This window comes from Bdellovibrio bacteriovorus (genome assembly GCF_041888015.1).
In the GTDB taxonomy this organism is placed as follows: Bacteria; Bdellovibrionota; Bdellovibrionia; order Bdellovibrionales; family Bdellovibrionaceae; genus Bdellovibrio.
The window spans coordinates 852,169-908,360 of sequence record NZ_CP168968.1; the positions used below are offsets into that span (position 1 = coordinate 852,169).

Annotated in this window: 54 protein-coding genes (2 of these 54 only partly in view); 39 read left to right on the forward strand and 15 right to left on the reverse strand. The window is 48.6% G+C overall.

What is annotated here, in order from left to right:
• The 5 genes from ACES2G_RS04245 to ACES2G_RS04265 all read left to right on the forward strand — a co-directional run.
• Nucleotides 1–823: the 3' portion of a hypothetical protein gene (locus ACES2G_RS04245; protein WP_347359332.1), read on the forward strand. It extends 377 nt beyond the left edge of the window; 823 of the gene's 1,200 nt are visible here — the last part of the coding sequence; its start codon lies off the left edge, out of view; the stop codon is at nt 821–823.
• On the forward strand, nt 820–2,163 hold the full coding sequence (locus ACES2G_RS04250; RefSeq protein WP_347359333.1) for a hypothetical protein: 1,344 nt from the start codon (nt 820–822) through the stop codon (nt 2,161–2,163). Before ACES2G_RS04245 ends, ACES2G_RS04250 begins: the two co-directional genes overlap by 4 nt.
• A gap of 229 nt (nt 2,164–2,392) precedes the next feature.
• Complete coding sequence (locus ACES2G_RS04255; protein WP_347359334.1) at nt 2,393–3,970, forward strand: hypothetical protein; 1,578 nt, start codon at nt 2,393–2,395, stop codon at nt 3,968–3,970.
• A complete protein-coding gene (locus ACES2G_RS04260) occupies nt 3,942–4,763 on the forward strand; it encodes a trypsin-like serine protease (RefSeq protein WP_347359335.1) in 822 nt (273 codons plus the stop codon). Before ACES2G_RS04255 ends, ACES2G_RS04260 begins: the two co-directional genes overlap by 29 nt.
• A 60-nt stretch (nt 4,764–4,823) precedes the next feature.
• The gene (locus tag ACES2G_RS04265; RefSeq protein WP_374001408.1) at nt 4,824–6,641 is read left to right on the forward strand and encodes an ABC-F family ATP-binding cassette domain-containing protein; all 1,818 of its coding nucleotides are present in this window, start codon (nt 4,824–4,826) and stop codon (nt 6,639–6,641) included.
• A gap of 39 nt (nt 6,642–6,680) precedes the next feature.
• Here ACES2G_RS04265 and ACES2G_RS04270 read toward each other — a convergent pair whose 3' ends face one another.
• Genes ACES2G_RS04270 through ACES2G_RS04285 form a run of 4 tightly spaced genes read right to left on the reverse strand, consistent with a single transcriptional unit; the run spans nt 6,681 to nt 10,131 of the window.
• Complete coding sequence (locus ACES2G_RS04270; RefSeq protein WP_347358175.1) at nt 6,681–6,980, reverse strand: hypothetical protein; 300 nt, start codon at nt 6,978–6,980, stop codon at nt 6,681–6,683.
• A gap of 18 nt (nt 6,981–6,998) precedes the next feature.
• The gene (locus tag ACES2G_RS04275; RefSeq protein ID WP_347358174.1) at nt 6,999–7,913 is read right to left on the reverse strand and encodes a hypothetical protein; all 915 of its coding nucleotides are present in this window, start codon (nt 7,911–7,913) and stop codon (nt 6,999–7,001) included.
• A 26-nt stretch (nt 7,914–7,939) separates the two neighbouring features.
• The gene (locus ACES2G_RS04280) at nt 7,940–9,403 is read right to left on the reverse strand and encodes a TolC family protein (RefSeq protein WP_347358173.1); all 1,464 of its coding nucleotides are present in this window, start codon (nt 9,401–9,403) and stop codon (nt 7,940–7,942) included.
• Nucleotides 9,397–10,131: a hypothetical protein gene (locus ACES2G_RS04285; RefSeq protein ID WP_347358172.1), complete on the reverse strand. Its 735-nt coding sequence runs from the start codon at nt 10,129–10,131 to the stop codon at nt 9,397–9,399. Before ACES2G_RS04285 ends, ACES2G_RS04280 begins: the two co-directional genes overlap by 7 nt.
• Nucleotides 10,132–10,323: 192 nt before the next feature.
• Between ACES2G_RS04285 and ACES2G_RS04290 the strand changes: the two genes are divergently transcribed.
• Nucleotides 10,324–13,476, forward strand: a complete 3,153-nt coding sequence (locus ACES2G_RS04290) for an efflux RND transporter permease subunit (protein ID WP_347358171.1) — start codon at nt 10,324–10,326, stop codon at nt 13,474–13,476.
• A 31-nt stretch (nt 13,477–13,507) separates the two neighbouring features.
• On the opposite strand, the gene ygiD is transcribed toward ACES2G_RS04290, so the two are convergent.
• Together ygiD and ACES2G_RS04300 are read right to left on the reverse strand one after the other, a co-directional pair.
• Nucleotides 13,508–14,278: a 4,5-DOPA dioxygenase extradiol gene (gene ygiD / locus ACES2G_RS04295; protein WP_347358170.1), complete on the reverse strand. Its 771-nt coding sequence runs from the start codon at nt 14,276–14,278 to the stop codon at nt 13,508–13,510.
• A gap of 4 nt (nt 14,279–14,282) precedes the next feature.
• Nucleotides 14,283–14,885 (reverse strand): YceI family protein, encoded by a 603-nt coding sequence (locus ACES2G_RS04300; RefSeq protein ID WP_347358169.1) that lies wholly within the window; start codon nt 14,883–14,885, stop codon nt 14,283–14,285.
• A gap of 94 nt (nt 14,886–14,979) precedes the next feature.
• Between ACES2G_RS04300 and ACES2G_RS04305 the strand changes: the two genes are divergently transcribed.
• Nucleotides 14,980–15,879 carry a LysR family transcriptional regulator gene (locus ACES2G_RS04305; protein ID WP_347358168.1) on the forward strand — a complete coding sequence of 300 codons (900 nt, stop codon included), beginning with the start codon at nt 14,980–14,982 and terminating at the stop codon, nt 15,877–15,879.
• A 159-nt stretch (nt 15,880–16,038) separates the two neighbouring features.
• Nucleotides 16,039–16,395: a hypothetical protein gene (locus ACES2G_RS04310; RefSeq protein WP_347358167.1), complete on the forward strand. Its 357-nt coding sequence runs from the start codon at nt 16,039–16,041 to the stop codon at nt 16,393–16,395.
• A gap of 9 nt (nt 16,396–16,404) precedes the next feature.
• Here ACES2G_RS04310 and ACES2G_RS04315 read toward each other — a convergent pair whose 3' ends face one another.
• Nucleotides 16,405–16,947, reverse strand: a complete 543-nt coding sequence (locus ACES2G_RS04315) for a PilZ domain-containing protein (protein WP_347358166.1) — start codon at nt 16,945–16,947, stop codon at nt 16,405–16,407.
• A 70-nt stretch (nt 16,948–17,017) separates the two neighbouring features.
• Nucleotides 17,018–17,968 (reverse strand): thiamine-phosphate kinase, encoded by a 951-nt coding sequence (gene thiL, locus ACES2G_RS04320; protein ID WP_347358165.1) that lies wholly within the window; start codon nt 17,966–17,968, stop codon nt 17,018–17,020.
• Between the two features lie 78 nt (nt 17,969–18,046).
• Here thiL and ppk1 point away from each other — a divergent pair, with 78 nt between their 5' ends.
• Both ppk1 and sixA read left to right on the forward strand, forming a co-directional pair.
• A complete protein-coding gene (gene ppk1, locus ACES2G_RS04325) occupies nt 18,047–20,215 on the forward strand; it encodes a polyphosphate kinase 1 (RefSeq protein WP_347358164.1) in 2,169 nt (722 codons plus the stop codon).
• 16 nt (nt 20,216–20,231) lie between these two features.
• Complete coding sequence (gene sixA / locus ACES2G_RS04330) at nt 20,232–20,738, forward strand: phosphohistidine phosphatase SixA (RefSeq protein WP_347358163.1); 507 nt, start codon at nt 20,232–20,234, stop codon at nt 20,736–20,738.
• A gap of 2 nt (nt 20,739–20,740) precedes the next feature.
• Here the strand turns inward: sixA and ACES2G_RS04335 are convergent, their stop codons facing one another.
• Entirely contained in the window at nt 20,741–21,652 is a 912-nt protein-coding gene (locus ACES2G_RS04335; protein WP_347358162.1) for a hypothetical protein, read from the reverse strand.
• Between the two features lie 52 nt (nt 21,653–21,704).
• Here ACES2G_RS04335 and ACES2G_RS04340 point away from each other — a divergent pair, with 52 nt between their 5' ends.
• The 6 genes from ACES2G_RS04340 (at nt 21,705) to ACES2G_RS04365 (ending at nt 27,000) form a co-directional block, all read left to right on the forward strand.
• Nucleotides 21,705–22,760, forward strand: coding sequence for a hypothetical protein (locus tag ACES2G_RS04340; RefSeq protein ID WP_374001409.1), 1,056 nt, complete (start codon nt 21,705–21,707; stop codon nt 22,758–22,760).
• 102 nt (nt 22,761–22,862) lie between these two features.
• Nucleotides 22,863–23,528: a phosphate signaling complex protein PhoU gene (gene phoU, locus ACES2G_RS04345; RefSeq protein WP_347358160.1), complete on the forward strand. Its 666-nt coding sequence runs from the start codon at nt 22,863–22,865 to the stop codon at nt 23,526–23,528.
• Entirely contained in the window at nt 23,521–24,222 is a 702-nt protein-coding gene (locus tag ACES2G_RS04350) for a response regulator transcription factor (protein ID WP_347358159.1), read from the forward strand. Before phoU ends, ACES2G_RS04350 begins: the two co-directional genes overlap by 8 nt.
• The gene (locus tag ACES2G_RS04355; RefSeq protein ID WP_347358158.1) at nt 24,219–25,652 is read left to right on the forward strand and encodes an ATP-binding protein; all 1,434 of its coding nucleotides are present in this window, start codon (nt 24,219–24,221) and stop codon (nt 25,650–25,652) included. Before ACES2G_RS04350 ends, ACES2G_RS04355 begins: the two co-directional genes overlap by 4 nt.
• Before the next feature lie 10 nt (nt 25,653–25,662).
• Nucleotides 25,663–26,553, forward strand: coding sequence for an RsmB/NOP family class I SAM-dependent RNA methyltransferase (locus ACES2G_RS04360; RefSeq protein ID WP_347358157.1), 891 nt, complete (start codon nt 25,663–25,665; stop codon nt 26,551–26,553).
• A 102-nt stretch (nt 26,554–26,655) separates the two neighbouring features.
• Nucleotides 26,656–27,000 carry a hypothetical protein gene (locus ACES2G_RS04365; RefSeq protein WP_347358156.1) on the forward strand — a complete coding sequence of 115 codons (345 nt, stop codon included), beginning with the start codon at nt 26,656–26,658 and terminating at the stop codon, nt 26,998–27,000.
• Here the strand turns inward: ACES2G_RS04365 and ACES2G_RS04370 are convergent.
• Nucleotides 26,997–27,254, reverse strand: coding sequence for a DNA-dependent DNA polymerase (locus tag ACES2G_RS04370; protein WP_347358155.1), 258 nt, complete (start codon nt 27,252–27,254; stop codon nt 26,997–26,999). The two genes, ACES2G_RS04365 and ACES2G_RS04370, sit on opposite strands and share 4 nt — an antisense overlap.
• Nucleotides 27,255–27,348: 94 nt before the next feature.
• Here ACES2G_RS04370 and ACES2G_RS04375 point away from each other — a divergent pair, with 94 nt between their 5' ends.
• From ACES2G_RS04375 to ACES2G_RS04425, 11 genes are all read left to right on the forward strand, one after another.
• Nucleotides 27,349–28,611 carry a DUF814 domain-containing protein gene (locus tag ACES2G_RS04375; RefSeq protein WP_374001410.1) on the forward strand — a complete coding sequence of 421 codons (1,263 nt, stop codon included), beginning with the start codon at nt 27,349–27,351 and terminating at the stop codon, nt 28,609–28,611.
• A 104-nt stretch (nt 28,612–28,715) separates the two neighbouring features.
• Nucleotides 28,716–29,660, forward strand: coding sequence for an ATP-binding cassette domain-containing protein (locus tag ACES2G_RS04380; RefSeq protein ID WP_347358153.1), 945 nt, complete (start codon nt 28,716–28,718; stop codon nt 29,658–29,660).
• The gene (locus ACES2G_RS04385) at nt 29,657–30,430 is read left to right on the forward strand and encodes an ABC transporter permease (RefSeq protein ID WP_347358152.1); all 774 of its coding nucleotides are present in this window, start codon (nt 29,657–29,659) and stop codon (nt 30,428–30,430) included. The genes ACES2G_RS04380 and ACES2G_RS04385 overlap by 4 nt, the downstream gene beginning before the upstream one ends.
• 2 nt (nt 30,431–30,432) lie before the next feature.
• Complete coding sequence (locus tag ACES2G_RS04390; protein ID WP_374001411.1) at nt 30,433–31,968, forward strand: GldG family protein; 1,536 nt, start codon at nt 30,433–30,435, stop codon at nt 31,966–31,968.
• Entirely contained in the window at nt 31,968–32,924 is a 957-nt protein-coding gene (locus ACES2G_RS04395; protein ID WP_374001412.1) for a DUF4340 domain-containing protein, read from the forward strand. Before ACES2G_RS04390 ends, ACES2G_RS04395 begins: the two co-directional genes overlap by 1 nt.
• Nucleotides 32,924–33,916: a galactokinase gene (locus ACES2G_RS04400; RefSeq protein ID WP_374001413.1), complete on the forward strand. Its 993-nt coding sequence runs from the start codon at nt 32,924–32,926 to the stop codon at nt 33,914–33,916. Before ACES2G_RS04395 ends, ACES2G_RS04400 begins: the two co-directional genes overlap by 1 nt.
• Nucleotides 33,862–34,821: a DUF429 domain-containing protein gene (locus ACES2G_RS04405; protein WP_374001414.1), complete on the forward strand. Its 960-nt coding sequence runs from the start codon at nt 33,862–33,864 to the stop codon at nt 34,819–34,821. The genes ACES2G_RS04400 and ACES2G_RS04405 overlap by 55 nt, the downstream gene beginning before the upstream one ends.
• A gap of 139 nt (nt 34,822–34,960) precedes the next feature.
• Nucleotides 34,961–35,452: a DUF3015 family protein gene (locus tag ACES2G_RS04410; protein WP_374001415.1), complete on the forward strand. Its 492-nt coding sequence runs from the start codon at nt 34,961–34,963 to the stop codon at nt 35,450–35,452.
• A gap of 166 nt (nt 35,453–35,618) precedes the next feature.
• Nucleotides 35,619–36,695: a PepSY-associated TM helix domain-containing protein gene (locus ACES2G_RS04415; RefSeq protein ID WP_374001416.1), complete on the forward strand. Its 1,077-nt coding sequence runs from the start codon at nt 35,619–35,621 to the stop codon at nt 36,693–36,695.
• Between the two features lie 31 nt (nt 36,696–36,726).
• Nucleotides 36,727–38,655, forward strand: coding sequence for a DUF4105 domain-containing protein (locus ACES2G_RS04420; protein WP_374001417.1), 1,929 nt, complete (start codon nt 36,727–36,729; stop codon nt 38,653–38,655).
• Nucleotides 38,656–38,663: 8 nt separating this feature from the next.
• Complete coding sequence (locus ACES2G_RS04425) at nt 38,664–39,476, forward strand: methyltransferase domain-containing protein (RefSeq protein WP_347358145.1); 813 nt, start codon at nt 38,664–38,666, stop codon at nt 39,474–39,476.
• Nucleotides 39,477–39,483: 7 nt separating this feature from the next.
• On the opposite strand, the gene ACES2G_RS04430 is transcribed toward ACES2G_RS04425, so the two are convergent.
• Entirely contained in the window at nt 39,484–40,410 is a 927-nt protein-coding gene (locus tag ACES2G_RS04430; RefSeq protein ID WP_347358144.1) for a CorA family divalent cation transporter, read from the reverse strand.
• Between the two features lie 9 nt (nt 40,411–40,419).
• Between ACES2G_RS04430 and ACES2G_RS04435 the strand changes: the two genes are divergently transcribed.
• From ACES2G_RS04435 to ACES2G_RS04455, 5 genes are all read left to right on the forward strand, one after another.
• Entirely contained in the window at nt 40,420–41,274 is an 855-nt protein-coding gene (locus ACES2G_RS04435; protein ID WP_347358143.1) for an alpha/beta hydrolase, read from the forward strand.
• A 66-nt stretch (nt 41,275–41,340) separates the two neighbouring features.
• The gene (locus ACES2G_RS04440) at nt 41,341–42,135 is read left to right on the forward strand and encodes a hypothetical protein (protein ID WP_374001418.1); all 795 of its coding nucleotides are present in this window, start codon (nt 41,341–41,343) and stop codon (nt 42,133–42,135) included.
• Between the two features lie 149 nt (nt 42,136–42,284).
• Nucleotides 42,285–42,869, forward strand: a complete 585-nt coding sequence (locus tag ACES2G_RS04445) for a penicillin-insensitive murein endopeptidase (RefSeq protein WP_374001419.1) — start codon at nt 42,285–42,287, stop codon at nt 42,867–42,869.
• A gap of 102 nt (nt 42,870–42,971) precedes the next feature.
• Nucleotides 42,972–44,048 (forward strand): phosphatase domain-containing protein, encoded by a 1,077-nt coding sequence (locus tag ACES2G_RS04450; protein ID WP_347358141.1) that lies wholly within the window; start codon nt 42,972–42,974, stop codon nt 44,046–44,048.
• A gap of 9 nt (nt 44,049–44,057) precedes the next feature.
• Entirely contained in the window at nt 44,058–44,711 is a 654-nt protein-coding gene (locus ACES2G_RS04455) for a hypothetical protein (RefSeq protein WP_347358140.1), read from the forward strand.
• Nucleotides 44,712–44,713: 2 nt separating this feature from the next.
• Here the strand turns inward: ACES2G_RS04455 and ACES2G_RS04460 are convergent, their stop codons facing one another.
• Together ACES2G_RS04460 and secG are read right to left on the reverse strand one after the other, a co-directional pair.
• Nucleotides 44,714–45,520: an AgmX/PglI C-terminal domain-containing protein gene (locus ACES2G_RS04460; protein WP_347358139.1), complete on the reverse strand. Its 807-nt coding sequence runs from the start codon at nt 45,518–45,520 to the stop codon at nt 44,714–44,716.
• Nucleotides 45,521–45,561: 41 nt separating this feature from the next.
• Complete coding sequence (secG, locus tag ACES2G_RS04465; RefSeq protein ID WP_347358138.1) at nt 45,562–45,966, reverse strand: preprotein translocase subunit SecG; 405 nt, start codon at nt 45,964–45,966, stop codon at nt 45,562–45,564.
• A 141-nt stretch (nt 45,967–46,107) separates the two neighbouring features.
• On the opposite strand from secG, the gene ACES2G_RS04470 reads away from it, so the two are divergent.
• From ACES2G_RS04470 to ACES2G_RS04490, 5 genes are all read left to right on the forward strand, one after another.
• A complete protein-coding gene (locus tag ACES2G_RS04470; protein ID WP_347358137.1) occupies nt 46,108–46,578 on the forward strand; it encodes a hypothetical protein in 471 nt (156 codons plus the stop codon).
• Nucleotides 46,579–46,694: 116 nt separating this feature from the next.
• Nucleotides 46,695–47,876 (forward strand): hypothetical protein, encoded by a 1,182-nt coding sequence (locus tag ACES2G_RS04475; RefSeq protein ID WP_374001420.1) that lies wholly within the window; start codon nt 46,695–46,697, stop codon nt 47,874–47,876.
• A 15-nt stretch (nt 47,877–47,891) separates the two neighbouring features.
• Nucleotides 47,892–48,527, forward strand: a complete 636-nt coding sequence (gene tmk / locus ACES2G_RS04480; RefSeq protein WP_347358135.1) for a dTMP kinase — start codon at nt 47,892–47,894, stop codon at nt 48,525–48,527.
• Between the two features lie 65 nt (nt 48,528–48,592).
• Nucleotides 48,593–49,486, forward strand: coding sequence for a DNA polymerase III subunit delta' C-terminal domain-containing protein (locus ACES2G_RS04485; protein ID WP_374001421.1), 894 nt, complete (start codon nt 48,593–48,595; stop codon nt 49,484–49,486).
• Between the two features lie 507 nt (nt 49,487–49,993).
• Entirely contained in the window at nt 49,994–51,247 is a 1,254-nt protein-coding gene (locus ACES2G_RS04490) for a Fic family protein (RefSeq protein WP_347357288.1), read from the forward strand.
• Nucleotides 51,248–51,311: 64 nt separating this feature from the next.
• Here the strand turns inward: ACES2G_RS04490 and ACES2G_RS04495 are convergent, their stop codons facing one another.
• Nucleotides 51,312–53,837: a hypothetical protein gene (locus ACES2G_RS04495; RefSeq protein WP_347357287.1), complete on the reverse strand. Its 2,526-nt coding sequence runs from the start codon at nt 53,835–53,837 to the stop codon at nt 51,312–51,314.
• Nucleotides 53,838–53,949: 112 nt separating this feature from the next.
• Here ACES2G_RS04495 and ACES2G_RS04500 point away from each other — a divergent pair, with 112 nt between their 5' ends.
• A complete protein-coding gene (locus tag ACES2G_RS04500; RefSeq protein ID WP_347357286.1) occupies nt 53,950–54,771 on the forward strand; it encodes a TatD family hydrolase in 822 nt (273 codons plus the stop codon).
• Between the two features lie 15 nt (nt 54,772–54,786).
• On the opposite strand, the gene ACES2G_RS04505 is transcribed toward ACES2G_RS04500, so the two are convergent.
• Nucleotides 54,787–55,665 carry a trypsin-like serine protease gene (locus tag ACES2G_RS04505; protein ID WP_347357284.1) on the reverse strand — a complete coding sequence of 293 codons (879 nt, stop codon included), beginning with the start codon at nt 55,663–55,665 and terminating at the stop codon, nt 54,787–54,789.
• A 215-nt stretch (nt 55,666–55,880) separates the two neighbouring features.
• Here ACES2G_RS04505 and ACES2G_RS04510 point away from each other — a divergent pair, with 215 nt between their 5' ends.
• Nucleotides 55,881–56,192: the beginning of a beta-sandwich domain-containing protein gene (locus tag ACES2G_RS04510; RefSeq protein WP_347357283.1), read on the forward strand. Its footprint extends 1,068 nt past the window's final position; 312 of the gene's 1,380 nt are visible here — the first part of the coding sequence; it begins with the start codon at nt 55,881–55,883; its stop codon lies off the right edge, out of view.

Consider the following 56,192-nt stretch of genomic DNA (forward strand, 5'->3'; position numbering starts at 1 on the left):
TTTTGTGCGATCAGCGCAGCGCAATATATTCGAAGATATTTTGAGTCACCACAATAGCGTTGACGGTGATGATTCGAAGACATCGGAATTCGATCTTAATAAGGCGTTGGAGAACTATCAGTTTGGGGTTCAGGGGTGTGAAGACCTTGCTGACACGATTATGGAGGCGATGTATCTAGAGAGCGAGCCAAGGTCTCCCATTATGTTCTCTGCACTAATGGAAACGAAATATTGTGCTGCCTATAAAGACTACTTTTCTTCCGATAGGATCTCCAAATGGATTGGGTTCGAATACGTATACCAGTATCAGTCTGGGTTCCAAGAGATCGAATTCCTTAAATATCTGATGTCTTTGAAAGAGAATATTACAATCAGTATGGTGCTTCCAGCAGGGGGGTGGCATGCGGACTACAAGGGCCTGATCTCAAGTCATGTCCTTTTTGATCCTATAGGTATGTTGATGTTAAAAAAACCCTGCTTCGAGAAGGCCGATGTGTTTGATGAATGGATGGTTGTTGCCAAGAGCTTGATTGATTCCGAAGGCCCACGACCGTCTTCTTCTTATCGGTTTGTCAACGATGTGGATGGGCTTGGTGAATCTTGTGGTGCGGAAGGGAAATACTGCTCAGAGAACCTCTCTAATGTTGACAGTCTATGGGCGCTCTATCGGTATGAGTTCCCGGAAAGTCGTTTTTCGTGGGCGCAGTTCCGCAGCCTCTATATAGGTCGTGCAGTCGCAGGGAGTGAGTATAAGGTTTTTCCTAAAGAGCTTAAGGTATTCCGTGAAGAGCTGTGTCGGGTGCCGCCAAGGAGAGCTTTATGATCAAGGTGGCTTTCTTGATTCTTCTCTCCGCTGTTATTCAGGGGTGTTCTTTCGCTAAAAATACAACTGAAGCAAATACTATAGAAGCCAAGGGAATGAGTGTTTCGCAAGGCCTGTCAATATCGCAAAAGAATCTGCTGGCGGCAGTCAAGCTGGGTAATCTGTCGCTGGTAGAGCACGCACTTTCTAAGTTACAGTTGGCGGAGTATTCATTTGCAGGTTCTGCCGAAACTCCTGTTGGCATTGCTTTACGAGCCAATAATCTGGAAGTGGCCAGATTTTTAGTTGAAAGAGCAGTTGATATCTATAACTTGGGGGATATCCAGTCTTCTTTTGAGGAAGATCTGCTTAATGATCGTAATCACAAGCTTATGACTCAACTGGGGCACGTAAAGATTGCTCAGAAAATGCACATTAACTTTAGCGATACGGAACAATTTCTTTCTGAGGTTTACGCAAAGAATGTCAGCGAAATCGTGGCTAAAGTAGAAAGCGGAGAGGTCCGTAGCTTGCCAGCCAAGGTGGGTTTGTCTGGTGTGTCCTGCTTGTATTTGAAAACTCAACTGATACAAAATGTACAGTTTGGTGAGTTCTCTGATATGCGAAAGGCAATTGAGTTTATTGAGCGATTGCCTTGTGGTGAAAAATTAAAGGGCAGTAGCTTGCAGGCGCTCTATCAGGCGGAACTCATCCGCCAATTTCAAAGACTATTCCAAGATCCTTATCTTTTGGGTTACTTGAGTCGTCAACCTCAGCTTAAGACAACAATGTGGGATATCGATTCATCTGGAATTTTGGTGCATCCAAATTTGCTATTTAGGATTGCTCTTTCGGAGGATAATCTCTTTTTAAAAGAAGGCCAGACTCACCCTTGTGGTCGGACCGGGAATGGTGAAGACTTGGATCAGGAGCTGTGTGATGCCAGATTGAAGATCTTCAATGAGGCCGGAATTAAAGCTTCGAACTTTGAGCTGATAGAAACTCGAAATGACAGAATTGTTAGATCTTATCGTAAGGTCAACAGACATGTGCGCCCCATGTTGGCAGAGGCTGATGCTCTGTATTTTGTTGTCAGCTTTTATATGTCTGGGAAACCGGATGTGGCAAATATCAGTGTGCCATTCGTTCAGGAAATAGAAGTTGAAAAATTGGGAGAGTCCATTCCGTGGAGTCTGATTCGCCCATCCCGTGCCAAACCAGTGGTACAGATGACTGATGAGTATGACGAAAAAGAATGGTTCACCAAGCAGGAACAGCTAAAACGTCAACGGGAGGATAGTGAAATTGAAGAGGAGAAAAGGGCGAATCTGGCATCCGAAGAAAGTGACGGATCCCAGTAGGTTCACATTCAGCTCTTGATGGGGCCAACTTGGATGTCTCAGTTCGAGACATTACTCGTAGATCAATCATGATTCAATTTATGAATAAGGCTTACGAGAACGGCAATTCGAAGGACAAGAATCGTCCTGTGATCATTTTTTTGACAACATAAACGCGCTTAACCCGCCTTGATGTCCGGCATAGACGTTGCTTCTCTTTGTTTTGAATAACTTAACATTGGGAGTGGTCATGTCGAAGGTAAAAGCAGTTGCGAAGAGTCTTGTCACACTATCTTTATTAACACAGCATGTGTCGATGGCAGAGGCCAACACTCGCATGGAACGACCTCCTCAGTTCGTTTTACTTGCATTTGATGGTTCCTATGAAAATTCCTTTTGGCGGGAGTCTCGTAAGTTCGCTCAGGACATGAAGAATCAAGGTGTCGATATGAAGTTCACCTACTTCATTTCAGGTGTCTATTGGCTTCATGAAAAGAACTACGCTCTTTATATGCCACCGCATAAGGAAGTTGAATTTTCATCCGGTCGCGAAAAACTGAAAGAAGTAGAACGCCGCAATCAAGAAGCTCGAGATGAGTCTATATCATCGGCAAAACGTAAACGTATCCGTGGCCAGTATTCTGATATCGGCTTCGGGGACACACCTCAAGATGTGGCAGTCCGTATTGACGAAGTTAATGCGGCCTATGAAGAGGGTCATGAAATCGCCTCCCATGCCAATGGTCATTATAAAGGGGGAAGCAGTCAGGCGGACAGCAGACGATGGACTCTTAATCAGTGGCGCTCTGAATTTAAGCAGTTCCTTAATCTGATATTTAATGCGTTTGAAAACAACGGAATTCAGAATCGTACAAAATACCGTTCTGGCTATGCTTTTGGTCCCGAAGATATTGTTGGGTTCCGTGCGCCAACTTTGGATACGAATGCAGATATGTTTGAAGCATTAAAGGATTATAGATTTAAGTATGATACATCCGGCGCAAAGTCGGCACCGGAATTTCCTAAGTGGCCAGAGAAAAATAAGTATGGCACCTGGTTGTTTCCGTTGGGTTTAATTCAGGTTGTCGGGGCAAGCTATAAAACTGCCTCTATGGACTATAACTTTTATGCGAATCAGTCGGGTGGAATGGATGATAAGGCTAATGCAGATAAATATCGTAAACAGATGACTAAATCGTATTTAAAATATTTCAATGACAACTACTATGGGGCCAGAGCGCCGGTACATATCGGCCACCACTTCTCTAAGTGGAATGGCGGTGCCTACTGGGAGTCCATGAAAGAGGTTGCTGCAGAGATTTGTGCAAAACCTGAGGTTCGATGTGCAACTTATTCCGAGTATGTGAAGTGGTTGGAGTCTCAGGATAAGACAGATTTTGCGGCTTATGCGCGCGGGAAGTTTGATAAATTGTCAGCTCCATTGAGTTTAAAAGCTGAAGAAGTTGTGGGGCAAACTGAAGTGCGCCTTGCTAGGGAAGGGAATTTGTTTAAAGGCGCCTTTAAAATGGATCGTCTATCAAAGATGTTAGGATATCAGACGGGCTTGCAGGTGAATAATGCACTTCAGGCCGATGCAAGCATAGATTTACAGAAGCTGCGAAGCTCTTCATTAAAAGGGTCTGATGTGGTTGTGAGTGCGGTTGTAATTAACAAACAAGGAATGAAGGTTAATTCCTACTCCTTAAAGATTCGAAACTTGGGCTTGGATAGCGAGATGATTGATGAGAAAACCATCGAAGAGCGTGCAATGCTTGGCGATTTACCAGAGGCGCACATGCATGATGGACATGAGCATGAGGGGCATTAGAAAGAATTTTCAGTATTTACTATTTGGATTTGTCCTGGGGAGCTTAATTGGCTGCTCAGGGCAGCCTGATTATGCCACCTCTATTGGTGGGCAAGGAATTATTGGTGGGGAGTTTGTCGAGCCGACTGATCAGGTGTCCCACCACACCACAATGCTGGTAAATCTTGAAAAAAATGAAATCTGTTCCGGAGTGCTGGTTTCATCAAAGGTCGTTTTAACTGCGGCCCATTGCCTGCCTTCTGAGAAAGAAAATATCAAAGCCTACTTCTCTAATAGCCCATTAAATGAAGACGCAAGCGTCGAGTTTCGTGAGGTAAGTAGTATTGTTCAGCATCCACAGTATTCAGCAGATGAAGAACTGGAGTCAGTGGACTTGGCCGTACTAGTTTTGGCGACCGACGTGCCAGCAGGCTATCTGCCTGTTTCAATAGATGATTATGATGAATTAAAAATAGGGACCGAGGTCATATTGGCAGGCTATGGGAATAGCACGGCCACCAGCGCTGAGGGCTTTGGAGAACTTCGTAAAGTTGCCACGAGTATTTCTAAAGTAACTGGGCCCCTTTTTTTTGAGATTGATCAGGCGAACGGTAGAGGGATTTGTGACGGTGACTCGGGGGGGCCTGTATTTAGAGTAAATACGGACAAACTGACCCTTGTTGGTATAACTAAGCTAGCTTACGATAAGAATGGAACTGGCTACGCGAGTTGTTTGACCATGAGCCAGTATACCTCTTTACAAGACCCCGCAATAAAGCGCTGGATTATGGAGCTTATTCGCAAGCATCGCTGAATTCGTCGTGCCGATCGAGAAAATTCTGGCCGATATCAAGAATCAACTGTAAGTTGGGTCATGCTTCTTATTAATACCCATAAATTAGAGAAAGCCTTTGCAGGCAAGGTCCTGTTTAAGAATGTCAGCCTTGGTATCGAGGAAGGCGAGCGTGTTGGTTTGGTCGGACCCAATGGGGCCGGCAAATCGACCCTGCTAAAGATTCTGGCTGGGAAAATGGCTCCGGACTCCGGGGATGTGACGGCCAAGAAAGGCCTGCGTTTAGGGTATTTGGAACAAACTCCTGTTTTCAAACCCGGCGAAACCATCCTTGAAGCGATCTTGAGCAAATGTCTGGACGAGCACGAATCTATCGGAGCCGCCTATGAATGGCTTGCTCGTTTGGAGCTTTCTCAGTTTGGTGAAAGCTTTCTGGTTCAGGATCTGTCGGGTGGTTGGAAAAAGCGTGTCGCTTTGGCGCGTGAGCTGGTCCTGGGGCCTGAGCTTCTTCTGCTGGATGAGCCCACGAATCATCTCGACGTTTCAAGTATCATGTGGCTGGAGGATTTCCTCAGTCGTGCTCCGTTTGCCACGTTGACGATCACGCATGATCGTTTGTTCCTGCAGCGAACGGTGAATAAGATCTTTGATCTTGATCCGAAGAATCCGAATTATCTGATTTCCACAACCGGTGGTTACCTGGAGTTCCTGGAGGCGAAAGAAATTCTTTTGGCCGGGCAGGAACAAAAAGAACTGGCGATGAAGAACACTCTCCGTCGGGAAACCGAATGGCTTCGTCGTGGGGCGAAGGCCCGCCTGACCAAGCAAAAGGCGCGTATTGAGCGTGCAGGAACGCTCAAGGACGATGTTGAAGAACTGTCCTCTAAGAATGCCGCTCGCAAAGTAAAGATCGAATTTAAAGAGACGGACCGCAATCCGCAAAAGCTGATTGACGTGGATCATGTGACGAAGTCGTATGATGGCCGTGTGTTGTTCAAGGACTTCAGCTATCTGGTGACGCCGAAAACGCGTTTGGCCCTGCTGGGAGACAACGGATCGGGAAAATCCACTTTGATTCGTATTTTGTTGCAGCAGGAACAGCCGACGTCCGGTCGGGTGGTTCAGGCTGACAAGTTGAAGATCTCTTATTTTGAACAAAATCGTGAAACTTTGAAACCTCAGGAATCTGTTCTTAAAAACATCTGTCCGGACGGGGACTATGTTCATTATCAGGGGCAGTATGTCTTTGCACGCAGCTATCTGGAAAGATTCCTGTTCAATCGTCAGCAGATGGATCTTCCGGTCGAAAAGCTGTCGGGCGGGGAGCAAAGTCGTCTGCGTATTGCCCAGTTGATGCTGAACGAAGCCCAAGTGTTGATTCTGGATGAACCGACCAATGATTTGGACGTGGCAACACTGACCGTTCTGGAAGAGTCCTTAAAAGATTTCAATGGCGCCGTGATCCTGGTCACGCACGATCGTTTCTTCATGGATCAAGTGGCGACTGACATTCTGGCCTTCCATAAGCAGGCGGATGGCGAAACCACAATGGAACGCTTTGCCGGCTATCTGCAATGGGAAGAATGGTACGAAGAGCAAAAGGAGCTTCAGGCTCAAGAGCTTAAGAAAGAAAAGAAAATGGAGAAGGCTGCCGCCGCAGCGAAACCCGTGAAGCTGTCCTTTAAGGAAAAGTTCGAGCTGGAGAATATGGAAGCTACGATCTTTGATTTAGAAGCCAAGCTGTCGGAACTTCAGGCCGAGGCTGGGAAGCCCGAGGTTGCGAGTCAGGCCGGTAAGGTTCAGGAGTTGTATGCTCAGATTTCAGGCCTGCAGAGCCAGATCGAAGGCTTGTACGCTCGCTGGGCGGAGCTGGAAAAGAAAACTCAGGGCCCGGGATAGGCTGGAAAAGAAAAAGGGGCTTTTAAGCCCCTTTTTTATTTATTTGTATTCTACAGAGTAGTTCGTCACTTGCTCTTCAGCCACTTCGCCGGGATAGCGGATGGTCTTGATGTTCAAAACCAAATCCAGCGCATTTTGCTGACCTTCACAAGAATAATACTTCTTATACTTGCAGATATAGCCAAAGCAAAATTCCATTTTAGAAGCCCGAGTGAAAGAGCACTGAACATCGTAAGTATATTCAATAGTGCTTACAACGGAAGGCACGCTTGAAGCCGATACCGGCTGAGCCAGGAAACCCAAAGCAAGAACCGATGCAAGAACCAAAAGCTTTTTCATTCAACTACTCCCGAACAATTAAGGTTGTTTTTCCAGGGTGAACTTACCGCCACCGAAGCCTACACTTGTAGTCATATCACCAGCGAAAGCGCCATTTACAACTGTGCCATAAATGGTGGCTTTGTAGTTAGAGCCTGGATTGAAGCGGGGAGTACCTTCCAAGGTCAGGCGAGCTGGGTTGGATTCGAAATCGAATTCGCCTTTCAGATTCAAAGCCACAGTGCCGCTGGCATCGTCTGCACGGCTGAAGTCGCCGATCAAAGTTGGAATCGTGATCGCACCATTTGGAACTTCCTGGATGTAAAGCTTCACAGTGATACCTACGGATTTTCCGTCAAAAGTACCACCCACTTGTTTCAGGGAGCCGGTGTAAGTGCCCACGATTGTGTTCAGTTTCGCACGGATGCGTTCGTAGTAAGCGACCTCTTCACGGCCGGAGTTGCCGCCAGAGTTTTCACGGGTCTTAAGAACCACGTCCAGAATGCCGATAGAGCCAGCAATACCTTTTGCTTCGCCGACAATCTTTTCGCCATTGACGCGAGCGTCGATGGTTTGAATGTCATCACGGCCCAAGCCGGACAGGTCCTTTAGGTTGACCATGGAGATCGCACCGGTTTCTTCCGTCAAAGCCACGATAAAGTCGAAGTTGCCACCGGCTTTTTTCAAAGTTGCATGAAGCTGGGAAACCAAACGAGTGGAGCCGTCAGAGTTTTTACCGTTGGCCACTTTAAGATCGAAGAAAACCAAATCCACTTCCTGAGCGCCATCAGCGGTGGTCAATGTGCCTTTGTAAGTGCCGATCACAGGTTTGTAGCTTTTTTGCAAAGCTTGGTTTCTTTCGTTTTCGCGTTGTTTGTCGGCGTTTTTGTCCTGATCAAAAGCGCAAGCAGACAAGCTGAGAACTGTCATGGCAAGGATAAGATTTTTCAACATAGTAACCCCTCTGTAAAAAATTAAATCTATTTATCTGAAACCGGAGCGTCGTCCGGAATCAATTCGTCACGGCTGGCAGCCCATTCATTCAATGCAATGGCATAGTCGCCCAAGGCACGAATGTATTGCACTTCCGAGTCGAAGTAGTTGTTCATAGCCGTGATCAGGATGGAAATATCAGTACGGCCCTGAGTGTAGGAACGATTCAGTTCTTGCGAAGCCTTTTCGCGGAAGCCTTTTTGTTTCAAGGCACTTTGAACGACGGCGTAAGTGGACTGAACTTTACGTTGTGCTTGCAGTTCGGTGTCTTCAGCTTCCAGCAGCTGGCGGCTCAAGCGAGTCGCCTCAAGGTCTTTGGTCAGCTTGCGGTTGATGATTTTTTCGTTCTGAACGTCAGAGCCGAATTTGTATTCGAAGCGCAGACCCATGTAGTACTTCGGACGGGAACCCGACACCACATCAGAATAAGAACCTTCAGAGTTCTCATCCACGCCAGTGGTATAAACTTTCCCCACGAAGTTCAAAGTCGGGTAACTTTCCGATTCTGCCGCAGACAAAGATTCCGATGCGGCTTCCACTTTTAGTTTTTGTGAACGGACAGCACGCAGGTCTTCCACTTTTTTGGTCGGAAGCTTTGGCACCGCTGGAATACCTTCTGGGATCTGGAATTTGATCTCAGTTCCTGGTTGCAAAGATAGCAGGGTGATCAGATTTTCCAGATTGTTCAAATAGTCCGTTGAAGAGGTCTTCACTTTCTGTTCACGAGTTTCAAACTCGGCTTGAATCTGAGGCAGGTCTCCGGGATTGGAGTAACCCAAAGATGTTTTGCGTTTGACGGCATCGACCAGTTTTTTGGTGCGATCACGGGACGCCACGGATTCTTTGAAGTTTTCCTGTGCAACATAAGTGTTCCAGAACTGGCGAATCGCGCTAAGCACGACATCTTCCAGTTCGTTGGCGCGAGTGATGGTTTGCGCCTCATAAGTCAGCTCTGCCGCATTCACGTTGCCACGGTCAGCGACACCAAAGAAGTTTCCAAGAAGAGCTTGTTCCAACAACAAGCCGGCGCTATCCAACGTCTGTTCGCTGGGTGGCGGGTTGGTCGGGGAACCGTCATAGTCCGCTTTTTGTGACAAACGGCTTAGCTCCAGTCCCAAGGTGGTTCCTGTGGTGAAGGGCTTGTTCAGGTTGACTGTGGTTTTATAGCGTTCAAATTTATCTTCTTTGATATCAGAAGAAGTCAGCAGGGATGCAGATTTGTCGTATTCAAATCCGCTTTCTGCTTTCAACGTCCAATCGTATTTGGACAAGGCTTCCGCTGGAGCCAAACGGAACTGCTGGTACTTCAGATTGACTTCCTTGGTCTGAAGACCCTGCTTCAGAACCAGTTCCGCCACAGTTCTTTGATTCAAAGTAATTTCCTTGGGAGCTTGGGCATAAGCTCCCTGCATTGCAGTCGTACTCAGGAGGGCGAGAAAAACTTTTACCATGTTACTTTTGTCCCTAATTCAAAGTTGTCTTTTTGAAGTGCGATTTCAGAGCTGTCTTTAAGAGATCTTTGTGTCCATTCAGTGAATACCGACCACTTGCTGCCGATCAGGAAGTCCAATCCATAAGTCATGGAGTTGAAAGATCCTGTTTTGGAGAAAGTGGCAAAGTCATTGGAGCTGGTCTGGGTGTAGCTCAGGCTGCCGATTTGCGGGGAAACATTCAGGGACAGCCAGCTCAGACGATCCCAGGAAACATTCAGAACCGGGCCGCCGCTGAACAAGGTCGTGTTCAAGCGAGCATCGTTGATTTCATATCCAGAATCCAAGGTGACAGATGTTTCTTGGGAAGCCAGGCTGCCTTTGGCGCGCAAACCGACTTTCCACAAAACCTGTTTTGTAGAAAACGCGGGGCTTAGAACGCCCAACTCCAGACCAGGCATTGTTGTGGAGCCGTTCTGTCCAAGATCAAATGTGCCGGAACCTTCTTTGGAGGCAAACCCTTCGGGCTGGAAGCTTTGTACGGACAAGGCTGCAGAATACTTCCAGCTGCGTGTGATGATTTCAGGGCGAGGATCTTTCAGCGTCAGCATTCCTTGAACCTGAGCATCTGTGGCAGTGGCTTTTTCCAATCCTTCAAACTTCGCTTCGGCAACGGCTTGCTGTTTTAAGCTCAGAGCGCTGCAAACAACGGAAGAGAAAAGAACGGATATAAGAAGACCCCATTTCATACTGTCACCCCTGAATAAATGTGCGTCAGGAATAGACTGCGGGTAGGGGGCTGTCAACCCTGCAGTAAGGTGCTTCGGGATCCTTTATAAAACCTATCATTTCAAGGCTTTGAGAGCGTTGTGTTGAAAGAAAAGCTGATGACTAATTTCAAGGCTTTACCTAGAGTGGCTAGGAAATTTTGAGGGGTGTGCATGAGGTTATCCGATATTTCTATTAAGAATCCTGTATTTGCGTGGATGTTGATGTTCGGTCTGATGATATTCGGATTGATCTCGTTCTCGCGCATGGGTGTCAGTCAGATGCCGGACGTGGATTTTCCGACCGTGACCGTCAGCGTCACGCTAAGTGGTGCAGCCCCCGAAGTGATGGAAACCCAGGTGGTGGACCCGATTGAAAGTGCCTTGATGACTGTCGAGGGCATTGAGTCTATCAAGTCCAGCAGTAAAACGGGAACCGCCAGCATTACGGTGGAATTCGATCTGGATCGCAATATCGATTTAGCGGTGCAAGACGTTCAGGCGAAGATCTCTGGCATTCAGCGCTTGCTTCCGGATGATGTGGATCCTCCGACAATTTCTAAAACCAATCCGGATGATCAGCCGATTCTGTGGTTGGCGCTGACTTATGATAAAAATGATCCGGAATTCATGATGCGTTATGCGCGTGACTATCTGAAAGACCGCTTCACCACTGTCGAAGGTGTTGGGGATATCTTCCTGGGTGGTTACACCGATCCGGTGATGCGTGTGCATGTACGTCCGAAAGATCTGCTTCGTTATAATATTTCCGTGAACGACGTGATGGATGCTATCCGCAGTGAGCACTCGGAAGTTCCGGGTGGTTACATTCAGACGGACAAAAAAACTTTCAACGTCCGCACAATGGGTGAGGCGAAAACCGAAGAGGAATTCCGCAACATTGTCGTCAGTAAACGTGGTGGTCGTGCGGTTGCCGATCCAACGAACATGGTGCGCATTGCTCAGGTGGCTGATGCCAGCATGGGTTTGGACAAGATTGAAAAAATGTCCCGATTCAATGGCAAAACAGCGTTGGGTCTGGGGATTCGTAAGCAGCGTGGGACAAACGCCGTGGCCGTGGCCCGTGCGGTAAAAGAAAAAATCGTCGAGATTCAAAAACAGCTGCCTGAAGGCATGAATATTCAGGTCAACTTCGACAGTACCAAATTCATCGAACAATCCGTGGGCGAGCTGAATCATCACTTGGTTCTGGCGGTGATTTTCACGTCCATCGTGTGCTGGATGTTCCTGGGAAGCTGGTCTGCCACCTTTAACGTGCTTTTGTCGATTCCGACCTCGTTGTTAGGGGCCTTCATTGGTCTTTATTTCCTGGGTTACACTCTGAACACGTTCACGTTGTTGGGTCTGACATTGGCGATCGGTATCGTCGTGGATGATGCCATCATGGTCCTTGAAAATATCTTCCGGTATAACGAAAACGGGCGGGGACGTATCGAATCCGCGATCTTGGGTGCACGGGAAATCTCATTTGCGGCGATGGCAGCCACAGCGGCGGTTATTGCGATCTTCCTTCCTGTCGCCTTCATGAAGGGGATCATCGGGAAGTTCTTCATGCAGTTCGGGGTTACGATCTCTATCGCGGTCTTCCTGTCTTTGGTTGAATCCCTGACGATCACACCCATGCGTTGTGCGGGCTTCGTTCACCACGGCGAAAGAAAAACAAAACTGGGTAAAGGCTTTGAAGCCTTCATGGAAGGCACGCGTGTTGGCTATGACCGCTGGTTGAGAGTCTCTTTGCAACACCCATGGAAAGTTCTTGTGGGCTCTTTGGTGTTTGTGGCGGTGTCCTTTGTCTCTATCAAGTTCCTGAACAAGGAAATGAGTCCGGCGCAGGATCAAAGCATCTTTATGGCACGTTTGATCATGCCGGTGGGGACTTCTTTGACTTACACCGATCAGCAAACTCAAAAAGCTGAAAAATGGTTGCTGTCCCGTCCGGAAGTCAAACAGGTCTATGCGGCCTTGGGTGGATTCGGTGGCGGTGCTTCTGATGCCAACGTCACGATGATGTTTATCACTTTGAAAGAAAAGAAAGAGCGTGGGGCGGATCCAGAGTCCGGCAAAATTCTTTCTCAGCAGGAGTTCATGCAGGTCGCTCGTACCAATCTGGCAAAGATTGAAGATATGCGCCCGGTCCTGATGGATTTGTCTCAGCAGGGCTTCTCGGGTGGTCGTGGTTATCCGATCGAATTTACGATCCTGGGTTCAGACTGGGATAAGCTTGCGAAGTTCACTGAACAAATGATGAAGTCCATGACTGACAGTGGACTGATGGTGGACGTGGATTCCAACTACCTGTTGGGTATGCCGGAAATTCAGGTGAAGCCAGATCGTATTTCGGCGGCTCATCATGGGGTCAGCATTGCTTCCATCGGCTCCACGGTCAGCGCCTTGATCGGTGGTGTGAAAGTGGGCGAATATCCTCAAGGGGGCCATCGCTACGACATCAAGGTGAAACTGGTCGATCAGGGAAATCCTTTGGATGAAATCAAAACTTTGTTCGTCAGTAATACGGTCGGAAATCTGATCTCATTGCCACGAGTGACGAAAGAACAAGTGGGATCAAGCTTGCAGTCGATCTCTCGTTCCAACCGTCAAAGGGCGATCACCGTGACGGCCAATATGAAGCCGGGCGTATCCCAACAGGCGGCAATGGCCTATGTTGAAGACGCTGCCAAGAAGATTCTGGAGCCAGGTTATATGATTGATCAGGGGGGAAGTTCGAAGACCTTCAAAGAATCCTTCCAAAGTTTGATCTTTGCGTTGGTGATGGGTCTTGTGATTGCCTACATGGTTTTGGCGAGTCAGTTCAACTCGTTCATTGATCCTGTCACGATCTTGATGGCCTTGCCGTTCAGCTTTAGCGGGGCTTTCTTCGCCTTGCTGATCACAGGGCAGTCTTTGAACATGTTCTCGATGATCGGTTTGTTGCTTTTGATGGGTATCGTGAAGAAGAACTCGATCCTGTTGATTGAATTCACCAACACCGTTCGTGATCGCGGAACCAGTGCGGCAATGGATGCGCTGATGGAAGCTTGTCCAACCCGTCTTCGTCCGATCCTGATGACGTCGGTGGCAACTATTGCGGCGGCGATTCCTTCGGCGACAGCACGCGGAGCCGGTTCTGAAACCATGCGCCCGATGGCGATTTGTCTGATTGGTGGCGTTGTGGTTTCAACGGCGCTGACCTTGTTTGTGGTCCCGGCAGTTTACCTGTTGATGGATAAGTTTAAAACCCGCGACGAAGTTCGCGAAAAAACCAAACAGGCCTTTGCGGCGGTTGGTAACGAAGCACTGGATGTTTAAAACAGAAAAGCCCGGGATCTCCCGGGCTTTTTTATTTCCACATTGCGGAGCGCATGGAGAGGGCCCCCATCTCGAATCCTTCATAAGGATAACTGATGGTGTCGCTTTCTGTGGAAGCTCCGTAGGCGTACAGCAGGGGCAGATAGTGTTCTGGTGATGGGACGCTTAAAGTCGCGCTTTCGCCCAGGTCTTCATAATCTGCCAGAACTTTTTCATCGCGCTTTTCCAGTGCTGATTTGATTTTAGTATCGAACTCTTCAGCCCAGGGCAGTCGCACAGTGGGGTTTTTCCACTGAATCAGGCGCAGGTTGTGCACGATATTGCCGCTGCCAACAATCAAGACACCTTGTTCACGCAACGGGCGTAGCAGTTTCCCCATTTCAATATGTTGTTCAGGCGTTTTGGTGACGTCCAGACTGACTTGAAAGACGGGAATGTCTGCGTGTGGGTACAGGTGGGTCAGTACAGACCAGGTGCCGTGATCCAAACCCCATTTGTCGTAAAGTTCAGATTTAGGCAGAAGTCTTTGCGTTTCGTGAGCAATACTTAAGGGCCCTCGGGCAGGGTACTGCACATCAAAGAGGGCTTTGGGAAATCCATAGAAGTCATGAATGGTGGGAGGATCGGGATGATACAGAACCTTTGTTCCTTCTGTCTCCCAGTGGGCAGAGACAGAAAGAACCGCCTGTGGTTTGGGAAGGGATCTTCCCAATTGGTTCAAGCTTTCCGTGAAGGGATTTTTGTCGAGCGCATTCATCGGAGAGCCATGGCCAAAAAACAGCACAGGCATAAGAGTGGACATAGGATTAACCTTTCTTAGCAGCAGGTTTTGCAGCTTGGATCTTAAGGATCAAAGTCACTTCGTCGCCTACTACAGGACCTGCTTCAACAACACTGCTCCAGTTCAAACCGAAATCTTTACGGTTGATTTTGCCTGTCGCAGAGAAAGCCACCTTGTTGTTACCGTAAGCGTCGTTCACGTCGCCCAGATATTTAACATCCAAGGTCACTTCTTTAGTCTTACCTTTGATTGTCAAATCGCCAACAATTTTTAGAGCTTCGGGTGTGCCGATGACTTTTTTAGTGACGAATGTCATCTTCGGGTTTTTTGTCACATCAAAGAAGTCCGCACTTTTCAAGTGATCGTCGCGGTCTTTGTTTTCAGTACTGATGCTTGCCACATCTATATTCAGGCTGGCTTTGGACTTTTCCAGTTTGGAATCAACAACCAGGGATCCATCAAACTTTGCAAAGCGACCTTCAACAGTCGAGATCACCAAGTGGGGAATCTCAAAACCGATTTTGGAGTGAGCCGGGTCAATATTGTAGCTGCCTGCAGGAATGCTTTGGCCCGCGAAAGCAGAAAGACTTGCCAGTGTTACCAGGGAAGAAAGAATAAGTGATTTCATGTAATGTCTCCTTTTTTGTTTGTTCGACCCGTTTAGTATCGAGCGATTTTGATTATTGCGTAAGGTGACACATTCGGGATAAACTGTTGCGCATATGGAACAATTCGATCTCAATCAGATACGGACATTCGTAAAACTCGTGCAAGCAGGCAGCTTTACCAAGGCCGCCGAAGTCCTGAAACAGCCGAAATCTCGCGTCAGCCGCAGGCTGTCGGCGTTGGAAAAAGACCTGGGGGTTCAGTTGATTTACCGAACCACGCGTCAGTTTCAGCTTACTGAAATGGGCCGGGTTTATTATGAACGGGCCCGAGGATTGATCGAAGGCTTGGAAACATTGAGTGGTGAAGTCAGTGAATCCACCACTGAAATTTCCGGCGTCATCAAGGTCACGGCTTCGGATGATATGGGCGTTAAGCAGCTGCCTTTGATTTTGGACGAGTTCACCCGGCAGTATCCGCGTGTGCGTTTCGATCTTTATCTGACACAAGCCTATGTGGACCTGGTGAAGGAATCTGTCGATGTGGGGATTCGTATCGGGAATTTGAAAGACAGTTCATTGAAGGCCCGCAAGATCGGAACAGTTCGCAGTGTTCTGGTGGCCTCTCCTGGTTTCTTAGAGCGCTATCGTGTGTCTGATGATCTGGAAAAACTCAGTGCGGCTCCTTTTCTGGCGATGACTCAAAATCCCAAGTTGGAGGTCGTACGTGCCACAGACGGCAAACGACTGAGTTTAAAAACCAACCCGGTCTTGAGTGCGAACAACCCGGCCATGCTTTTGAAAATGGCGGTTCTGGGGAAGGGCTATGCCTATATTCCTGAGTTCCTCTGCAAAGAAGAACTGCGTGATGGGCGTCTGGTCCACATTCATAAAAACCTGCGCAGTGATGAAGTGCCAGTCAGTCTGGTATCGCCTGACACCAAAGAGACTTCCCAGAAGGTGAAGCGCTTTATGGACTTTGCATTTAAGCGACTTAAAGAAGAGTACTTCGGCTAGTTTCGAGCGAAACAGAGGTGGGGCCGGTGACGGTTCTTGCTTCGTGTGCAGGGATTAAACAGAGGGGTGTCTTTCAGGTCTCAATACGAGGACTTTGAGTGACTTTGGCGTGGTCAGGAAATTGCTTTAAAGGGCTCATGTCTAAGTAAAGGAGTTTCTATGAAGAAGTCATTGATGGTTCTGGCGTTTGGTTTGTTGGGTTCTCAACTGGCCATGGCAGAGTCAATTATCTGTAAGACTGAAGATCAAAAGGTCACAATTGAACTTGGAACCATCAAAGGAGATATCGTTGGGGCTCTTATCACGGGCACGGACAGCGAGAATGCTGATATCATGGTGGTCGAGACGGAAAAAGCGGAGTCGTCCTTGAAGGTGACGATGCTTGATCTGACCAACGCTAAGGGGTTAGAGCTCAATGTTGCAGGCAAGGATCAGAAGCTTGTCGGGACATTGACGGATATGGGAGCTCCTGGAAACGCTTCCACGGATTACGCTGTTACTTGTGAAGTGAAATAGGGCTGGCGCTTAGGAAAGCCAGCTTAAGATCATTTTATAAAGGCCCACGTACTCAAAACGCAGCAGCATCCAAATACTGCTGCACCACAAAGTCGCCAGCAGCCCCATCAACACCAGTTGGGGCAGGTTCGCCAGGCTGACATTGCTGCGCGGGCGATTCAGAAGGTCGTCAATCTGACCACGCTCCTGACTTTCTTTAAAACGGCGAGCCAAGCCCTGCGCCAGCACAATTCGCTGTTGCATTTCCAATTTGTAGAAATGAACTCCCACCAGCATTTGAGAATCAGAGATATTTTCCAGGCGAGTCACAATACCATAGCAGGCCATCTGCCGTGAGCCCGGGGGCGTGAATTGAATTTTAACGACTTCTCCCAGCAGGGGGCAGAGATCATCCGGAGCGGTAAATGCCAATCCGGTTAAGGAGACATTTTTGATCTCGGTGCCTTCTTCCCAGGGAATTTGTTTGGGCCCGGCGACGCGCACCAGACTTTCATCCTCAGTATTGAGAATGTAGCGAGGTGATCGGCCATGGTAGCGGGCAAGACTTGTCATGTGAATCTTATCGGACCAAAAGCGGCTTCTCTGAAGTCGAAGCCGTGTCTTGAAATGAGATTCTGAGTCGCTAAAAGTGCCGCCAGCCTTTGAAGTCGGTGATTTCTTCCTGTCCTTGTGCGAAGGTCAGAAAAACACCGGGTTTGTCAGTAAACTGTCCGACCATATGCCATCCTGAAAAGTGGTCATAATCATCCGGAGAAACTGCCAGCAAAAGTTCATAATCTTCACCACCCCAAAGGGCAAAATCAGATACTGGCATTCCCAGCTGGAATGCCAGTTGTTGGCTTTCCTCGTGGACCGGAAGATTTTCAGCAAACAGATGAAAGCCACCTTCAGCCGGGGCTAATTGCAAGGCATCGTTAATCAATCCATCACTGCAATCCATCAGTGCATGCACGCGAGAGTGGTGTGTTTGCAGGCCCTTGACTAAATCCAAGCGAGGCCGCGGACGCAGATGTTTTTCCTTGGCCGCTTCAAAGCCGGGAAGATTTTTTTGTAAAGCGGTTAGGCCGGTGAAGGAAAGCCCCAGTGGTCCACTGGACAAGAGCAAATCCCCGGGACGGGCCCCTTTGCGAGTGAGTGGATTTTCGCAGGAACCATGCACACTGACGTCGACAACAAGTTTGTCAGAAGCTGCTGCAAGATCTCCGCCGACAACTTCTGTTTTCCAGTCGTCCGCCAGTTGAGTCATGCCTTTGTAGAAATCGTCAAGCCAAGATTCGTTTATGTTTTGAGGCAGGGCTAATGACACCTGGGCATAATGTGGTTGGGCTCCCATGGCCGCGATGTCGCTGAGGTTGACGGCCAAAGCTTTAAAGCCCAGATCAAAGGCGCTGGTGTATTTCAAGTCAAAGTGAATGCCTTCGACCATCATGTCCTGACAGATCACGGAATAGCCGGGATAGTTCTTAAAAACAAAGGCATCATCGCCCAGCGGGACGATGTTGTGATTGTTTTGACGCTGGACCCGAAAACGGATCTTTTCAATCATGGACCATTCTTTGGGAGTGTTTTGCATGTCGTTGTCCTTGGGAAGACATTGCTTAAGATGTCACTTTATTGTGAAATAGAAGATTCAGGAGTCAAGGAGGATTCTTTGAACACACCGAAGGCGACATCGCAGAAAAGAACATCTAAGAAAAAATCAACACGGAAGCCGAAGGTTGTCGAACATCCTCTGTCATCTGAAAGTCTTTTTTCCAGCCGCGAGATCGGCTGGCTGAATTTTAACAGACGCGTTCTTGCCGAAGCGGAAGATGCACGCAATCCGCTGTTGGAGCGAGTGAAGTTCTTAAGTATCTCGGGGTCCAATCTGGATGAGTTCTTTATGAAGCGGGTCGGGGGGCTGAAGCGTCATGTGGCGTATGGAGTTTCCCCGAAGTCCTCTGATGGCAAAACTCCGATGCATCAGTTGCAGGAAATCCGACAATTCGTGATCCCGATGATTCAGGATCAGGCTCAGGTCTTTAACAAAGTTCTGAAGTCGGCCCTTGAAAAAGAGAATATCTTTTTGCTGGGCTGGAAAGACCTGAACGAAAAAGAAAAAGAAAGCGTTAAGAAGTACTATAACAAAAATGTCTTCCCGGTTTTGACACCCTTGTCGGTAGACCCGGGGCATCCGTTTCCGTTTATTTCAAATCTGTCGATTTCTTTGGGTGTGACATTGAAACATCCCAATGTGGATGAACGACTTTTTGCGCGCGTGAAGATTCCCAAAGTTCTGCCACAGTGGGTGCGCACGGATCCCGAAGGTGGATCACATCGTTTCATCAGCTTGCTGGATGTGATCAAGGAAAATCTGGCGGATCTGTTCCCGTCCATGCAGGTTCTGGGGGTGATGCCGTTTCGTCTGACCCGAAACGCCGATTCAGACCAGGATCAGGAAGATGCGGAAGACTTGCTCGAGGCGATCGAGGAAGAACTGCGCCAGCGTCGTTTTGCCGAGGTCGTGCGTTTAGAGCACGGGCCGAACCCTGATCCTTGGATGCTGAAGTTTCTGATGGAAGAACTGGAACTTATTGAAGAGGATATTTACGAAACGCCAGGTCTGCTGGATTTCACAGATCTTTCTTCCATTTCTGACGTGAACTTACCAAAGCTGAAGTTTGAGCCTTACAATCCGGTGGTTTTGCCGGCCTTTGCTGAAGACGGTGCGGGAATGTTTAACGCCATCAAAATGGCGGACCAGTTGGTGCACCACCCTTATGAAAGCTTCGCGGGTTCAGTGGAAAAATTCATCCGCGTGGCCAGCGAAGACCCGAAGGTTTTGGCGATCAAAATGACACTGTATCGCACAGGCGACAACAGCCCGTTTATCAGGGCCTTGATTCGTGCGGCAGGACAGGGAAAACAAGTGGTGTGCCTGGTGGAGCTGAAGGCGCGCTTTGATGAAGAACGAAATATCTATTGGGCGACTGAACTGGAAAATGCCGGGGTCCACGTGGTCTATGGGGTTGTGGGTTTGAAAACTCATGCCAAGACGGCGCTGGTTGTGAGGCAGGAACAGGAAGGTCTTCGTTGTTACTGTCATATCGGAACTGGTAATTATAACGTGGCCACATCACGTTTCTATACGGACTTGGGGTTGCTGACAGCTCGCGAGGAAATCACCGGGGATGTCGTGGAGTTCTTCCATTACCTGACCGGGCGGTCTTTGAAGAGCAACTATCAGAATCTTTTGATTGCCCCAGTGAATATGTTCTCAAAGTTCAAAGCCATGATCGAGCGAGAAGCCGAGCATGCCAAAGCGGGACGTCCGGCCCAGATTGTTGCCAAGTTTAATAACTTTGAAGAAAACGACATCGCCGTGGCTTTATATGCGGCTTCGCAAAAAGGTGTGGATATCGACATGATCGTGCGCGGATTCTGTTGTCTGCGCCCCGGGGTGCCGGGCATGAGTGAGCGCATTCGCGTGACTTCCATCATCGGTCGCTTCCTGGAGCATTCCCGTATTTTCTATTTCCGCAACGGGGAAAAAGATCCGGTCGATGGTGAGTTCTTCCTGGGTTCTGCAGATTGGATGTACCGCAATCTGCATGCGCGGGTGGAGGCCATTGTGCCGATCCTGGACCGCACTTTGAAGGAAAAGTGCTGGGAGATTCTGAATCTGTGTGTAAAAGAGCAGCGCCAGTCCTGGGAGATGAAGTCTGATGGGACTTATGTGCGTCAGAACTCCACGGATGTGGGAATTCATCAAACTCTGATGCAAATTGCGAAAGCTCGGGTTACATTTGTAGAGGAAAGTTCCAACACATCCTCAGATTAAGGTCGGAGTTAAGGCAGTGGAGTTGATCATCATCCGGCATGCAGTCGCCGAAGAAAAGGAAGAGTTTGCGAAAAAGGGGCAGGAGGACTATCTGCGCCCTTTGACCCTGAAGGGGCGTAAACGTATGCAGAAAGTCTGTGTGAATCTTCGCGACTATATCAAGGAATTTGACCTGATCGTTTCAAGTCCGTTGACCCGGGCTCGTCAGACCGCGGAAATCGTTTCCCAGATTTACTATGAAACAAAAGTGGTGGAGGCTCCGGAGTTGGTGCCCCACAGTCCCCCGCAGGCTTTTTTGAAGTGGCTGCGGGTTCAGGGGAAGAATCACAAGCGCATCGCTGTTGTGGGGCATGAACCTCACTTAAGCGCTTTCGCCAGCTACATGCTGTCGCTGAGGTCAGAGAGTTTTATTGATCTGAAAAAAAGCGGCATCATTGGGCTGGAGCTGGAGTCTTTCGCCACTGCGGAAGCGGGACGGGCCCAGTTGTTATTCGCGATCCCGCCGAAATTTCTGGCGGATTAACTTTAAAGCATCGACCAGATCAGGCCGTCACGCAATCCTACGGACGGGATCAGGATTTTTTGCGTTTCTGCCTGTCGCATGATGGTTTCCACCAGCATCGCGGCGGGCACGATCACGTCGGCGCGATCGGGGCGCAGATTCAGTTTTTCAATACGTTCTTTGACCTTGAGGGTGCGCAGTCGTGCGATGATTTCAGAAAGCTCCGGCAGGGTGAGGAACGTGTGTGGGGATTTTTTTAGAAGTTGCACTTTCAGTTGGCCCAGGCATTCCAGGTTGCCACCGGTGCCGATGGCAAAATCCACCGGGTCCAAATCACAGTTTTTGTAGATATGTTCACCCAAGGCGGCGATGAATTCACCCATGATGATATTCAGATGGTTTTCCGTCAGATTTCTTTTGGCCAGATTTTCCAGGACGCGGACGGTTCCCATCGGGAAGGATTTGGTGGCGAGCATTGTGCCGCCCTGGGAAAAGGTGACTTCGACGCTGCCGCCGCCGACATCGATCAGCATGGTTTTGCGGTTGTCCAGATCCAGCTCGCGACGGACGGCCAAGTGGATCAATCGGCCTTCTTCTGTGCCGTCGATCACCTCGATTTTAATTCCGGAAGTTTTGTAAATGAGGTCGATGAACTCTTTCTGATTTTTGGCTTCACGACAGGCCGAGGTGGCAACAGCACGACATTGCTGAACGCCGAGTTCCTGATTGGTCAGGGCATAGCGATGAAAGGTGGCTTTGGCAATTTCCAAAGAAGCCGGGGTGATGATCCCTTGAGTGAAAACGTCGTGCCCCAGCCGAACTGCCGCCCGGAATTTTTTTACGATATGCAGTTGCGGGGTTTGGGGATGGACATCGGCAACCATCATCCGGATGGCATTGGAACCGATATCAATAGCGGATACTCGACGTGACACGATAAACTTCCCTTTCCTTGGCAACAGTATATAAAGATGGCAGCATGAGAGCATGAAAAAAATCGTTCTTGGCTCTTTATTTTCCATTTTTGCCTGCTCACAGGCCATGGCTCTTTCTGAGATTGAGATTTCCGGTGAGCTTGATGTGACGGCATCAGTGTGGACTTTGCCTACCGGAGAGCGCGGTAATTCGGCCTTTAGTGTTCCGTCCATGTTTATGGATATCAATGTGCCCCTCAAGGATGACAATCTGCTGGTGCTGTCTTTTGAAGGGTCCGAGGAAAAAGAAGCCAGCCCCAATCGTTTTGATGTGGGACTTCGTGAGGCCTATTTGGATGTGGTCAGTGTTTTTAGCGGCATGAAGGCCTTGCGCTTGGGTTTGATACCTCAAACCTGGCAGGAGGCTCAATATCAGTCCGGCAACTATCGTTTCCTGGGGCGGACCGCTTGGGCGATCACAGAAAAATGGAAGTATCTTTCCTATTCGGATCTGGGTGTTTCGTTTATGTCTGAAATACCCAATGACTATGGTGAATGGGCGGTGAGTCTGTCTAACGGGGAAGGGGCTGAAGAAAAGGAAAAGGGTCCGCATAAAGAGGCCGCCTTGTTTGTTCGCTTCTTCCGTTGGTCCCCGTGGTCTGTCAGTCTAAATTATGTGCGTGGAAACTATGAGGTCTATGGTGGAAGCGTTGGGTTGAAAGAGCGTATTCAGGCCCTGGTCAGTTACGAGGAAAAAGACCGTTGGATGGTGGCGTTGGAGCTTCTGGATACCAAGGATCCTGCGGACGCCATTCGCGACTTTAAAATGGCGGAAGGTGTGGATGTGACGGCCTTAAGTGGTGAGTCAGTTCATGGGCAGGGTGGCAGCCTTTACGCCGTGGTGCATACAGGCCCGAAAGCGGAGGTTATGCTTCGCTATGATTATTTAAACGCGGCTGTCGGGGAAACTGGAAAAAACTTGCAAACAGGCATTTTGGCCCTGGGGTACCAGGTGACCGAGGATATTAAGGCGGCGGTTGCGGTGGACCACACTCGTTATGCCGAGGAGTTCGCCCCCGGGGTGCGGGACCGTTCCAGAGTCGAATTTGCGGCCCAGGTCCTCTTTTAAAGTGTGTTAAGTTTCTGTTAGAATCCATAGAGATGCCGTGTTAAGCGGTGTCTTTATTTCTCAAATCATTATAAATCAAGCCAAGCGCTAAAGGTGGATGCCATGGAAAGAGCGATAGACATTCAACTAGAAGACCTCAAGAAAATGATTCTTTTGATGGGTGGTCATGTTGAAAAGTCGCTGTCGTTGGTGACGGCTGCATTGCTGTCCCGGGATCTGGAAATGTTCGACGGCGTGCATGCGATCGAAAGACAAATCAACGAGGATCATATCCGGGTTGATAATGCGTGCATGCATTTGCTGGCAAAACAGGGGCCGGTGGCCAAAGACCTTCGCCTGATTATTTCTGTTTTGAAGATCAACAATGATCTGGAGCGTATGGGCGATCAGGCCGTGAATATCTCTTATTCCGGCAAGGATTATCTGGGGCGCAAGCCAATCCAGGCCCAACTGAGCGATATTCAGAAAATGTCTGAAATCGCAGGTCGTATGGTGAAGGAGTCTTTGGATTGTTTTGTTCGTGGTGACGTCGAACAGTCCAAAAAGATTCTGCTGATGGACGATGAAATCGATGCATTGAAAAACAAAGTATTCAATGAATCGATGGCGCACATGAAGGCCCACTCGGACGATGTGGAAGCCGGCATGGATTTGATTTTGATTGCAAGAAATTTGGAACGTCTCGGGGATCATGCGACGAATATCGCCGAAGATGTGATCTTTGCCTTCACTGGCAAAGACGTTCGACATGGGGGAAAGTTTGGCTGACAACTCAGTGCAAGTGTTAGTGGTGGAAGATGAGCAAGAGATCCGGGAGCTGATGGCTCTGCACCTTTTGCGACAAGGTTACCGAGTGACCGAATGTGCTTCCGCCGAAGAGGCCTTGCATGAGATGAATCGCCAGAGCTTTTCCCTGTTTGTTCTTGATTGGATGCTGCCCGGCCTGAGCGGCGTTGAAATTGTGGATAGAATTAAATCCAAGAATCCCGGTGCTTCGGTTTTGATGGTGACAGCCAAAACCGAACCGCAGGACATCGTGTCCGGCCTTGAAAAAGGTGCCGACGACTATATGACCAAGCCCTTTAATCCTTCAGTCTTTATCGCTCGGGTGAAAGCCCTTTTGCGCCGGTCCCAGGTGCAGGCGGCTCCGGCGACGGAAGAAGGCGAAGTTTCGTTGCTGGGTCTGAAAATCAATTTTAAATCCTACGAAATTTCCTATAACAGTGAGCCGCTGCATTTGACCCCTTCAGAATTCAAGCTTTTGGGCGCTTTGGTGCAGAATCAGGGCTGTGTTCTGACCCGTGAACAACTGATTGAAAATATTCAGGGCGAGGGAATCAATGTCGTTGGACGCACTATTGATACCCATGTTTTTGGATTACGCAAGAAGTTAGGGGAGTGGGGCGACCGCATTGAGACTATCCGTGGCGTAGGATATAGGGTTAAAGTAGATATCGCATGAAGCGATTTATCCGTTTTCCTTGGCGAGTTTACTGGCGCTATTTTTCCTGGCAGGTCGTAGCTTTTAACGTCCTGTTTTTGGCCGTTATTTCTGTCATTGATGTTCGCTATGGTGTACGCCCGTTTGTTTACAATGAAGCTCTTTTGAATTTCTTTGTTTTCAGTATTTTAGTTTCTGCTTTGACCTCTTACCGTTTCGCCAAGCCGATTCATCGGGTGATTTTGAAGGCCTTGCGTATTTCCAGCAAACGTACGTTCGGGGATTTGGTGGACGGTCAGGACGATGACCTGCTGGATGATGAAACTGCTGACATTTCCGAATTGGAAGTGGCATTGGATCACATTCACCGCAAAATGAAGCGTCGTAAGGCGCGCTATCTTCAGTCTCAGGAAGAATCCCAGGCCTTTATGAGTGCGGTGGCGGAAGGTCTGGTCAGCGTCAGTCTGGATGAAAAGATTCTTTATTTTAACTCGCAGTTTGCGGCTCAGTTCCTGTCTTCCAATCTTATGGATGGACAGGTTTTGCGGCTGAAGGATGCCATTCGTTCTTCCGATGTCTTGGAAGGTTTTACCAAGACGATCCAGGTTGGCAAGGTTCAGCGTTTTACCGTAAAGCTGCCGACCTTGATTGATAATCAGCCCCGCTATTTTGCGGTGTCCGTGAATCCGATTCGCAACGAAAAAACGCGTGAAATTTATGGTGTTGTGGGGATCTTCCACGACATCACGGATATGAAGCGGGCCGAGCAGATCCGCATGGACTTTGTCGGCAATGCCTCTCATGAACTGCGCACGCCTTTGACATCTATCAAGGGTTATGTGGATACGCTGAAAGAGGACGTAAAAACCGGACAGATTCAGCAGGCCGGGAAGTTCCTGGACATCGTTTCCCGCAATATTGACCGGTTAATGGATCTTGTGAATGATATGTTGAGTATCAACTCTTTGGAAGCTTCCAATTCCGAGCTGAAACTGGAAATGATTCATCCGCTTTCGATTTCTGAGCATGTGGTGTCTGAACTGGCTGTGATGGCAGCGGAAAAGAATATTTCCATTCATGTGAACGGGGATGTGCCACCGTTCATGGCTGACGCCCGTAAGGTTGAACAGGTTTTGCGCAATTTGGTCTCTAATGCTGTTAAGTACATTCCGGCGGGAAAGACCATTCGTATTCGCTGGGAACGGGATATCAAGGAATACATCATTCTGCGTGTGATTGACGATGGTCAGGGCATTCCAGAGCAGCATTTGGACCGTCTGTTTGAGCGTTTCTATCGCATTGACCGTGGTCGCACCCGGGACTCTGGGGGGACTGGGCTGGGGCTGGCTATTGTGAAGCATATTATGCAAAGTCACGGTGGAACAGTCGCAGTAAAGAGTATTATCGACCAGGGGTCTGAATTTATTTGCTCTTTCCCAATCCGAAAGTAAAATTCGGGGGATGAACGCCGATCATCCCTTTTATCGTCATTTTGAAAAAGTCTATGGTTCCCGCTGGTCCGCACTTTTTGCGGCCCTGCAAACACGCGAGCAGCAAGTGGCTCGGGTCAACTCGTGGAGTCCTTCCGACCTGAAGACCAAATCCTGGGCGGCCTTTCCTGAAAAAACCGAACTTCCGGGTTGTCATTGGCTGACTCCGGGGCATGGCTGCCAGCCAGAACGTAATACGGACGAACTTTTGGATATCTACATCATGGACCCTGCCAGTGTGATGGTTGCGAAAGCTTTGGATGTGCAGCCAGGGGATCGTCTTCTGGATATGTGTGCGGCCCCGGGCGGGAAAAGTCTGGTATTGATAGAGTCCTTCGGTGAAGAAGGGGAGATCTTCTGCAATGATCTTTCCCCGGAACGTCGTGAACGCCTGAAAAAAGTCATTCAGCAGTATGTGCCTCGTGAAGTGAGAAATCGTGTCTGGGTGACAGGTAAAGATGGTGTGCAGTTTGGTTTGAAAGAACCCTCCAGTTTCGACCGGGTGTTGTTGGATGCCCCATGTTCTGGTGAAAGACATATTCTGGAAAATCAAGCCGCACAGGACGAGTGGAGTCCGCGTCGTACGGAGCATCTTGCGGCCAGACAGTATTCTTTGTTGGCGGCTGCTTTCTTGGCCGTGAAGCCAGGCGGGCGCATTGTGTATTCGACCTGCTCTATCAGCCCGGCAGAAAATGACGATGTTGTTCGCAAGCTGCTGAAAAAGAAGAAGGCCGCGGTGAAGCTCTTGGAAGCTCCATTGGGTGTTGGGGGCGAGCGCACAGAAATGGGCGTTGCCTATATGCCGGATCAATGTGGATTTGGTCCTTTGTATTTTGCCGTGATTGAAAAGGTCGAAGAATAGCCATCGACCTTCTGATAAGAAGCAGATAACAGAATTGAAATTATCACTGACGGGAAAAGATCCCTACACTAGTGCCTCCAACAAAAATAAAAGGAGTCATGGATGAGATCTTTTTTTGTGCTCTTCTTGGTATTTATTTGTTCTCAGTCGCACGCTGAAGTGTCGTGCGGTTCTTGCGGAGGCAGCAATCCCATTGAAAAACTGTGTGGCCAGCTTCGCAAGGACCTGAAATACACAGCGGCTTTGCCGGAAAAGCAAACAACAGCGGAAGTGGAGTTGTGTCTGGATTTGGCTTCAGGAGGAGTGGCCTGCGGAGTTTCTTCTGACACCTTGCTTTTGGCGTCTTTAAATTCCATGAAGGTTTTGGGAGTGGAGGAAGTGTGCTTTAAGTTTGACACTTCCGTCAGTCCACGCCGAATTTTATCGGCGCAAAGTCGTTTGTATTAGTTGTCGTCTTTTTGACGGAATTTGTGGCGACGATATTCTTCCAAAGTCAGGAAGCCGTAGGTTTTCTTGCGATAGATTTCAACGGCTTCCGCTTCAATGTCGGTCAGGACGTCGTCCATGAACTCCAAAGGAATGGTACCCGTCTTCATCAGTTGCAGGGTGTAGATGTGAACCACGCGGCGGATAAAGTCGTGGCTTTTTTCACGCAGGTTGGCAGTTTCTTGAAGTTGGGTCTCGACGATCTTAATTAGCATGTCTGTATTCATACCCTAGAAATATCGGTTTTCCTTTTACGAACCTGAGCATCAGCGATGGAAATTTGGCCCAAAGAATGAGAGACTCGATGGGATGAAAGCCCTGACACAGCAAGAACTGCAGCATTTTGTCTCTTATTTCGCTCCAATTTTGGACGGTGCCCAACTGCAGGAAGTGCAGGCCAACGACCGAGGTCTGGCCCTGGGTTTTCATCTGCGTGGCAGTATGTTCTGGCTGATACTGGACCTTGTGCCAAATGCCCCGATGATGTTGTGCTTTGAAAATAAATGTCCCTTTAAGAAGGCTCCCAAGGGCAAGCCAGTCAGTCTGTTTTTGAATTCTCATGGACGGAACTTGTTCTTTGCAGGGATGTCTGTGCGGGAAGAGTATGGCCGCGTAGTGGTGCTGAATCTGAAGAATTCCTCGGCGGATTGTGAACTGGAGATTCGCCTGATCCCTAAACAGAGCAACCTGCTTGTGAAAGCACAGGGGAAGCAGATTTCCTGGGATCGTCCTTTGGATCTGACGGCGGCTCCGCATGTGGAAAATCCTCCTCAGCCCAGGGACTTGGTGGCCATTCATGAAGAATGGCTGGCAGACCAGGGCTCTGGTTCCAAAAAAACAATTCTGGACCCGGCAGAGCAGTGGGAGCGTCAGAAGCAGAAGGATCTTGAGAAAAAACGCCGGGCTCTTGCTGAAATTCAAAAGCAAATCGAAAGCGACCGCGAACAGCTGTGGTATGAGGCCGGGCAGTATTTGAAGACGCATGGCACTTTGGATGTGCCTGACAGCTTGAAGTCTTGCGTTGATGCCAAGCAGAGCCTGAGCTGGAATATTGAAAACTGTTTTGCCAAGGCCAAGCAGTTGGTCGGTAAGAAGGAAGGCGCGCGTGAGCGTCTGGACGAGCTGGTTCTGGAAATTCAGAAGCTGGAGGACAGCCGCTATTCTGAAAAACAGAAGAAGCCTGCTTTGGTGGATCTGATGAAAAAGGCCGAAGCCCGTGGACGCAAGTTGCACTTGGATTCTGGTGCCTTGGCTTACTGCGGAAAGTCCGCTGCCGACAATCTGGCGCTGCTTCGTCAGGCCAAAGCATGGGATTACTGGCTGCATCTGCGCGATTACCCGGGCGCGCACGCCATCATCCACAGGCAACGTGATCAGGAAATCACTCCAGCGGAAATTCAAGAGGTCTCTGCCTGGGTGGCCCGGGAATCTTTGTCTTCAAAATCCCTGATGGTCGGTCAAAAAGTGGCCGTGGTTATCGTGGAATGCCGCTTTGTTCGTCCGATCAAGGGCGATAAGCTGGGACGCGTGACTTATCATTCAGAACGCACTCTAAACTTCGCCTTATCCTAAGGCTACGTCGCATCGCTTCTGCAAAAGTAAGCAGGTACCTTTTGGATTGACTGGTGACAAGCTGGGTCTAAAATTTTCATTTAGACTACAGAGGAGATTGCACCATGATTCAAGTCAAAGATCTCACGAAGGATTATGGTCCAAGAAGGGCCATTGATAAACTGAACTTCTCAATTTCCAAGGGTGACGTTGTGGGCTTCCTCGGCCCCAATGGCGCTGGCAAATCCACGACAATGAAAATTATCACAGGCTTCATGGCGCCCAGTCATGGCAGTGCCTCGGTTGCTGGATTTGACGTTTTTGAAAATCCCTTGGAAGTAAAAAAACGCATCGGCTATCTGCCCGAGATTCCACCGGTCTATGCTGACATGTTTGTGCAGGATTATCTGCGTTATGTGGCGGCCTTGAAGCAAGTTCCAAAAGAAAAGATTGAAAGCGCCGTTAAGAATGCCATTGAGAAAACCAACCTGGGCGATGTGCAAAAACGTTTGATCCATCATCTGTCCAAAGGTTTCAAACAGCGTGTGGGCATTGCTCAGGCCATTGTGTCTGATCCGGAAGTTCTGATTCTGGACGAGCCCACGGTGGGTCTTGATCCCAAACAAGTGGCCGAGATCCGCGAGTTGATCAAAGCTTTGAAGGGACAGCACACCATCATTCTTTCCACGCATATTCTTCCGGAAGTGGAAGCGACCTGTGAAAAGGTGATCATCATCAACAAGGGCCGCATTGTTGCAGAAGACAGTATTCATAACCTGTCGAAAATGGAGCAAGGGCAGATTCGTCTGCACGTGCGTTTGCGCAAGGGTGTGGAAGACATGCAAAGTGTTTTGTCCAATATGGGGTCTGTCATCAGGGTTCACTCTGGAGCCTCTGCAAAGGAATGGGACATTGATATCAAGGGTAGCGAAGAGGCGGTGGAAGATGTGTCCTCCCTTCTGGTTGGGAAAGGCTATGGTCTTTTGGAGCTGACTCCGGCCAAGCGCGATCTTGAGGATGTGTTCTTGAAACTGACTTATGGACAACAGGAAAAAGGAGGCCCGGCATGAGCGGCACTCTCGTAATTTTCAAAAAAGAGCTCAAAGGTTTCTATTTTAATTCCACCTTCTGGATGATCTGTTTTTTGGTCAGTCTGGTGTTTAGCTGGGTTTATCCGATTCAGCTGAATCTGTTCTCGCAGCTTCTGATGAACTATGTGATGCAGCAGGGGGTTCCGCAGAATCAGCTCAACATTCACTATGGGGTGTTCCTGCGCCAGCTTTCCTACTTAAATCTGCTTTTGATCTTCGTGGTGCCAGCATTGACCATGAAACTTTTTGCCGAAGAGAAAAAACTTCGCACTTTTGATCTGCTTTTGACTTCGCCAGTGACGTCCTTCCAGATCGTGATGGGCAAGTACCTGGCGGCCTTGGGGGCTGTGGGCGGCATCGTGCTTTTGGCGCTGCTGTATCCGGTGGCAACTTCTACGTTGGCAACTGTGAACTGGGGGCCGCTGCTTATTGCTTTCCTGGGGATCTTCCTGGTCGGGGGCGTTTATGCGGCGATGAACCTGTTTGCCTCGTCACTGACTGAAAACAGCATCGTGGCTTATGTGGCCTCTGTGATCTTTAACGTTTCCATCTGGTTTATTGGAATTGGAACCGAAGTGGTGGATGGGGAGCGTGCCCGTAAAATCTTCGAGCATGTTTCCCTGAGCAGTCATCTGTCTGGTTTGGTGGAAGGCACGGTTCGCACCAACGGTCTGATTTTCTTCCTGAGTATTATTGTGTTGTTCTGCTTCCTGGCAGAGCGTGTTGTTGAATCCTCACGTTGGAGATAGTGATGAGCAAATTAGGTAAGATTTCATTTTTGTTTGCTGGTATCTCATTGGTGGCGATGACAATCACTCGCTATCTTTTGGGCGAATGGGTTCCTTTCTGCTGGCTGTCCTTGGGGATGGCGGTGTTGTTTCTGATCGTGGGCCTGATGAAGGATCGCAGCTTCTTTAAGGAGTTCTTCACCATGAAGACCACCAAAGAAGGCATGAGCATGGGGGTTTTGATCCTTCTGACTTTGGTGCTTTTGATTGTGGTGAACTATATCGGGGTTCGTCACACCAAGACCTGGGATTTCTCTTTGGCGCAGTCTAACACTTTGTCCGAGCAGTCGGTGAAGCTTGTAAAGTCTTTGGACTCGGACCTGAAGGTGTATTTCTTCTATAAGAAGGGCGTTGAAGGCAACGAAGAAAACCGTCGTTTGTTCCGTGAGCTGATTAAAAAGTATCAGGACCAGAGCGCAAAGATTCAGTTGGATTTTGTCGAGGTGAACGAACGCCCGGATCTTTCACAGGAATTCGGTGTTGATAAAGGCAGTGGCGTGGTGTTCCTGGATTACAAGGGGCGCCGCAACCGAATCGAAAAAATTGATGAGCAGGACTTCACCAGTGCGTTAGTGAAGGTCACACGTGAAAAGAGCAAAACGATCTACTTCACGGTCGGGCACGGAGAAAAAAATATCAACGATAACAAGGAAGGCCTGGGGTTGGGGTCGTTGAAATCCCTGCTTGAAAACAATCGTTATCTGGTCAAAGAACTGCCGTTGATTCAGAATCCGAAAATCCCCGCAGATGCGGATGTAATCGTGATCGCGGGGCCGGTTCAGGGTTTCCAGGGCTTTGAAATTGAAGCCTTGGAAAATTATCTGAAGTCCGGTGGCAGTCTGTTCCTGGCTATTGAATCCCAGAACTCTGCCGGTCTTGAGAAGCTGACTTCCAAGATGGGCTTGCAGTTGGGGAACAACTACATCCTGAATCAGGTGGAAACAGTGATGGGCCGTGGGATTAATCAAGGTCCGACATTGGGTGTGATTTTCTCGATGAACAATAAAATCACCAAACCTTTCGGGCGCAGTGAAGCGACCTTGTTCCGTTATCCGCAGTCTTTGAAGAAAGTGGATATCGTAAAAGGCATTGTCGTGGATGAACTGGTTTCGACGGCGCCAAACGCAATGGCATTCCCTTCGATGCAGGTCAAAGGGGAAGGTCCGGAAGATACTTATGCTTTGGTCGATGAAGTCAGCGGTAAGTGGGGCGGGGATGAAGGTGCCAAGGATTTTGCGGCGATTGTTGCCGGAGATGTGGACTTCCTGACCAATCAGATGCTTTATCAGAATCTGAATCGTGACCTTGTGCTGAACTCGATCGCGGCTCTGGCCAAGGAAGAGAATCTGATCAGCATCACGCCTAAAGAGCCTATGGCGACACAAATGCTTATGACAGAAACCAAGTTCGGTGTTTTCTTGTTTGCTTTCATCATTCCACTGCCTATCCTTTTGCTGGGGACCAGCATTGGCCTGTGGCTTAGAAGGAGAAATGCGTAATGAAACTTAAAGGGCGTACAATACTTGTCATTTGTCTTCTGATTTTTGGCGGTTATGCAGTTTATGATTTCTTCAACGAAAAAAAGGTCGAAGAAAAGCGCGCGATGGATGCCCGTCTGATGACAGTGGAATTTGATCAGGTCGATCAAATTGAACTGGAAAAAGGAACACAGAAAATTGTCCTGAAGCGCACTGTAGATGGTTGGTCGATGACAGAACCCTTGCGGGATGCGGCGGATAACACGGCCGCAGATGATTTTGTCAAAGGTGCTTTCCCAGAGCGTGTCATCGAAGTTGCCAAAGAGGGCGAGGGCATTGAATGGGCCCTTTATGGTTTGGATAAGCCCCTGGGGAAAGTCACTTTCAAAAGTACAGCGGGAACTCAGGATGTTTTTGAAATTTCCGAAAAGCGTAATTTCGAGGACAACACTTTTGCCCGTCGTAATGGTGAAAACCGGGTTCTGCTGGTCAACTCTGTCTGGCAGAGTCGTGTGAATAAGACCGTGATGGATTTCCGTGAGCGTCGGTTCCTGCGCCATAAAATTGCCAGCGTGGATGAAATTAGCATCAAGAATGACAAAGGCCGTTTGATGATCCGTCGTGAAGATGGCAAGTGGCTGGCTCCGGAAAAGAAGGATCTGAAGCTGGATCAAAACAAAGTGCGTGAGCTTTTGACTCAGATCGCGGACGCCAAAGCTTCTGAAATTGTGGACGGCAAGCTTCCGTCGCTGAAGTCCCTTTTCACCATGGAACTGGTGATGAAGGATAAAAAGTGGAAGGCCGAAGTGGGGCAGGCCAAGGATCTGGTTATTTACGCCAAGGTTTCCGAGCCCGCACAGCAGTTGAAGATGGAAGCCGGGGCTTTGGACCGTTTTATCAAAATTGTTCTGGCGGACTTGCGTGAAGAGGAAGCTCCGAAACAGCAGGCTATGACGGCCGAGCAGAAAGAAAAGTAATGCAGAAGATTGTTGTTAAATCTCCCACTCGTGTGGATTTGGCAGGGGGCACATTGGATTTGTGGCCCCTTTATTTGTTTATCAATGGCGCTTCTACGGTCAACGTGGCTATTGATATTTATACAGTGGCAGAGCTGACCCCCCACGATGACGCAACGATTGTGCTTGAGTCCGCGGATCTGAAGCTGCGCAAGGCTTATAGTAATTTGGTGGATGCTCTTTCTGATCCCGATCCGAAAATGGTTTTGTTGCAAACTCAATTGCGCTATTGGAAGCCCGAGCGTGGCTTTAACCTGAAGACCTCCTCACAAAGTCCGGTCGGTGGCGGCCTTGGGGGAAGTTCCAGCTTGACGATCAGTTTGATGAAGGCATTTGCCCAGTTCTGCGGTAAACCTTTCCGTGATATTCATCATATGGTGCAGGTGGCCCATAATATTGAAGCTGAAATTCTGAATACTCCAACGGGAACACAGGATTACTATCCGGCGGCCTCTGGAGGGCTGAACGTTCTTCATTATGGGTATGATGGGATCCAGCAGAATGTTTTGCCAGTGTCGCACACGCCTTTGGCAGATAAGTTTATGCTCGTTTATACGGGAAAGGCTCATCATTCTGGTTTGAATAACTTTGAGGTGATGAAGGATTCAGTCATTAAGGATCCCCGTACCATTCAGGCCTTACGCGATCTGAAAAGCATTGCGATCGAAACAGAGCATGCAGTCCGGGCCGGAAACTGGAAAGAGCTGGGGCCTTTGTTCAAACGTGAGTTCGAGGCCCGTGTTCGGTTGGCCCCGGAATTTTCAAGTCCTGAGATCTACAAGCTTGCTGAAGTCTCTTTGCAGAATGGGGCTGAGGCTGTTAAAATTTGTGGAGCTGGGGGCGGCGGATGTGTCTTGGTCTGGTGTCCTCCTGATAAACGTGAGGGAGTCGCCAACGCATGCCAAAAAGCCGGCTTCCAGGTGATGGACGCAAAACCCGTCGATCCGTTGTAAAGGACCTGGCGAAAAAGAGAACGACGAAGAAAAAGACCGCAGCTCCGAAAAAAGCTGCGGCCGAGTCGTCGTCTCATGCTGGAGAAGTGCATCGTTTTATCGGCCTGTCTTTGGGCGGCGGCAAATCCGACAAAGCCTGTGTGGCAGTCCTGGAATACTATCCCAAACATAAAAAAATCTTTCTTTCCCGTCTGGTTGAAAAAATCAAAAGTGATGAAGTCCATTCGGCGGACTTTAAAATTCAGGAAGTCATTCAGCAGTATCACAACGAAGTGGATATAGTGGCCTTTGATGTGCCCTTCCACTTTCCGGTGTGTTTAGAGTCCAAAGACTGCTGTGCCAGTATCGAGACCTGCAAAAAGGCGCACGTGCAATGGATGTGGGAATACACCCGCAAATTGCATAAGAAAAAGAAACCGCGCAAGCTGTTCACGCCCTACACACAAAGATGTATCGAGATGTATCTGTCTTCCGAACTGGAAGAACCCTTTATTTTGCAACATGCGATGGGAGCCAACAGTGCTCCGCTGCTGGCGCGGGCGATGTTCCTACGTCGCCATCTGAAGACGAAATGCATTGAGGTTTTCCCCAAGCTTTCTGTCTGGCGTATTGGGCGTTCACTCAATGTGATGAAAAGCCATCTGCGTTTTCATAAGCATGCCATTGGTGGCGATGAAAGCCGTCGCCAGATTCTGAATGCCCTCAGTGCTCACAATGTGGCCTTCGTTTATGATCAGGATGTGAAGTTGATGATTGAAAACAATCATGCCTTTGAGGCTTTCGTGTGCGCACTGACGGCATTTCTTAGCTACAAAGGCAGCACCGAGCCTCGTCCAGAAGGTTTTCCACCTTCAGAAGATTGGATCGAGTTTCCCAAGATCAATGTGCGCTGGGACGGCTTCTAGATATTCAGACTTTAGTCCAGCTCTTAGTGTCCATATGCGGACAGGTCCTTGTGCCTTAGGACAACAAAACTATTTGCCGTTTGTGCAAATCGAGGCCACAATTTTTTTCAGGCAAATCCAATATACTTCGGAGGTTGAAATGAAGTTGGTTAAATTTGTAGTTGTAGCAATGTTGGTTTCTGGTGTGGCACACGCTCAAAAGAAAAAAGGTCTTTTGGAAGAAGTGTCTGGTCAAGGTTATGGTTCTGCAGGTTGCGGTTTGGGTTCCCTGGTTATGGGTTCTAACGGCAATCAAATTCTTGCAGCGACTACAAACGGTACTTCTGGTAACCAAACTTTCGGTATCTCTACTGGTACTTTGAATTGCCAACAAGATGGTATCTTCAAATCTGGTAAAGAAGTTCCTGCATTCATCGAAGTGAACAAAGTAGCTTTGGCTAACGATGCTGCTCGTGGTCAAGGTGAGACTTTGGCTGGTCTTGCTAACTTGATGGGTTGTGATTCCAAAGTTATGGGCACAACTTTGAAAAAGAACTACAACAAGATCTTTGTTGAAACAAACATGCAACCTGCTTCTATCGAAGCAAACATCAACGCAGTTGTTTCTCAAAACAATGTTTGTGGTGCTTAATATCTAGATCTCAATATTTGAGGATCTATCGAAACGCAGTGGTTAGACCACTGCGTTTTTTTATTTTCGGTCGAACTGTTTTCATTAGATTTTCAAAAACCTAGCATTGATGAACTAATAAGGTCACTAAGTTGTATATTTTGGATGAAGACGCTATCCAGTGGCCATGAAAAGAATCGTGCACAAATTCATGCTATGGGCCCACCGCTGGTTGGGTATTGTTGTTGGTGTTCACTTTGTTCTTCTGGGGCTGACTGGCAGCTATCTGGTTTATACCGAAGAAATTGATGCTTTGATCAAACCTGATCTTAAAGTGGCTTCCGCCGCTCCGGTCGTTGCCGACCTTGATAAAATTGTTCAAAGTGCCCGTCAAGGGTTGGGTGTGGATTCCAACCCGATGCGCATGACTATCGCCTCTGAAGATTCGCACTACAATCATCGTGTCACGTTCAATGTTCCGCAGGGTGAACAAAAACGTCGTTTTGTGACGGCTTATGTGGATGCAGCGACCTTCGAGTTCAAAGGTTCGGAAGTGTTCAAGGAAACCTTGGGTGGGTTCTTCTTCGTCTTTCACCATGATCTGTTTTCTGGTGGTACGGGACGCACGATTGTTGCGGTGACAGGGGTCTTGAGTATGGTTCTGCTGTTGGGAGGACTGTACCTGTGGTGGCCTCGTCAGGGAAAAAGCTGGAAGCGCAGTCTTCGTTATAACAAACAAAGATCCTTCCTGGGGTTCAATCTGGAGCTGCATAAGTTTTTAGGTTTTTATTCTTTAATCTTGATGTGTATCGTGACGTTCTCAGGGATTTATCTGGCTCGTCCGGATTGGTTTTTCCCGCGCGGCCCCGGTGCGGGCGGTGGCCCTGGTGGAAGCGGTCCTGCAAACCAGCAGGCTTTGTCTTTCTCGGCAGTGCAGCCTGAGTTGTCGTCTTTGCTGGAAGAAGATCAGATTGCGCAGTTCCGAATTGAGCTTAAGGACAATAAACTGCTGGGCTTGGCTCGGGATGAGGAGCATGGCATCAGTGGTTGGGAATGGGATCTTGCCACAGGGGAGCTGTTAAACACAAAGCTGGTGAAGGATCGTGATTTTAAGAAAAAGTTTGGGGATTTGCAGCGCGCTTGGCACGTTGGCGATTTCTGGGGAGAACTGGGAAGATTCCTGGTGTTTGTTTCCGGTATCTTGCCCCTGGTGTTCTACTTCACGGGCACATATTACTGGTGGAAGAAGAAAAAGAAGGCTTGATAAAAGTGCATGAACCCACAAAGATGGGTTTATGCGTTGGATTTTCACAGCTTTTGTTTTGATTTTTGGGGCCTCGCAAGAGGCCTTTTCTGCATCTGCCGAATGGGATTTGGTTTTGAAGACCATTCGCGAACGTCAGCTCGGGGAAGAGCGGCAGTGGCTTAAGCTTTTGCATTTTGAAAAAGACTTCTTTCATGTTCGTGAAAGTCAGATCGACAGCGATTCGTTTTTCTATTCTCCGGTGGGCCGAAAAAATCCAGCGTTGGAACTTGAAGCGACGGCGCAGAATTTCTTCCGGGGCGAGGCCAGTGATGTCAATGACCGGGCTCAATGCCGATTCCCAGCACGCTATCGCTGGTTGAAGGGACAGCTGAAGGATCTGAAGATTCAATGGCCGGATCTTTCCTGTGAGCGATACGATGCTTTTGCCAAGGGGCTTCAGGGAGAATCGGTTTCTCTGGTTTTTTCCAGCTACTACATGAATAATCCGTCGTCTGCTTTTGGGCACACTTTTTTACGTATCAATAAGAAGCCATCAGAAAAAGATGGGCAACGCCATGAACTTTTGGATTATGGTCTGAACTATGCGGCTGATACAGACACCAACAATGCCTTCTTGTATGGATTCAAAGGTTTGTTTGGAATGTTCCCGGGTACTTTCCGCGCAATCCCTTACTATTATAAAGTTCGTGAATATAATAATGCGGAATCTCGCGACCTGTGGGAGTACGAACTGCGTCTGGGACCTGAAGCGGTGACCATGTTGGTGGCACACGTATGGGAATTGGGACCTGCACAGATAGACTATTGGTATCTGACCGAGAACTGCTCTTACCACATGCTGAGTATTTTGGAAGCCGCTGACCCGACAGTGGATGTTTTGAGCCAACTGGATCAATATGTGATTCCGGCAGATACTGTGCGTGTTCTTTGGACGAAGACAGATCTGGTGAAATCTTTTTCTTATCGTCCCTCGGTGCGAGAAGTGTTCTTTGTGCGCTGGAATCGACTGACGAACAGTGAAAAGGATCAGTTGTCAAAAATGGCACATCAGCTCACTGTGCAGGATGAAATCATTTATCCGGAAGAATTTCTGAAAAGCCCCGCAGCTTCGCAAGCGCGGGTGCTGGATGCCTTTATCGACTTTATTGATTTCCGTTATTCCAAAGAAGTGCAGGAGGCTGGTCGAGAAGGGCAGCTTAAGATGCGTGTACTTGGCAAACGCAGCGAAATTGAACTGGCTCCGGAAGCCGTGACCATCACTCCGCCTCAGGAAGAGCAGCCTCATCTGGCGCATCCTTCGGGTCGTTGGGGCGTTGGAGTCAAACACGATACTGCGGATCGTGATTACTTGTTGTTGTCCCATCGCTTTGCTTTGCATGATCGTCTGGACCCGGCTTGGGGTTATCCGCGCTATTCGCAGATTTCTTTTTTTGACTTGGATTTTTCTTACGGGGAATCCTACGCCGAACCGGATCGCAAAAAAATTGATCTGGAAAACTTCTCGGCGTTCGAGTTGATCTCGGCCAGTGAATGGACGTCTCTGTTCCCGGAAAATTCCTGGAGATTTAAGCTGGGTCTGGAGCGCACCCAAAATGAAAATTTCAATCCAGTTCACGAGGCCGTTGTTCGGTTGGGGTATGGCTGGACATTCGGTCTTGGAAAGTTTGATTTGACAGCGCAACTTCAGGGGGAAGTGCATTACGGTTCCACATTGTCAGAAAACAATTTGTGGGGAGGTGCGGGGCCGTTGGTGGATCTGCATTATCAGATCAATTCCTATTGGGCTTTAGAGGCGTTGGCGCAATACCGCCGCGATTCATCATGGGATCGACAGGACTATCTAAAGACCCAGATTCAGACGCAATGGAGCTTTAATAAGACCTGGGGACTTCGTGCTGTGTACCGTAACCAGAGATTCCTTGAGGAAACCAGCCTGCAGCTATTAAATTACTATTGAGGTGTTTAATGGCTGATTTTCCTTATCTGCATGGGTTCACCACGGAAGAACAAGATCGCCTGCGCAAACAAGCGCGCTTCGGTGAGCACACGGTCTATCAGAATATCAATTTGTCCAATGTGAAGGATCTGCTGGAGGTCGGCTGTGGGGTCGGTGCTCAAAGTGAAATCCTTTTGCGTCGATTCCCTGATTTGCAATTGACGGGAATTGATCGCAGCACCAAGCAACTGGCGGCGGCTCAGCAACGCCTGACAAGTCTGCCGTTTGCACAAGGTCGTTTCCACTTGCAGGAAATGGATGCCACTGCCATGAAGTTTCAGTCGAACTCTTTTGACGGGGCTTTCTTGTGCTGGATTTTGGAACATGTGCCAGATCCGATTCGTGTTTTGTCAGAAGTCCGCCGTGTCTTGCGTCCCGGCTCAACGGTGTACGTCACTGAAGTGATGAATGCGTCTTTCTTCTTGGATCCATACTCGCCGAATGTGTGGAAGTACTGGATGGCCTTCAACGAATATCAGCTTGAGCAGCGGGGTGATCCGTTCGTCGGCGCGAAGCTGGGGAATTTCCTGATGCAGCTGGGGTACCATGACATTCATACAGAAATAAAAACCTGGTTCCTGGACAATCGTTATCCTCAGGCACGCAAGGACTGTATCGAGTATTGGACAGAGCTGCTCTTGAGCGCCAGTGAACAATTGGTGGAGGCGAAGTGTATTTCTGAGGAAGTGGTGCAGGGGATGAAAGATGAAATGGCCCGGGTCGCCAATGACCCCAATGCGGTCTTCTTCTATTCGTTTGTGCAGGCGCGAGCTCGGACCTAAACGTGGGTCAGAGCTCGTCCTTTTTCAGCCAGCCTTTTTTGTAGATCCAGTAAGTGATTCCAATGACTACGAAGAGCATAAAGCTCAGCGTGGCGTAGTAGCCATTGGGCTGACGCAGTTCCGGCATGTTTTCAAAGTTCATTCCATAGATTCCGGCAATGAAATTCAAAGGCAGGAAGAAGATCGAGAACACGGTTAACACCCGCATGACCTCGTTGGTGCGGTACGAAGCCTCGTTGGTCTTTTGCGACATCAACGAAAGATGCAGGCTTAGAAGTCCGGTGATTTCCTCGTAAATGTCATCGGCATAAAAGCTGAGCTTTTCCAGCGGCTCTCGGACCTGCTGCAAATCCCGCAAGGGAAGTTCTTCATGTTGATGAATCTTGTTGAAGACATCCATGGTGAATTTAAAGATCTTGCGGTACGACGAGGCTTTGCGTTTGATGTGATATCCTTCACGCAGAATGCTTCGGCGTTTCAGCGTGAAAACACGTTCTTCAATGACATCTGTTTTGGCATCCAGTTCATCCAAAGGCGCATCAAAGCTTTTCACGGTTTGCATGCAAAGTGATTTGACCAGGGTTAACAAGGGAATCTGCTCAAATGCCACTTTGTCTTTTTTGATACTGATACAATCCAATGGAGCACGATGAATGGTCAGGACAAAGTCGCGACCTACGAAGAACGCGATCTTGGTTGTTAAGGACTGAATAGTTCCTGCCTTGGGTCTGGCGGTTGCATCGTAGTGGCGCAGAATGAAAAAACAGGTTTTTTCAAAGAACGTACAGGAAGGCAGATGCTCTGGGTCCAGGCAAGTCATCAAGGCATTGAGGGGAATCGGAAATTCTTCCGCCAGCTTTAAAAGATCATCCTGCGAAGGTGCTTCGCAGTCCACCCACTTATAGTCTTGCCATTGATGTTCAAATCGTTTCATGATTCCAGTATGACAAAGTTTTCCGGGCTTCGCCGTTTCTTTTTCGGATGCATCGCGACGTTATCTCTGACGGGATGTCAGTCGTTCTTTTACTATCCCATGAAAGAAAAGCTTTTTGATCCGGCGAAAGTCAAAATGCAGCCCGAAGATGTCTTCCTGAAAACGCAATCAGGCAACACTGTTCATGGTTGGTATTTTGCCTCCGCACAGAAAGACAGTCGCGGGACTTTGTTATTCTTCCATGGCAATGCTGAAAACATCACCTCGCACTTTTTGATGTTTCACTGGTTGCCGGCGCAGGGCTACAACTACTTCATCTTTGATTATCCCGGCTATGGTCTTTCCGACGGTCAACCCACGCCAGAAAACACCGTTGAGGCGGGGATAGCTGCGGCCGAATGGCTTCATCAGAAAAAGGATTCTCGTCCCTTGATTATTTACGGTCACAGTCTGGGTGGCATTGTGGCGTTGAAGGCCACAGAAGAAATCAAGGATCGTATTCCTGTGCGCAATATCGTGATCGAAGCCAGCTTCCGCTCTTATAAGGGGATGGGGCGTGATGTTCTTAGCCGTCGCTGGTGGACCTGGCCGTTGCAGCCGATCACCTATCTGGTGCTAAGTGATAAATATGCTCCGGAATCTTTAAGTCAGTTTTCACCGATCCCAATGCTTTTCATTACGGGATCTGACGATAAGGCGGTCGAGCCGGAAAACACCCGCAAGATGTTTGCAGAAGCTGCTGCGCCCAAAGAACTTTGGGTGGTCCCGGGTGGGCATCATGGGGACCTTTATGAGATCGGCAATAGAGAGCTACGGGAACAATTTACGTCCTATCTATCAAAAACTTCGACAGTCCTGAAGTAGTGGGTGCTGTTTAATTTCAATACAGCGCACTTCCTGCGACACGTTTCTTGCAACATGTCCGGCAGGATGAAGTACTTTACAAAGACACTCACCATTTTAGTTTCCTTTGTTATGATGACCACCGGCTGTGCGCCGGATTCCCGTGAGCAGGGCTCAGAGGTGAAAACCACCTATGAACCCGCTCAGCCGAATATTCAGGATGAAGAAGGATATAAAGTTGTACGCGGTTCCACCCGTGTTCAAGACGTGAGTGTGAACTTTGACCCGGCCACCAAAGGCATGACCTTGAAAGGCCGCGTGGAGTTTCTTCCTGTCCGAAGCAAGACCGTGCAGACCGTGGATTTGAATCTGGCCGGTATTCTGGATGCCAATGGCTTTATTGCACTTAAACCCCTGAATCCAGTGGATGCGCAGTCCGAGGCCTTGAAAGTGGCGGCCAAAGCCACGTGTTTAAGTGAATCCGGCGATTGCCGTTCTTCCTTTATTGATATCTATGTGTACCACAACGAAATCGTTTATCACCATCAGGTGGAATCCATTCAGGATGATCTGACTGCGGCTGATCCTGAGGCGGAACAAGTTCCTGATGAAGAGTTGGAAACTGAAGGTGGTTCCGACGACGTGGAAGGTGAGCCAGGTCGTTACGTGGGTGACGTCGTGGACGACATCGAGAAAATTCTGGAAGTAAAAAAACCGGAAGTAAAAAAAGAAGAACCGAAAAAAGAAGAGCCAAAGCAGCAGGAGCCAAAGAAAGATCTGCCAAAAACAGAGACTCCGCCGCGTAAAGAAGAACCTAAAAAAGAGCAGCCTAAAACGGAAGCTCCTCCCAAAAAAAGAGGACCCCAAAACGGTTCCACCTAAAAAGGACGACTCTAAGAAGGACGAACCAAAGCCGGAGCCAAAGGAAGAACCTAAAAAAGGAAACTCCGGCGGCAGCAGCGCCTGCGATCAATAAAGTCAGTCAGGCAATTGGAGCTGTCAATACCGGCCGTTTGGAAAATGCGGCGAATATGCTGGTGTACGAACAAAACCATCAGCCGTCGGGCTTCCATGTGATTCGTCCAGAGCGTAAGGCGCACTTTGCGACCAATGAGCTGGCGTACATTATTGTGCAAATGGCAAATATCACTAAAAAGGATCTGCCAGGTTACCAGATGTCCATCGGGGACCTGTCCCGCGAAAAGGGCGGAAAGCTGGGGCGTCATAAATCCCACACCAACGGTTTGGATGCAGACGTGGCGTTCTATTTCGATAATAAGAATTTGCAAGGGGCCTTCACATCCGCAGTGACCATCAATAAGGTTCATCCGAACTGGATGATGAAGCAGCAATGGAAGCTCTTTAAAGAAGTTGTTAACACTCAGCTGATCGACCGTATCTTTATCCACGGGACTTTGAAAAAGGCCCTGTGTGAACACGCGGTCGCCACCGGAGAGCTTAAAAAAGGCGATATGCAAAGCTTGGCCGCCCAAACATTGCGTCGTCTGATCTCTGAAAAAGACCACCACAATCACTTCCACCTGCGCGTGAAGTGCTCGAAAGCTCAAGTCCGCTGCCGTCAGATGGCGGAACCGATTAATACGACAGGCTGCTAACCCTTGCAGCTTGTCTTCGTCTTGTATCTGGACCTTTTTGACAAGCCGCTCTTCCTCTTTTTTTGGCTGGCCCTTTGACGCTGGCTGCTTCAGAATCTGGGTATGGCGGATTGGCGTGATCGTAGTGAGATGAATGGGGATGTGGTGTTCTTTCGGTATGTTTCCGAAGGGATGGAGAAAAGTCACGAAGAGGTCTTTTTGTGGGATCTCGATAAGACTTATCTGGATACGACCATTGATTCTTTGTCGGGCTTGATGACGACCATTCTGGAGCGCGCCCTCAATAAAAAGAACATCCCTGGAACCAATGTTTTGTTGCAGTCCCTTTCCGAGTTCCGCAAGCAGCAAAAAGGTTACATGTATTTCCCGATCTATTTCATCACGGCCTCACCGCCGCAGATGGAAGAGCGCATTTCTGAAAAATTCGCACTGGATAATATCCGCCCGTTTGGGTGCTTTTATAAAGACAATCTGGCGAACCTCCGCCCGGGACGTTTCTGGCGTCTGACCAAGCAGGTGGGCTATAAGCTGCAGGCATTGTTGCAACTGCGAACCCGTCTGGGGGAAACTGTTCGTCAGATTTGCTGGGGCGATGACAGTGAAACAGATGCCATCATCTACAATCTTTATTCTGATATTTGTTCGCGCCGCTTGGGGCCCAGCGATATCCGCTCGATTTTGGAAAAGCTCAACGTCACGGGCGAGCAGGTGAATACCATCCTGGAACTGCAAGCCCAGATCCCGGAAAATGATCCGATCGAGAAGATTTATATCAATTTGGCGACGGACACCGACCCTGATTACTATCTGAAGTTTGGCCGCCGTACTTTGGCGACAAACAACACTTTCCAGGTGGCTTTGGATCTTTATCAGGATCACCGCCTGAATCTGGAAGCGATCTACAGCGTTGTTCAGGACATGGTCTATAACTATGGCTACACCCCGGAAGAGCTGATGAAAAGCTTTGATGAATTCATCCGCCGCGGAGTCCTGGGTGAAAGAGCTTACTTGGAAATCCGTCCGTTCTTTATCGAAAAAGGCTTGTTGCATTCCTCTTATGAACCCAGCGTCGCACCACTGAAAGAAAAACTGGTGGATGACGGGCATGTCTATGAGATGGAAGGCGTGCATGAACCCTGGATTCCAGATCGCATCGACTATATCCACGATTACCGCTAGGTGCACGTTTTGAAGTTGCTGGAACGTCTTCCAAAATCAATGCGTCCCTGGCTTTTTGCTGTCGCCTGTGTGTTCGTCTATGGCGGTGCTGTGAATTTGGGATTCTCAGACATCTTTATGGCGATTCCGTTTATTCTTTTTGTGATATATGCCTCTGTGAAATGGGGACGAAAGTATCTGGTCAGTGCCGTGCTGTTGGTGGCCGTGGTGGCGCCCTTGTATTATCTGAAGAAGCAACACAGTCCGATTTTCTTTCCTGCTGTCGGTAAGAACTTCACCGTTAGTGAAGACGTCTGCTTAATTTTGAAAAGATCCAGTTACAGTCGCGGAGAAGATTTCGTTTTAGTGACCGCAGTGACGGAGGGGCAACCTTGCGGGCACAAGCCTGAAAGTGATGAGATCAAATGGGTGACGTTGAAAGCTCAGACACCTTTGCAAATTCGCGAGATATCGGTTTCTCATGCGGACATGGGGGAATCCTATGTGATCCATGCGGATTCCGAACTGGGTGATGTGGCCTTTTATGGAAATCAGTTCATTGTTTGGCCGGACGGGAGCAGGATCGAACAACATGATCTGCGACGGGCGATATTCTATAGACCGTCGCTCCTGATGTACTGGCCCACCGGGCCGATCATGTTGATGGCCCTGATCAAACAATAGCGTTATTCAAATCGCAGTGGGAAGACCGTTGAAATCGGATCGCCACCGAAGGTCTTGAACTCCACCCGGCGAATGGCCTCCAACAGACATTTTTTAAAGCCCGGATCATTCAGATTACTGCTGGCAATATCGGCCTGATGAACCTTGCCGGTTTTTTCAATCGTAAAGCTGATGGAAACCTGTCCCACCACGCCCGGAGTTTTTTGCAGCAACTGAGTGTAGCACTTAAAGAATGAATTGCGATGTGTGCGCAAGGTGTCCTGAATAAACTCAGAAGTCAGGCCTTCGGCTTTGGCAGCAGGGGCGGTGGGAACGCCTGTTTCCACCGGAGCCAGGTCCGGCAGAGTTTCTGTCGGGGCTTGTTTCTTGTAATTCATTTCATAATCAGTCGCTGTCCAGCGCACACCATCTTTGGAAATATAAACGCTGCCTTCGCGCCCATAGTTTTCCACCTGAACATCGCCGCGTTTGATCACCAGAACAATGCGCTCGTTTTCTTCATCCAAAGTGATCAATGAGTTTTCCAGAATGCGAATGCGGTAAGAGGAATCAAACTCCATCGTGGCATCGCCATCCACGCTGGTTTCAACCGAGTCCAAGGCGAACAAAGTGGATTTGCGAGTCAGGGTTTCCTTGGATGTCATGTTGTTACGAAGAACAAAGACTTTCCCCAAGTTCAATTCAAGACGGGCCAAAGGGCGCGCGCCAGGTTTGCTTTTTTCAGTTTGTGAAGCGATGAAGAGAGAAAGTGCGACGCTTATAACGCCAATGATAATCAGAGATGGAATCAGCCAGTTGTTCTTCGCCATAGAGAAACTATAGCGAAGAACCTGTTAGGAATGTACTAAAATTACTTCTGAGCAGGAGCTGCAGTTGCAGCAGGGGAAGCAGCAGGAGTTGCCGCTTCAACAGGAGTCGTAGCAGGAACAGCGGCCGCACCAGCAGCAGCGTCAGTTCCTTCAGTTGGGAAATGCTCTTGAGAAGGAGCTGTTGGCAGCGGAAGGCTATCAACAACAGATTTAGTTTTGGAAGAAGTCATTGTCGCCAAAGCCAAGCAAGTCACTGCAAAGATGATTGCTGCCCATACTGTCATTTTGCCAGCCAAAGATTGTGCGCCAGTTGCACCCAACAAAGAGTTAGAACCGCTGGAACCACCCATGCCCAAAGCTCCGTCGCTTTTAGAGTCTTGGATCAAAACCAAAACGATCAAAACGAGAGCAACGATGATATGCAAAACGCCGATAAATGTAGTCATTTTCTGTAATCTCCCAAAGACCCCCAAATATATGGATATTGAAGGTTTTCGTCCACCCCAAAGTGACCCAACTCTGACGACTTGCTGCGCATCGTCATGAGTGTGTTGAGTCTCGGGGCCTTCCCAGTCACCATAGAGTCTATGAAAAAGATCAGCGTTTCCATTTTCTGCCTATTTTTTGTGCTCCTTGGAGGCTGCACTTCTCAAGAGGGAAAAATTGAAAAGAAAGCTCAGGAACTGGGAGAAAAGAAATTCCAGGAACTTTTGCAGCAGGAAGCTGATGAAAACATCAAACAATCCGACTGGCTGAACAAAGCCTATATGGAGTTCATGACCGAACGTTCAGAGGTCTCAGTCAGCGAAGTGAAGCTGCAAAGTGAAAGCCGGGCGACAGCAGCAGTGATTGTGAAAAGCTATCCGGTTTCGTTGCGCAGAACTTTGGCGAAGATCGCCGGGGGGATTGAAAACTCTCGCAGTCGACGCTTCAATTTTAGTGAGGCTTTGGGGCTGGTGGGGCAACAAACCGGCGGCACGGCAGAGACGGTCGAGCAGCCTCTGACCACATACAAATTCAACAAAACTTCCGCCGGAACTTGGGTGGTGGAGTTTTAAACTCCCCGGGGCGAGCTTGGGCTTGCTGTCTAAGCCCTAAACAGAGAAAAATAGAGGAATCACATAGTTAGCAATGCAAAACACCGGGTCTTGGGTTTGCAGCTTCTGCCCTTAAGATGAAGACTCTACTTGGTTCCCTATTGTTGGCGTCCGCCCTTTTAACACCTGCTGCCCCTGCGTGGGCGGAGCTGTCGTCTCAAAATGAGACTGTAGAAACCGAGGTCATTGAAACCACCCTGGAAAAGGCTCAGGCTTCTGAACAGGCCGAGCGCTTGCGTATTCAGGTCGGTCAGGGCGAACGGGAACGGGTTTTCGAGTTGGAAACAGCACCGGATCGCGAGGCGATGAAAGAAGCCTTGGGACTCAAATTACCAGAGAAAGTCAAAGCTGAGATCCTGGCTCGCGGAGGCTCGATTGAAGAAGCTGATCCGATGAAGGCTTTTGAAAGTCTTCCCGCAGATCGCCAGAAGAAGTTTCAGGAAATGCGTGTTTTATTCCTGACCAATGCCGCTCGTATTTTGAACGCCACTAAATTTGTTTATGGAGCGGGCAGTGTCGTGGGTGACGGACTGAATTTCGTGAAAGTAAAAGCCAAACAAGCTATCGGTAAAGAAGTGGAAGCTGAAACTCGCGTTCAGCGCTCGTTCCAGGTTCGCAGTCACGAGGCCGCTCAGGCGATCTTGCGTGGTTTGGATTATAAACTGTGGTCGCAAGCTCCGCTGGTGATTGATTCCAATGAGTTTGGCCTGAGTATTTCTGCGGGTATTGTGGCGGAAGCCGGTGTTCTTCATAAGGGCGGCGGGGGAGCTCAGGAAGTGGGCTTCAGTATGGCTTTCAATAAAACCCAGAAAGCTTTTGTATTTGAACTGTTCCATAATTCAGAACGCTTTGATAATTCCAAAGCGGCGGTGACGGTGGTCGGTGTTGTTGGAAAGCTGGGCGTGAGCATGGGGCGCAGGCAAGGCGCCGAAACCCTGAAGGGCAGTTCGTTCTATCCTCCAGCAATTCCGGGATACAGCACATCTTCGCCCGAGTTCTTCCAGTCGGGTTTGAGTTCAAGTTTGGGGTTCCCGCCTCCGCCATTTGCGGATCTTTTGACCTTTACCAACAGATTTGAGCGTCATTCTTTGATCCGCATTACTGTGTCCCCGGTGGTTCCGGGCTTTATTCGTATCCAAATCGCCGATGTTCGCGGCGGAATGCAGCTTGTTGCGATGCGATTTGTTGACGTCTATCGTGCAATATCTGAAAAAGTCCACTTGGGTGGACGCCGCGCGTGCGGACCTGTATTTAACTAGATATTGCGGTGCGAAATGAAATTTCTGGTATTCGAGGGGCTTGATGGCTCCGGCAAAAGTTCTTTGATGGCAGCTTTGGAAAAAGAGCTGCAAACACGCTCCATTCAATTTCATCGCACTCGTGAACCTGGCGGGACTCCGCTGGGTGATGAAATCCGCCACATGATTTTGCGTAAAGAAGGTCCGGCCCCTACGGCGCGCACGGAATTGTTGCTGTATGAAGCCAGCCGTTCCCAACACGTCGATCAGGTGATTCGTCCGAAGCTGAATGAGGGAATGTGGGTCTTATGTGACCGTTTTGCCGCAAGCTCGGTCGCTTTCCAAAGTGGTGGACGTGAAATTTCTGAAGCTGACGTGGTGATGTTGAACAACTTTGCCACCAGTGGTTTGAAACCCGATGTGACGGTGCTTTTGGATCTTCCGGTAGAAGAAAGCCGTCGCCGTCGTCAGGGCCGCGGGGCTCAGACGGGAGAAAGCGAAGACCGTATCGAATCTGAAGCGGATACTTTCCATGAAAAAGTGCGCCAGTCCTTCTTGCAACAAGCTCGTGCCGATGAAGCGGCTTGGTTGGTTTTGGATGCGCGTGAAACGCCGGAAGTTCTTTTCAGGCAACTTCTTCAGGCTTTGGCAGACAGAAAAATTTTGAACTAAAGGGAATTGCAACCGTGGCACGTACGCTCGATTTCGTCCTGGGACATCAGGAGACAATCAAAAAAATGGTAGAATCTTTCGAAAACGGAAGACCGGGCCAGACGTTTTTGTTTGTCGGTCCCGGCGGTATCGGCAAAAAACTGACGGCCATGGGGTTTGCGCAAGCTCTGCTTTGTCCTTCCAGTCAGCGCGGCTGTGGCAAGTGTCCATCCTGCTTCCGTATGTCTCAAGGCAGTCATGAGGGTTTGAAAGTCATTGCTCCGTCGGGGGCGAACATCAAGATGGAACAGGCCAAAGAAGTTCTGGAATTCCTGAGCTTGAAAAGTCTGACGGGCAATCGTGTGATCATCATTGATCAGGCGCAGACCCTGAATCCGCAAGCCGCGAACTCTTTGCTGAAAACTTTGGAAGAACCGCCTGAAGGCACCTTCTTCTTTTTGATTGCGCCGAGTGTGGCGGGGATTTTGCCAACCATCCGTTCGCGTTCCCGCATTGTGCAATTCCGTCCTTTGACTCAGGAAGATCTGGGTAAGAAAGTGAAAGCTCCGGCGTGGGCCTTGAAAGCTGCCGGTGGCAGTTTTGAAAAACTGGCGCAATTGCAGGAAGGTCCCGAGCAGGAAGTGCGCGAAAAAGCCGTTGAGATTTTGACATTGTTTATCCAGGACAGTGATTTCCTGCTGAATGAACTATGGCGTACGGAGTTCAAAGACCGCGCTCAAGGTCAGCGCATGATTTCTTACTGGATCGGCTTTGTTAAAGACGCCATCTGTCTGCAAGAAGGCGCAAAGACCCAGATCGTGAATCTGGATCAGGCTCCGTTAATTAAATCCCTGGCTGAATTGGATCGTCAGTATCTGCTAAGGCTTGTCCAAAAAGCCCTGCAGGTGGAACAAGCCTTCGGCGCCAACCGCGACCCGCAATTGGTTGTGGAAGAGTTTTATATTTCCACGCGGCCTTAATTTTATAATATTAAACGTATCAGCAGAGCTGGCTCATCGGGAGTGGTAATTTCTGACTCCCTAGTGAACCCCGCCTCTTCATGGGCCACCAGCTTCCGCCCACTTTGGTCGTCGGATAATACTGGATAAAAGTCATTACAGTAGTGGGGGCGATACAGGCTGCGGAGGTTGCTAGTGGCCACTGCTGTTATTTGGCGGTGGCAGCAGCAGCAGCAGCAGCAATCACTGCGGGCAGGATATAAGTCGGTTTAGTCTCTTGAGATAGATCTACAAATACGCTTGTAGATCTATCTCATTGTTTTTATAGAGAAAATTTATACATAGGTAAATTGGTGCAAGAATTGGTCGATTATTTTGCGGCAAGGTGGCTGGTAGATCTAAATATTTGATTATAGGGGGGATTCTCAAATCTAGACAATTATCTACAAATTTTAATGCAAAAAATTGTACGAAGGTGCTACAAGAAATTCTACAATATTTGTAGCATAACTTGTAGCAGGATGGATTATGGGGTCTAAAGACGAATTTGAATTTCTAAATTCCGAACTATGGCTGAAGTATACTCAAGACAGTTATAGGTCTCCTGAGGAAATAAAATATAGACTTGAGAAGGTCGGTGTTGCCTCCTCAAACTGGGTAGAAACTAAAAATAAAATTATGAGATTTAGGAAAGTGGGGGCGATCCCATTGTTCTTAAAGTCGATAGACAAAAAATTTTGGTTTTATCCCGCTGACTGCATTTATAAGAAAGCCCATGAGATTGAAAAACTAGGTTTGGCTCTTCATGAAAAGATTAACAAAGAATCAGCCTTTGCTTCTGATTTTTTGGTTAATGCAACGATTGAAGAAGCAATCACTTCAGCAATATATGAGGGTGCAAATAGCACGAGGGCTAAAGCTAAAGAGCTTATCGAAAAGCAAACACCACCAAAAAATAAAGATGAGTGGATGCTTCTTAATAATTATAAAGCTCTTATGTGGATTAAAGAAAATCACAGCGCTCCAGTAAGTGAAAAGCTTATCAATGACATCCACGCGATAGTTACTAAAAATACATTAACAGAAGATGATATCAATTTTTCTGGCAAGTATAGAAATGATAAAGTTTTCGTAACCTCTGGAAGAGAAATCAGGCACGAAGGTGTTGAATACACAAAATTGGGAGAAGTTGTTCCAGAGGCCATCGAACTGGTGACAAAGAGTCCTAGATATTTTCCATCGCTTCTAAAGGGAATACTGCTTCATTATTTTATATCGTATATTCATCCTTATTTTGATGGAAATGGAAGGACAGCAAGAACACTTTTCTATTATAAGGCCATCAAGAATGATCTAAAGTTCGTGGAGCTTCTATCCGTATCGGCATATCTAAAAAATCACGGGAAACAATACGAGAGATCTTTTGAGAAAGTCGTACAGAATGATCTCGATATTACTTACTTCATTGATTTTAATTTAGATGCTTTAGAAGAGGCCCTTAAAAAGGTAGCTGAGAAAGTAGATTTCCTGGTAAAAATTAAAAGCATCCAAGAGGGGCTCGAATTATCTGATCAGCAGATTGGGCTCTTGCAGAAGCTCGCTTTGCATAGATTTAGGAGTTACGATATTGAGTCATATGCCGACTCGATAGGTAAATCGAGAGAGATTGCTCGTCAGGAGCTGAAAAAACTTGCGGACGTGGGACTTCTTGATGAGAGCCGAGAAGGAAAAAAATTTGTTTACAAAATTATGAAAGAGAACCTCGAGAGAATGCTTGCATAGAGGTCGAGTTTATAAAGGACCGCCCTTGGGCAGTCCTTTTTGCTTTCTGAATATCCGGTCAGTCTTATTTCTTATTAATCGACATGAACAGCACCATGTTCTTGCGGTTGAAGTCGCGGAAGGCGCAGATGCGTTCAGAGTGGTTCAAAGACTGCTGCATTTGCTTCGTCACGCCTTTGTCGTTCAAGTGGCTGGTCAGGCGCTGATCGTAAGACATATCGTAGCCTGTGACACCTTTGAACGGAGACTTCAGGACGGCGCCGTTACAGATGGTCTTCAAAGCTCTTTGGTCGTTGAAGGCCAAGGCCTGCACGCACAGTTGCGCTTGCAGGTAGCTTGATTCGTCAAATTCACTCTGTGGCGAGGTTGTCCCGGTGCTGGTCATTGGGTAGCGGTCCGCATGTTTGAAGTAGTACATGTAAATACCCAAAGCGGACGTCGGATTTTGGATAAGATTCCAGTCATCCTTCATAAAGTCCAGCATCAGACGGTGGGTAGAATCCACCATCGTGCTCATGCGGCCCGTGCGACCATCGCCGACACGCTTCAGGGTGGCGATGTTGGCAATAATGCTGTCTTTCATAAGCTCTTCCAAAGCTTCCAGATTTCCTTTGTTGATCTTCAAGGCCATATTTAAGTCAGACTGAATGTTGGCCGGATTTCCGTTATACATTTGCAGCATGCGGTCTAAAGCTGCCATGCCGGCCTGGATGAAGATCTCTTTTTGTTTATCTGTGAAGTTTTCTTCAGACTTCAAAAGCTGGATGTAATCCTGATAAACGAAGTTGACCAGGCGGTTCGCCAGGAAGCCGGAACGGGCCTGCATCACCATGAATTCATCAAAGACGGTGTTGATCAGTTTCTCAGCTGCAGTTGCTGCGGTCTTAATGTCTTCTTCAGTCAGGTTGCGAGCGTTTACTTTAGAGGCAAAGACTTTACCAATACGCTCGACTTCGTCAAAGCTGTTCAGAATGCGGCTGATGCGGGACTGGGTGTCCATGATTGTGGAAACCACAGAGGCATCACCGGAATTTTCCACGCGCGCTTTCACGATATCCAGATAGTCGTGGATCACGCGTAAGCTGTCTTTCACAGTGTAGTTCACGTCCGTCAATGCCTCGTTCACCAAAGCCTGCTTGTCGACGATGTACCAGTTGCTGAAGTAGGAAATAACCGAGATATTCGCTTCGCGCCCCAGGTCCTGCATGTTGCGACCGATTGTTTCAGCCAAGGTGACTGGGTCCTGGAATTGTTTAAGTTCCGTATAGTGGGCTTGCAACCAGGCATCTGCTGAAATCGGCATCATACCCACGGCTTTACCAGCAACTTGATCAGGCACCTCGTCCATGCCAATCAGGAAGAATGGAATTTTCAACGGAGTTTTATTCATAGTGAAGAAGTTCGTACGACCTTCACCACGGAAACCCTCGCCGTTGATCATGGCTTCAGAAATAGTTCTAACCAATTTCACCACGGCATTTTGTTTTGCTTCCAAGGATGGAAGTTGTTTGATCGTCATCAAAGTGGAGTTGTAAGTACCAAGAAGTGTTTTCAGACCTTTATAGAAGTCCACCACTTCCTGCTGGATGCGGTTTTGGAAGTCCGCATCGGTGGGAAGTTTCGGGTCCACACCGATCTGGATCTTCTGCATCCATTTGGTGATGTTCGGAATGTGAGTGTTTAAAACGTAATGGCCCAGGAACGGATTCTTCGCATCCACCTTGGTGCCTTTTTCCTGACGCCATTCAATATCGCTCATGCCGTCTTTAAACAGAGTCATGGCATCGCGAGCCTGACAGTAAGATTCACTGGTGACTTCCATCAAACAGGACATGGAAGCCAGGAACTCCTGCTCATTCAGTTTTCGTAGAACTTTGGAAAACTTGCGTTCCCGGACCACGTTGGAAAGTTTGGAAACCAAAGTCGCCATCTGGCTGCCTGTGGAATCCTGTCCCGAACCGGCAAAGGCCGTCGCCACCTGAATTGTGGAGGCCAGGAAATTGCCCATCACTTGCTGACTGTCACCCATCAAGCACTGATCCAGTTGCGGCAGGCTGTCCACCACCTTATTCAGGATGCCGACGCCGGCTTTGGTGCTTCGTTGAATTCTTTCGCCGAAATCTTCCATGCGACTGGACATGTTTTGAGCCATCGCCGTGCTGGCATTGTCAGCGCCGACCTGGGCCGAAAGGGTTGCGCCTTCAATTGAACGATTCATCATCAGTTTCATCACCTGATTTTTCATCTCAGGGCTGCTGGTGGCGAAAGTGCGCAGAGCCTCGATTTCCGCCGGGATCTGTGAAAGACGCGCAGAGCGTTTCGGGCTGTCAGAGACATTTCTGACCTGACCTTGCAGCTCATCAATCGCCGCACGAGTGGCATTTCCCAACGCCTGACAGTTTGGATCATCTTTTAGTTGCAAAGTGATTTTGCGTAAATTCTGTGTGGCAGAAAGAGCATTCTGAGTCCAAACCCCTTGAGAGGCGCAAGCTCCACCGAACGCATAAGCCGAACTCAGTCCACTGGCCTCCTGAGCTTGGGCCGACAGACTGGAGGAAACGAGAATAGCGCTAATAAAGGCCTTTTTCATAATGCTCCCTGATGTCTCAAGATGAGACTCAATAAATAAAAATTCACTCAGAGTCCTTAAAAGCAAGGACCAGACCCGGTGACGTGGAATATAGGGGCTCTAAGCAGGCCCGGTGACAAAACAGGCTAGACAGTTGTTAGAGGTGTTGAATATACTGCGCCCCATGGAATGGATTGATATTCACGCACATTTGAACATGCTCGAAGAGGGTGTTGACGCCGCTATTCAGAACGCCAAAGCTGTGGGCGTGAAGAAGATCATCACCATTGGGACCCAGCCCGAAGATCATCCGATCGTCCTGGGGATCGCTCGCAAATACTATCCTGAAGTGTATTGCACGTTGGGGGTTCATCCGCATGACGGAGGCACTTATACTGAGGCCGCAGGGCAGTTTATCGAAGCTCATATCAGTGAGCCCTGTGTGGTGGCTGTTGGTGAAATCGGTCTGGATTACTATTACGACAATTCGCCGCGGGATCTGCAAAAAGAAGCTTTCCGGGCCCAGTTGGAAATCGCCAAACGCACCAAGATGCCGGTGGAAATCCACACGCGGGATGCGGAAGAAGACACCATTGAGATTTTGAAAGAGTTCAAAGGCGAAGTGAATGGTCTTATTCACTGCTTTACCGGGACCGAGTGGCTGGCTCGTCAGGCGCTCGATGTCGGATTTAATATCTCCATCAGCGGCGTTGTGACTTTCAAAAGTGCCGACAGTCTGCGCGAAACAGTCAAAATGTTGCCGCTGGATCGTATTCATGTGGAAACGGATTCTCCATTCCTGGCTCCGATTCCGATGCGAGGAAGAAAGAACACTCCGGCTTATGTGCTTCACACCGCCAAGTTCGTGGCGGACCTCAAGGGGATCAGTCTTGAACAACTGTGTGAGCAGACCAAGATCAATGCTCTAAAAATGTTCCCAAAGATTCAGTGGTAGAAAAGCACCAAGAGGTTATTCGGTAAACTCTTGGGACATGTTCAGGAGCTTGGTGCGTGTTTTTGCAATCCATCCGGCAAAGGGCGCGACCTTCGTGGCCTGGCCAATTCCTTTGCAGCTACTGAAGCCATTAGGAAGTTTTCTGCCTAAGACTGCCGAGTTCACGCCGATCACCTTCAAAGTGCTCCCTTCGTGAAAGAACTGAGGCCCTCCGGAATCACCCTGACATATAAAGGACGGAACCTCAGAGTTCAGCCAGTAGCGATCGGCAAAGCGGCTGTAAGTGCTTTCAACCTTCATGATTCCTTTATGGAGCTGGCCGATAGAGGCCCAAGAATCTTCCCCCGGATGCCCGGTGTAGTCTTTCGAACGTCCATATCCATAGACATAGACCGTCTTATTGGCATAGTTGGCTTTGCTGTCAGTGTCGATATCCACATAACCATAGCCCTCAGGGATGCCTCCTTGGAAGGTTGCCACTGCGATGTCATGGTCATAGCGAAGGGTCGAGTTGTAGGTGGCATGGCGCTGATAGTTTACGCCCTTGCGAGCAACTGAGTTGGAGATGTCGTAGTTGTTGGTAAAGCGCACATCAAAGCCCGCAAAGCCCTTGATGCGACTTTCATCGAAGCAGTGAGCTGCAGAAAGAATTGTTTGAGGCCCGATCAGGGTGGCCGTGCAGAATCCTAAGGATCGACCAAAGCGATTTTTGATATCCAGCAAAACCACACTGCGGGCCGCCTGACTTGCGCGCTCATATATAGGTGTACCACCTATTATATCAAAGGAAGAATTTTCGGTGGAACCTGACGGAGAGGCGGAGTGCGGGCTGCAGGCTGTTGCGCCCAAAACAAGGGACAAGCCGAAGGTGGCAAGCAGTGGAAGTGCTTTCATGAGTGTGGCTCCTTGATGAGTCTTCAATTGCTATCGTGAGAACAGTCTCTTTGCCCGTTGCGGTTGTGTAAACTGCAAAAAGACAAAAAGGGTCACGCTGACAAACTTCTGATCAAAATCTTTTTTCGAACACGGAATTAAGTGGAACTCACTTTGGTATGCGCCTTGCTTTACGGTGGTTGCTCATTAGCTATCGAAAAAAAGGGACATGTTTTATGGAACGTAAGTTAGTTGCGACGGTGCTTTTTGCGCTGACGATGATGCAGTCAGTTGGCTATGCTCAAGTTATTTCTGATCTGCCTGTGCCGGGAGATTCTGACAGTCAGGTCGTATCCACGACAGTGATCACAACTTCATCTGGTCCCAGAACTCCTCCGCCACTTCCCGCGCCACTGCCAAATCAGCAGCAGGAGCGTTCTGGCTCTATAACTGTTAGGAATCTTTCCCGCAGCTCTAACGGAACGGCCTACCGTATTTCCTTGTCGCAAGCGACTGTGTTGAGCCGTCTTGAGTTGAGAGTCCTTAAA

What these genes read in the sequence shown, in the direction of transcription:
- ACES2G_RS04260 (WP_347359335.1), top strand. Translation starts at nt 3,942, where the DNA reads ATGATGGACATGAGCATGAGGGGCATTAGAAAGAATTTTCAGTATTTA.
- ACES2G_RS04380 (WP_347358153.1), top strand. Translation starts at nt 28,716, where the DNA reads ATGATTCAAGTCAAAGATCTCACGAAGGATTATGGTCCAAGAAGGGCC.
- secG (WP_347358138.1), bottom strand. Translation starts at nt 45,966, where the DNA reads ATGACTACATTTATCGGCGTTTTGCATATCATCGTTGCTCTCGTTTTG.
- ACES2G_RS04505 (WP_347357284.1), bottom strand. Translation starts at nt 55,665, where the DNA reads ATGAAAGCACTTCCACTGCTTGCCACCTTCGGCTTGTCCCTTGTTTTG.
- ACES2G_RS04255 (WP_347359334.1), top strand. Translation starts at nt 2,393, where the DNA reads ATGTCGAAGGTAAAAGCAGTTGCGAAGAGTCTTGTCACACTATCTTTA.
- ACES2G_RS04395 (WP_374001412.1), top strand. Translation starts at nt 31,968, where the DNA reads ATGAAACTTAAAGGGCGTACAATACTTGTCATTTGTCTTCTGATTTTT.
- ACES2G_RS04365 (WP_347358156.1), top strand. Translation starts at nt 26,656, where the DNA reads ATGAGATCTTTTTTTGTGCTCTTCTTGGTATTTATTTGTTCTCAGTCG.
- ACES2G_RS04290 (WP_347358171.1), top strand. Translation starts at nt 10,324, where the DNA reads ATGAGGTTATCCGATATTTCTATTAAGAATCCTGTATTTGCGTGGATG.
- ACES2G_RS04435 (WP_347358143.1), top strand. Translation starts at nt 40,420, where the DNA reads ATGACAAAGTTTTCCGGGCTTCGCCGTTTCTTTTTCGGATGCATCGCG.
- ACES2G_RS04460 (WP_347358139.1), bottom strand. Translation starts at nt 45,520, where the DNA reads ATGGCGAAGAACAACTGGCTGATTCCATCTCTGATTATCATTGGCGTT.
- ACES2G_RS04390 (WP_374001411.1), top strand. Translation starts at nt 30,433, where the DNA reads ATGAGCAAATTAGGTAAGATTTCATTTTTGTTTGCTGGTATCTCATTG.
- phoU (WP_347358160.1), top strand. Translation starts at nt 22,863, where the DNA reads ATGGAAAGAGCGATAGACATTCAACTAGAAGACCTCAAGAAAATGATT.
- ACES2G_RS04420 (WP_374001417.1), top strand. Translation starts at nt 36,727, where the DNA reads ATGCGTTGGATTTTCACAGCTTTTGTTTTGATTTTTGGGGCCTCGCAA.
- tmk (WP_347358135.1), top strand. Translation starts at nt 47,892, where the DNA reads ATGAAATTTCTGGTATTCGAGGGGCTTGATGGCTCCGGCAAAAGTTCT.
- ACES2G_RS04315 (WP_347358166.1), bottom strand. Translation starts at nt 16,947, where the DNA reads ATGACAAGTCTTGCCCGCTACCATGGCCGATCACCTCGCTACATTCTC.
- ACES2G_RS04415 (WP_374001416.1), top strand. Translation starts at nt 35,619, where the DNA reads ATGAAAAGAATCGTGCACAAATTCATGCTATGGGCCCACCGCTGGTTG.
- thiL (WP_347358165.1), bottom strand. Translation starts at nt 17,968, where the DNA reads ATGCAAAACACTCCCAAAGAATGGTCCATGATTGAAAAGATCCGTTTT.
- ACES2G_RS04410 (WP_374001415.1), top strand. Translation starts at nt 34,961, where the DNA reads ATGAAGTTGGTTAAATTTGTAGTTGTAGCAATGTTGGTTTCTGGTGTG.
- ACES2G_RS04490 (WP_347357288.1), top strand. Translation starts at nt 49,994, where the DNA reads ATGGGGTCTAAAGACGAATTTGAATTTCTAAATTCCGAACTATGGCTG.
- ACES2G_RS04300 (WP_347358169.1), bottom strand. Translation starts at nt 14,885, where the DNA reads ATGAAATCACTTATTCTTTCTTCCCTGGTAACACTGGCAAGTCTTTCT.
- ACES2G_RS04485 (WP_374001421.1), top strand. Translation starts at nt 48,593, where the DNA reads ATGGTAGAATCTTTCGAAAACGGAAGACCGGGCCAGACGTTTTTGTTT.
- ACES2G_RS04265 (WP_374001408.1), top strand. Translation starts at nt 4,824, where the DNA reads ATGCTTCTTATTAATACCCATAAATTAGAGAAAGCCTTTGCAGGCAAG.
- ACES2G_RS04355 (WP_347358158.1), top strand. Translation starts at nt 24,219, where the DNA reads ATGAAGCGATTTATCCGTTTTCCTTGGCGAGTTTACTGGCGCTATTTT.
- ACES2G_RS04375 (WP_374001410.1), top strand. Translation starts at nt 27,349, where the DNA reads ATGAAAGCCCTGACACAGCAAGAACTGCAGCATTTTGTCTCTTATTTC.
- ACES2G_RS04250 (WP_347359333.1), top strand. Translation starts at nt 820, where the DNA reads ATGATCAAGGTGGCTTTCTTGATTCTTCTCTCCGCTGTTATTCAGGGG.
- ACES2G_RS04385 (WP_347358152.1), top strand. Translation starts at nt 29,657, where the DNA reads ATGAGCGGCACTCTCGTAATTTTCAAAAAAGAGCTCAAAGGTTTCTAT.
- ACES2G_RS04495 (WP_347357287.1), bottom strand. Translation starts at nt 53,837, where the DNA reads ATGAAAAAGGCCTTTATTAGCGCTATTCTCGTTTCCTCCAGTCTGTCG.
- ygiD (WP_347358170.1), bottom strand. Translation starts at nt 14,278, where the DNA reads ATGTCCACTCTTATGCCTGTGCTGTTTTTTGGCCATGGCTCTCCGATG.
- ACES2G_RS04275 (WP_347358174.1), bottom strand. Translation starts at nt 7,913, where the DNA reads ATGTTGAAAAATCTTATCCTTGCCATGACAGTTCTCAGCTTGTCTGCT.
- ACES2G_RS04285 (WP_347358172.1), bottom strand. Translation starts at nt 10,131, where the DNA reads ATGAAATGGGGTCTTCTTATATCCGTTCTTTTCTCTTCCGTTGTTTGC.
- ACES2G_RS04405 (WP_374001414.1), top strand. Translation starts at nt 33,862, where the DNA reads ATGCCAAAAAGCCGGCTTCCAGGTGATGGACGCAAAACCCGTCGATCC.
- ACES2G_RS04370 (WP_347358155.1), bottom strand. Translation starts at nt 27,254, where the DNA reads ATGCTAATTAAGATCGTCGAGACCCAACTTCAAGAAACTGCCAACCTG.
- ACES2G_RS04280 (WP_347358173.1), bottom strand. Translation starts at nt 9,403, where the DNA reads ATGGTAAAAGTTTTTCTCGCCCTCCTGAGTACGACTGCAATGCAGGGA.
- ACES2G_RS04425 (WP_347358145.1), top strand. Translation starts at nt 38,664, where the DNA reads ATGGCTGATTTTCCTTATCTGCATGGGTTCACCACGGAAGAACAAGAT.
- ACES2G_RS04340 (WP_374001409.1), top strand. Translation starts at nt 21,705, where the DNA reads ATGAAAAAAATCGTTCTTGGCTCTTTATTTTCCATTTTTGCCTGCTCA.
- ACES2G_RS04450 (WP_347358141.1), top strand. Translation starts at nt 42,972, where the DNA reads ATGGCGGATTGGCGTGATCGTAGTGAGATGAATGGGGATGTGGTGTTC.
- ACES2G_RS04360 (WP_347358157.1), top strand. Translation starts at nt 25,663, where the DNA reads ATGAACGCCGATCATCCCTTTTATCGTCATTTTGAAAAAGTCTATGGT.
- ACES2G_RS04445 (WP_374001419.1), top strand. Translation starts at nt 42,285, where the DNA reads ATGCTGGTGTACGAACAAAACCATCAGCCGTCGGGCTTCCATGTGATT.
- ACES2G_RS04430 (WP_347358144.1), bottom strand. Translation starts at nt 40,410, where the DNA reads ATGAAACGATTTGAACATCAATGGCAAGACTATAAGTGGGTGGACTGC.
- ACES2G_RS04270 (WP_347358175.1), bottom strand. Translation starts at nt 6,980, where the DNA reads ATGAAAAAGCTTTTGGTTCTTGCATCGGTTCTTGCTTTGGGTTTCCTG.
- ACES2G_RS04305 (WP_347358168.1), top strand. Translation starts at nt 14,980, where the DNA reads ATGGAACAATTCGATCTCAATCAGATACGGACATTCGTAAAACTCGTG.
- ACES2G_RS04440 (WP_374001418.1), top strand. Translation starts at nt 41,341, where the DNA reads ATGAAGTACTTTACAAAGACACTCACCATTTTAGTTTCCTTTGTTATG.
- ACES2G_RS04400 (WP_374001413.1), top strand. Translation starts at nt 32,924, where the DNA reads ATGCAGAAGATTGTTGTTAAATCTCCCACTCGTGTGGATTTGGCAGGG.
- ACES2G_RS04310 (WP_347358167.1), top strand. Translation starts at nt 16,039, where the DNA reads ATGAAGAAGTCATTGATGGTTCTGGCGTTTGGTTTGTTGGGTTCTCAA.
- ACES2G_RS04475 (WP_374001420.1), top strand. Translation starts at nt 46,695, where the DNA reads ATGAAGACTCTACTTGGTTCCCTATTGTTGGCGTCCGCCCTTTTAACA.
- ACES2G_RS04470 (WP_347358137.1), top strand. Translation starts at nt 46,108, where the DNA reads ATGAAAAAGATCAGCGTTTCCATTTTCTGCCTATTTTTTGTGCTCCTT.